At 44.7% G+C, this 57,671-nt stretch carries 51 protein-coding genes (1 of these 51 running past the window's edge); 24 read left to right on the forward strand and 27 right to left on the reverse strand.

The features are described from left to right. Positions 1-657: 657 nt before the first annotated feature. The 7 genes from fba to J3998_RS02405 all read right to left on the reverse strand — a co-directional run bounded on the left by fba (position 658) and on the right by J3998_RS02405 (position 13,043). Positions 658-1,722: a class II fructose-bisphosphate aldolase gene (gene fba / locus J3998_RS02375; protein WP_208147329.1), complete on the reverse strand. Its 1,065-nt coding sequence runs from the start codon at positions 1,720-1,722 to the stop codon at positions 658-660. A 128-nt stretch (positions 1,723-1,850) separates the two neighbouring features. Next, positions 1,851-3,296, reverse strand: coding sequence for a pyruvate kinase (pyk, locus tag J3998_RS02380; RefSeq protein ID WP_208147331.1), 1,446 nt, complete (start codon positions 3,294-3,296; stop codon positions 1,851-1,853). 220 nt (positions 3,297-3,516) lie between these two features. Further along, complete coding sequence (locus J3998_RS02385; RefSeq protein WP_208147333.1) at positions 3,517-4,698, reverse strand: phosphoglycerate kinase; 1,182 nt, start codon at positions 4,696-4,698, stop codon at positions 3,517-3,519. 267 nt (positions 4,699-4,965) lie between these two features. Beyond that, positions 4,966-5,967 carry a type I glyceraldehyde-3-phosphate dehydrogenase gene (gap, locus tag J3998_RS02390; RefSeq protein ID WP_208147341.1) on the reverse strand — a complete coding sequence of 334 codons (1,002 nt, stop codon included), beginning with the start codon at positions 5,965-5,967 and terminating at the stop codon, positions 4,966-4,968. A gap of 245 nt (positions 5,968-6,212) precedes the next feature. After that, positions 6,213-8,201 (reverse strand): transketolase, encoded by a 1,989-nt coding sequence (gene tkt / locus J3998_RS02395; RefSeq protein ID WP_208147342.1) that lies wholly within the window; start codon positions 8,199-8,201, stop codon positions 6,213-6,215. A 436-nt stretch (positions 8,202-8,637) separates the two neighbouring features. Continuing rightward, a complete protein-coding gene (locus J3998_RS02400) occupies positions 8,638-11,811 on the reverse strand; it encodes an efflux RND transporter permease subunit (RefSeq protein ID WP_208147343.1) in 3,174 nt (1,057 codons plus the stop codon). Next, positions 11,811-13,043, reverse strand: coding sequence for an efflux RND transporter periplasmic adaptor subunit (locus J3998_RS02405; RefSeq protein WP_208147344.1), 1,233 nt, complete (start codon positions 13,041-13,043; stop codon positions 11,811-11,813). The genes J3998_RS02400 and J3998_RS02405 overlap by 1 nt, the downstream gene beginning before the upstream one ends. Before the next feature lie 326 nt (positions 13,044-13,369). Here J3998_RS02405 and J3998_RS02410 point away from each other — a divergent pair, with 326 nt between their 5' ends. From J3998_RS02410 to J3998_RS02435, 6 genes are all read left to right on the forward strand, one after another. Continuing rightward, positions 13,370-13,933: a Tll0287-like domain-containing protein gene (locus J3998_RS02410; protein ID WP_208147350.1), complete on the forward strand. Its 564-nt coding sequence runs from the start codon at positions 13,370-13,372 to the stop codon at positions 13,931-13,933. Between the two features lie 195 nt (positions 13,934-14,128). Beyond that, on the forward strand, positions 14,129-14,824 hold the full coding sequence (locus tag J3998_RS02415) for an ABC transporter ATP-binding protein (protein ID WP_208147352.1): 696 nt from the start codon (positions 14,129-14,131) through the stop codon (positions 14,822-14,824). Next, positions 14,821-16,062 carry an ABC transporter permease gene (locus tag J3998_RS02420; protein ID WP_208147355.1) on the forward strand — a complete coding sequence of 414 codons (1,242 nt, stop codon included), beginning with the start codon at positions 14,821-14,823 and terminating at the stop codon, positions 16,060-16,062. The genes J3998_RS02415 and J3998_RS02420 overlap by 4 nt, the downstream gene beginning before the upstream one ends. A gap of 12 nt (positions 16,063-16,074) precedes the next feature. Further along, positions 16,075-16,815 carry an outer membrane lipoprotein-sorting protein gene (locus tag J3998_RS02425; RefSeq protein WP_208147356.1) on the forward strand — a complete coding sequence of 247 codons (741 nt, stop codon included), beginning with the start codon at positions 16,075-16,077 and terminating at the stop codon, positions 16,813-16,815. Next, positions 16,812-18,101 (forward strand): hypothetical protein, encoded by a 1,290-nt coding sequence (locus J3998_RS02430; protein ID WP_208147358.1) that lies wholly within the window; start codon positions 16,812-16,814, stop codon positions 18,099-18,101. Before J3998_RS02425 ends, J3998_RS02430 begins: the two co-directional genes overlap by 4 nt. A 128-nt stretch (positions 18,102-18,229) precedes the next feature. Beyond that, complete coding sequence (locus J3998_RS02435) at positions 18,230-18,772, forward strand: outer membrane beta-barrel protein (protein WP_208147359.1); 543 nt, start codon at positions 18,230-18,232, stop codon at positions 18,770-18,772. 91 nt (positions 18,773-18,863) lie between these two features. Here J3998_RS02435 and J3998_RS02440 read toward each other — a convergent pair whose 3' ends face one another. The 4 genes from J3998_RS02440 to J3998_RS02455 all read right to left on the reverse strand — a co-directional run bounded on the left by J3998_RS02440 (position 18,864) and on the right by J3998_RS02455 (position 23,181). After that, positions 18,864-19,196, reverse strand: coding sequence for an SMR family transporter (locus J3998_RS02440; protein ID WP_208147361.1), 333 nt, complete (start codon positions 19,194-19,196; stop codon positions 18,864-18,866). Positions 19,197-19,206: 10 nt separating this feature from the next. Further along, positions 19,207-20,880 (reverse strand): cation:proton antiporter domain-containing protein, encoded by a 1,674-nt coding sequence (locus J3998_RS02445; RefSeq protein WP_208147381.1) that lies wholly within the window; start codon positions 20,878-20,880, stop codon positions 19,207-19,209. Between the two features lie 39 nt (positions 20,881-20,919). Continuing rightward, a complete protein-coding gene (locus J3998_RS02450) occupies positions 20,920-22,155 on the reverse strand; it encodes a multifunctional CCA addition/repair protein (protein WP_208147392.1) in 1,236 nt (411 codons plus the stop codon). 69 nt (positions 22,156-22,224) lie between these two features. After that, positions 22,225-23,181: an NAD(P)H-binding protein gene (locus J3998_RS02455; RefSeq protein ID WP_208147394.1), complete on the reverse strand. Its 957-nt coding sequence runs from the start codon at positions 23,179-23,181 to the stop codon at positions 22,225-22,227. A gap of 163 nt (positions 23,182-23,344) precedes the next feature. On the opposite strand from J3998_RS02455, the gene J3998_RS02460 reads away from it, so the two are divergent. Together J3998_RS02460 and J3998_RS02465 are read left to right on the forward strand one after the other, a co-directional pair. Beyond that, complete coding sequence (locus J3998_RS02460) at positions 23,345-23,641, forward strand: YcgL domain-containing protein (protein WP_208147396.1); 297 nt, start codon at positions 23,345-23,347, stop codon at positions 23,639-23,641. A gap of 101 nt (positions 23,642-23,742) precedes the next feature. After that, positions 23,743-24,351: a superoxide dismutase gene (locus tag J3998_RS02465; RefSeq protein ID WP_208147405.1), complete on the forward strand. Its 609-nt coding sequence runs from the start codon at positions 23,743-23,745 to the stop codon at positions 24,349-24,351. 96 nt (positions 24,352-24,447) lie between these two features. On the opposite strand, the gene J3998_RS02470 is transcribed toward J3998_RS02465, so the two are convergent. Continuing rightward, positions 24,448-25,344 (reverse strand): LysR family transcriptional regulator, encoded by an 897-nt coding sequence (locus J3998_RS02470; RefSeq protein ID WP_208147407.1) that lies wholly within the window; start codon positions 25,342-25,344, stop codon positions 24,448-24,450. A 112-nt stretch (positions 25,345-25,456) separates the two neighbouring features. Between J3998_RS02470 and J3998_RS02475 the strand changes: the two genes are divergently transcribed. The 5 genes from J3998_RS02475 to J3998_RS02495 all read left to right on the forward strand — a co-directional run bounded on the left by J3998_RS02475 (position 25,457) and on the right by J3998_RS02495 (position 27,861). Beyond that, positions 25,457-25,798 (forward strand): DMT family transporter, encoded by a 342-nt coding sequence (locus J3998_RS02475; protein WP_208147410.1) that lies wholly within the window; start codon positions 25,457-25,459, stop codon positions 25,796-25,798. Beyond that, complete coding sequence (locus J3998_RS02480; protein WP_208147412.1) at positions 25,795-26,130, forward strand: SMR family transporter; 336 nt, start codon at positions 25,795-25,797, stop codon at positions 26,128-26,130. The genes J3998_RS02475 and J3998_RS02480 overlap by 4 nt, the downstream gene beginning before the upstream one ends. Before the next feature lie 27 nt (positions 26,131-26,157). Further along, positions 26,158-26,667: a DsrE family protein gene (locus J3998_RS02485; RefSeq protein ID WP_208147413.1), complete on the forward strand. Its 510-nt coding sequence runs from the start codon at positions 26,158-26,160 to the stop codon at positions 26,665-26,667. 232 nt (positions 26,668-26,899) lie between these two features. After that, the gene (locus tag J3998_RS02490) at positions 26,900-27,457 is read left to right on the forward strand and encodes a thioredoxin family protein (RefSeq protein ID WP_208147416.1); all 558 of its coding nucleotides are present in this window, start codon (positions 26,900-26,902) and stop codon (positions 27,455-27,457) included. Next, entirely contained in the window at positions 27,454-27,861 is a 408-nt protein-coding gene (locus J3998_RS02495) for a hypothetical protein (RefSeq protein WP_208147418.1), read from the forward strand. Before J3998_RS02490 ends, J3998_RS02495 begins: the two co-directional genes overlap by 4 nt. Before the next feature lie 552 nt (positions 27,862-28,413). Here the strand turns inward: J3998_RS02495 and J3998_RS02500 are convergent. The 6 genes from J3998_RS02500 to J3998_RS02525 all read right to left on the reverse strand — a co-directional run bounded on the left by J3998_RS02500 (position 28,414) and on the right by J3998_RS02525 (position 34,221). Further along, positions 28,414-28,734 carry a YgaP family membrane protein gene (locus J3998_RS02500; protein WP_208147420.1) on the reverse strand — a complete coding sequence of 107 codons (321 nt, stop codon included), beginning with the start codon at positions 28,732-28,734 and terminating at the stop codon, positions 28,414-28,416. 70 nt (positions 28,735-28,804) lie between these two features. Further along, the gene (locus J3998_RS02505; protein ID WP_208147421.1) at positions 28,805-29,059 is read right to left on the reverse strand and encodes a hypothetical protein; all 255 of its coding nucleotides are present in this window, start codon (positions 29,057-29,059) and stop codon (positions 28,805-28,807) included. 43 nt (positions 29,060-29,102) lie between these two features. Continuing rightward, the gene (locus tag J3998_RS02510) at positions 29,103-30,239 is read right to left on the reverse strand and encodes a glycerate kinase (RefSeq protein WP_208147423.1); all 1,137 of its coding nucleotides are present in this window, start codon (positions 30,237-30,239) and stop codon (positions 29,103-29,105) included. 12 nt (positions 30,240-30,251) lie between these two features. Then, complete coding sequence (locus tag J3998_RS02515) at positions 30,252-32,024, reverse strand: sugar phosphorylase (protein ID WP_208147424.1); 1,773 nt, start codon at positions 32,022-32,024, stop codon at positions 30,252-30,254. Positions 32,025-32,039: 15 nt separating this feature from the next. Further along, on the reverse strand, positions 32,040-33,254 hold the full coding sequence (locus J3998_RS02520; RefSeq protein ID WP_208147426.1) for a glycosyltransferase family protein: 1,215 nt from the start codon (positions 33,252-33,254) through the stop codon (positions 32,040-32,042). 112 nt (positions 33,255-33,366) lie between these two features. Next, positions 33,367-34,221 (reverse strand): HAD-IIB family hydrolase, encoded by an 855-nt coding sequence (locus tag J3998_RS02525; protein ID WP_208147428.1) that lies wholly within the window; start codon positions 34,219-34,221, stop codon positions 33,367-33,369. Between the two features lie 233 nt (positions 34,222-34,454). On the opposite strand from J3998_RS02525, the gene J3998_RS02530 reads away from it, so the two are divergent. The 4 genes from J3998_RS02530 to hisI all read left to right on the forward strand — a co-directional run bounded on the left by J3998_RS02530 (position 34,455) and on the right by hisI (position 38,570). After that, positions 34,455-35,735, forward strand: a complete 1,281-nt coding sequence (locus J3998_RS02530; protein ID WP_208147431.1) for a BtaA family protein — start codon at positions 34,455-34,457, stop codon at positions 35,733-35,735. Further along, on the forward strand, positions 35,732-36,829 hold the full coding sequence (locus J3998_RS02535; protein ID WP_208147433.1) for a GNAT family N-acetyltransferase: 1,098 nt from the start codon (positions 35,732-35,734) through the stop codon (positions 36,827-36,829). The genes J3998_RS02530 and J3998_RS02535 overlap by 4 nt, the downstream gene beginning before the upstream one ends. 211 nt (positions 36,830-37,040) lie before the next feature. Then, positions 37,041-38,120, forward strand: a complete 1,080-nt coding sequence (locus J3998_RS02540; protein WP_208147435.1) for a 3'-5' exonuclease — start codon at positions 37,041-37,043, stop codon at positions 38,118-38,120. A gap of 9 nt (positions 38,121-38,129) precedes the next feature. Next, positions 38,130-38,570 carry a phosphoribosyl-AMP cyclohydrolase gene (gene hisI, locus J3998_RS02545; RefSeq protein WP_208147447.1) on the forward strand — a complete coding sequence of 147 codons (441 nt, stop codon included), beginning with the start codon at positions 38,130-38,132 and terminating at the stop codon, positions 38,568-38,570. A gap of 141 nt (positions 38,571-38,711) precedes the next feature. Here the strand turns inward: hisI and truD are convergent, their stop codons facing one another. From truD to J3998_RS02580, 7 genes are all read right to left on the reverse strand, one after another. Next, positions 38,712-39,836: a tRNA pseudouridine(13) synthase TruD gene (gene truD / locus J3998_RS02550; protein ID WP_208147449.1), complete on the reverse strand. Its 1,125-nt coding sequence runs from the start codon at positions 39,834-39,836 to the stop codon at positions 38,712-38,714. Between the two features lie 88 nt (positions 39,837-39,924). Beyond that, entirely contained in the window at positions 39,925-40,386 is a 462-nt protein-coding gene (locus J3998_RS02555) for a hypothetical protein (protein WP_208147451.1), read from the reverse strand. Positions 40,387-40,461: 75 nt separating this feature from the next. Then, positions 40,462-41,433, reverse strand: coding sequence for a Tim44 domain-containing protein (locus J3998_RS02560; RefSeq protein WP_208147460.1), 972 nt, complete (start codon positions 41,431-41,433; stop codon positions 40,462-40,464). 171 nt (positions 41,434-41,604) lie between these two features. Next, positions 41,605-43,470, reverse strand: a complete 1,866-nt coding sequence (locus tag J3998_RS02565) for a response regulator (RefSeq protein ID WP_208147462.1) — start codon at positions 43,468-43,470, stop codon at positions 41,605-41,607. A gap of 33 nt (positions 43,471-43,503) precedes the next feature. Then, positions 43,504-44,151, reverse strand: a complete 648-nt coding sequence (locus tag J3998_RS02570) for a PhnD/SsuA/transferrin family substrate-binding protein (RefSeq protein ID WP_208147463.1) — start codon at positions 44,149-44,151, stop codon at positions 43,504-43,506. Positions 44,152-44,160: 9 nt separating this feature from the next. Next, positions 44,161-44,325 (reverse strand): hypothetical protein, encoded by a 165-nt coding sequence (locus J3998_RS02575; protein WP_208147465.1) that lies wholly within the window; start codon positions 44,323-44,325, stop codon positions 44,161-44,163. A 239-nt stretch (positions 44,326-44,564) separates the two neighbouring features. Then, positions 44,565-45,146: a methyltransferase gene (locus J3998_RS02580; protein WP_208147467.1), complete on the reverse strand. Its 582-nt coding sequence runs from the start codon at positions 45,144-45,146 to the stop codon at positions 44,565-44,567. A 110-nt stretch (positions 45,147-45,256) separates the two neighbouring features. Between J3998_RS02580 and rep the strand changes: the two genes are divergently transcribed. The 7 genes from rep to J3998_RS02615 all read left to right on the forward strand — a co-directional run bounded on the left by rep (position 45,257) and on the right by J3998_RS02615 (position 55,471). Beyond that, on the forward strand, positions 45,257-47,290 hold the full coding sequence (gene rep / locus J3998_RS02585) for a DNA helicase Rep (protein ID WP_208147477.1): 2,034 nt from the start codon (positions 45,257-45,259) through the stop codon (positions 47,288-47,290). A 23-nt stretch (positions 47,291-47,313) separates the two neighbouring features. After that, positions 47,314-48,501, forward strand: a complete 1,188-nt coding sequence (locus J3998_RS02590; RefSeq protein ID WP_208147479.1) for an iron-containing alcohol dehydrogenase — start codon at positions 47,314-47,316, stop codon at positions 48,499-48,501. A 221-nt stretch (positions 48,502-48,722) separates the two neighbouring features. Further along, entirely contained in the window at positions 48,723-49,448 is a 726-nt protein-coding gene (locus J3998_RS02595) for an OmpA family protein (RefSeq protein ID WP_208147481.1), read from the forward strand. Between the two features lie 317 nt (positions 49,449-49,765). Then, complete coding sequence (locus J3998_RS02600; RefSeq protein WP_208147483.1) at positions 49,766-51,958, forward strand: type I secretion system permease/ATPase; 2,193 nt, start codon at positions 49,766-49,768, stop codon at positions 51,956-51,958. Positions 51,959-51,960: 2 nt separating this feature from the next. Further along, the gene (locus tag J3998_RS02605; RefSeq protein ID WP_243750564.1) at positions 51,961-53,346 is read left to right on the forward strand and encodes an HlyD family type I secretion periplasmic adaptor subunit; all 1,386 of its coding nucleotides are present in this window, start codon (positions 51,961-51,963) and stop codon (positions 53,344-53,346) included. 152 nt (positions 53,347-53,498) lie between these two features. Beyond that, entirely contained in the window at positions 53,499-54,104 is a 606-nt protein-coding gene (locus J3998_RS02610) for a response regulator transcription factor (protein WP_208147484.1), read from the forward strand. A 47-nt stretch (positions 54,105-54,151) separates the two neighbouring features. After that, positions 54,152-55,471 (forward strand): TolC family outer membrane protein, encoded by a 1,320-nt coding sequence (locus J3998_RS02615; protein ID WP_208147486.1) that lies wholly within the window; start codon positions 54,152-54,154, stop codon positions 55,469-55,471. A 472-nt stretch (positions 55,472-55,943) separates the two neighbouring features. Here J3998_RS02615 and J3998_RS02620 read toward each other — a convergent pair whose 3' ends face one another. Then, positions 55,944-56,639, reverse strand: a complete 696-nt coding sequence (locus J3998_RS02620) for a sulfite exporter TauE/SafE family protein (protein ID WP_208147488.1) — start codon at positions 56,637-56,639, stop codon at positions 55,944-55,946. A 5-nt stretch (positions 56,640-56,644) separates the two neighbouring features. Further along, positions 56,645-57,671 carry the 3' portion of a YifB family Mg chelatase-like AAA ATPase gene (locus J3998_RS02625; protein WP_208147498.1) on the reverse strand. The gene runs 506 nt beyond the window's last position, so only the last 1,027 of its 1,533 coding nucleotides appear in the window; its start codon lies off the right edge, out of view — the gene reads right to left on this strand; the stop codon is at positions 56,645-56,647.

Raw genomic sequence — 57,671 nt, forward strand, 5'->3', positions numbered from 1 at the left:
GAGTCCAGTAAGTCAACTGGTAATCTTGTACACCAGCATCAAATGTTTGTGCCATAGTTAAATGCTCCCTTTATGGTTGGAGTTGAATTAAATTCGATGTACATAATAGAGACCGTGTAATGCAATGACCAATTGAAAGGTCTCACAGTACTTATTGAATATTCTCTATATGTGTCTATATACTCATTTATAAGAATCGCCTTATAACAACATCATCTTGTGTTTAAACTTTGATTTTATTCATTTTTTTAGCACCACTAGACATATCTAAAACCGTGTTTTAGAGCCATTTCTAATTAACCTTCATACAAAATAATTACTTACAATCAAAATTTTCTTAAAAAGTTCAGGGAGTTTTTTATACAAACCAACCCTACTTATCCACATATTTAATTTTGACTTGCTAAAGCAACACCATGAAAAAATCGAATATCGCTTTTAAATCTTATAGATAGCGCACACGAAGACGTTTCAAAAACAATGACAACCGATAAGTTATCCACAGAGATAAACCATCAGTTTGTGGATAACTTGTGGAATGGCAGTGTACAAAATTTAATTGAATCGCTAGCCACTTTTCAGTGACCTGAAAACGAAAAAACCCCGATGTAGCTGAACTACATCGGGGTTTCTTAACTTTCGCTAATCAGTAATTGATTAGTTTACAGTTTGGTCTAGCTCACCAGCAGCGTAACGCGCTTGCATTGTTTCAAGACCAAGAGACTTGATCTTAGAAGCGTGACCAGCACAACCGAATGCTTCGAAACGCGCTTTACAGATTTCCATCATCGCGTTCTCAGCAGCGTTGTAGAACTTACGAGGGTCGAAGTTAGATGGATTTTCTTGTAGGTGTTTACGGATCGCACCAGTAGAAGCCATACGTAGGTCAGTATCGATGTTAACTTTACGAACACCGTGCTTGATACCTTCAACGATTGCTTCAACAGGAACACCGTAAGTCGCGCCCATGTCACCACCGTAGTTGTTGATGATGTCTAGCCATTCTTCTGGAACAGAAGAAGAACCGTGCATTACGATGTGAGTATCAGGGATACGCGCGTGGATCTTAGCGATTTGGTCGATTTTAAGAACGTCGTCAGAAGGCTTAGAAGTAAATTTGTAAGCACCGTGAGAAGTACCAACCGCAACTGCTAGACAGTCAACGTTAGTATCTTTAACGAACTGAGCCGCTTCTTCAGGATCAGTTAGAAGTTGTGAGTGATCTAGCTCTTCATCAGAACCGTGACCATCTTCTTCACCCATTTTTCCAGTTTCTAGTGAACCTAGGCAACCTAGCTCACCTTCAACAGATACACCACCAGCGTGAGCAATTTTAACTACTTCAGCTGTGATACCTGCGTTGTACTCGTAAGAAGCAGGAGTCTTCATGTCAGCTTCTAGAGAACCGTCCATCATTACAGACGTGAAACCAGATTGGATAGCGCGTAGACAAACACCTACATCAGAACCGTGGTCTTGGTGCATAACTACTGGAATGTGTGGGTACATTTCAGTTGCTGCTTCAACCATGTGACGTAGCATTGGCTCACCAGCGTACTTACGAGCACCAGCAGAACCCTGAAGGATTACTGGAGAATCACAAGCGTCCGCAGCGCGCATGATTGCACGTACTTGTTCCATGTTGTTTACGTTAAACGCAGGCATACCAAAACCGTGTTCTGCTGCGTAGTCCATTAATTCACGAAGTGTAATCATCGCCATGTGCGAGACTCCTCTTGTTGGTTTCAAAAATTAGTTTTCAAAAAAGTTTAGCTATTCTAGCAGGCTTTAAATTGCCCGCCAAATATAAAAATCGCTGAGATTTTAATCCCAGCGATAGAAAAAGATAATTAGTCGACCTTAACGATTTCCATCATATTAGTGCCGCCCATTTGTCCGCGCTGCTCACCACGAGTGAACAGAATCATGTCGCCAGTCGCAACTAACTTATGGTATTTAAGATGTTCGATTACAGCATCTTTAACTTCATCGTTATCCATCTCTGCATAAGAGATTGATGACGGGTACACACCACGATACAAAGTTACTTTACGACGCGTTTCAACGTGTGGAGTCAATGCAATGATTGGCTTACCAGATGAAATACGCGACATCAACAATGCCGTATTACCAGATTCAGTCAATGCGGCGATACAAGCGATGTTCATATGATTCGCTGCATACATAGCCGACATAGCGATGGTTTCATCAACCGCGGTGAACGACTCATCGATACGGTGTGTCGACTCACGTGCAGAACGTTGTTTTTCTGCTTCGCGACAGATACGACCCATGGTTTCGATTACCAAGCTAGGTGAACGACCCGTCGCGGTCTCACCAGAAAGCATTACCGCATCAGTTCCATCCATAACCGCGTTTGCTACGTCAAAGACTTCAGCACGAGTCGGAATTGCATTTTCGATCATGGTTTCCATCATCTGCGTTGCCGTGATAGTGACACGGTTCAACTGACGTGAACGCTTGATCATTTTCTTCTGTAGTGCAGGAAGTTGCGCATCACCCACTTCAACACCCAAGTCACCACGCGCAATCATGATAACGTCAGACGCTAAGATAATACCGTCAAGGGTTGCATCATCCGCAACCGCTTCCGCACGTTCAACCTTAGATACGATTGCACAGTTCAAACCGGCTTTTTGCGCCAGTGAACGACAATATTCGACATCTTCTGCAGAACGAGGGAATGAAAGCGCTAGGTAGTCAGCATTGATTTCCGCTGCCGTGATAATGTCTTCTTTATCTTTATCAGTCAGTGCTGCCGCAGACAGACCGCCACCAGAAAGGTTGATCCCTTTATTGTTTGACAATGCGCCACCAACGATAACCGTTGTATTTACACGCTCACCTTCAACGTTATCCACTTGGAAAACCAAACGACCATCATCCAACAGTAGTTTGTCACCCGGCTTAACATCGTAAGGAAGGTTTTTATAAGTCAGACCAACTTCATGCTGGTTACCATCGTTGGTACCGACATTGTTATCTAGTGCAAACTTATCACCATCGTTTAGGAATACTTTGTCTTCCGCAAAACGCGTGATACGGATTTTAGGACCTTGCAAGTCAACTAGAACACCGACTTCACGGTCATATTTAGCCGCAAGCTCACGAACGCGCTGCGCACGTCCTTTATGCTCTTCCGGATTACCGTGCGACATATTGATACGCACTACATCCAGACCGGCTTCGATCATTTTTTCTAATTCACCCTCGCGATCAGTCGCAGGGCCAAGTGTTGCTACGATTTTTGTACGACGCAAACCATTCGCTGCCATTGAATAGATTTCCTTATCAATTGTGCTTGCAGTAGGTCAAAGATGTCTCGCGAAATAGTCTTACCGCCGAAACTCCACAGCCAGTATTGGCTGGGGCTGCGATAAAATTACTTAACGAGTCACCCTTCATTCTCTGACAAGCAGTATTAAAAAAATTAAGTGTTAAAAAACTAGGATGATTACCGAGCCGCAGAAAGCGACCCGGTAAGTTCAACTAAAATTATTTAGCTGCTGCTTCTTCAAGCATTGCTACTGCAGGTAGCTTTTTGCCTTCTAGGAATTCTAGGAAAGCACCACCACCAGTAGAGATGTAAGAAACTTTATCTGCGATGTCATACTTGTCGATTGCCGCTAGCGTGTCACCACCACCAGCGATAGAGAACGCTGAAGACTCTGCGATTGCCATAGAAACCGCTTTCGTCCCTTCACCGAACTGATCGAACTCGAATACACCAACTGGACCGTTCCATACAACCGTACCAGCGTTTTTGATGATTTCAGCCAGCTCAGCTGCTGAATCAGGACCGATATCGAAAATCATATCGTCATCAGCTGTTGCAGAAGCCGCTTTAGTTTCTGCTGCCGCAGTTTCAGAGAACTCTTTACCAGTAACAACGTCAGACGCTAGAGGAATCGCCGCACCACGACCTTCCATGATTTCGTTCAGCTTGTTACAAGTAGGGATTAGGTCCGCTTCATATAGAGACTTACCTACTGGGTGACCAGCCGCTGCGATGAACGTGTTAGCAATACCACCACCAACAACTAGCTGATCAACTTTCTCAGATAGAGATTCAAGAACAGTCAATTTAGTAGAAACTTTAGAACCACCTACGATCGCTACTAGAGGACGTGCTGGGTTGTTTAGTGCTTTACCTAGCGCATCAAGCTCAGCCGCTAGAAGAGGACCTGCACACGCAGTTGGAGCAAATGCACCAGCACCGTGAGTAGAAGCTTGCGCACGGTGAGCTGTACCGAAAGCATCCATTACATAGATATCACAAAGTGCTGCGTATTTTTTAGATAGGTCTTCAGCATTTTTCTTCTCACCAACGTTGAAACGAACGTTTTCTAGAAGAACGATTTCGCCGTCAGCCACTTCAACACCACCATCTAGGTAATCTTTAACTAGACGAACTTCTTTACCTAATTTTTCAGAAAGATCTGCAGCAACAGGAGCTAGAGAGAACTCTTCCGCATATTCACCTTCAGTCGGACGACCTAAGTGAGACATAAGCATTACTTTCGCACCCGCTTCAGCTGCCATCTTCATAGTTGGCAATGAAGCACGGATACGCGCATCAGAAGTTACTTTACCGTCTTTAACTGGAACGTTTAGGTCTTCACGAATTAGAACGCGCTTACCAGCTAAATCAAGATCAGACATCTTTAATACAGACATGATGAGTCCTCATAGTTTTAAAGTTAACTGCCACCGCAGTGGCACAGGATTTTAATTAAATTTGCTTCTCAACTCTCAAATTAGAAACTCGAAAACTGACAAGAAAATTTAATTTAGAGAGCCGATAAAACAACTCTCTAAACCAGCAAGCTCTTTCAAGAGTGAGGTGAGTTCGAGGCAGACCGAAGGAAGTTTACTAGAGTAAACGACTGGCAGGTCTAACAAAGAAATCACCCACTATTGGGAGAACCCCAAGGGTAACAACTATTAGTTGTTACCTACATGGCGTACAACACGCATCATGTTGCAAGTATAACCATACTCGTTGTCATACCAAGCAACACACTTAACGAAAGTAGAATCTAGAGCGATACCCGCGTTAGCGTCGAAGATAGATGGGTGAGAATCACCACGGTAGTCAGTAGAAACAGTCGCTTCTTCGTTGTAACCTAGAACACCCGCTAGTTCACCTTCAGATGCTGCTTTCATTGCTGCACAGATTTCTTCCATAGAAGTTTCTTTGTTTAGCTCAACCGTTAGGTCAACAACAGAAACGTCAGAAGTCGGTACACGGAAAGCCATACCAGTTAGTTTACCGTTTAGCTCAGGTAGTACTTTACCTACCGCTTTCGCTGCACCAGTTGAAGATGGGATGATATTCTCAAGAATACCACGACCACCGCGCCAGTCTTTCATTGAAGGACCGTCAACCGTTTTTTGAGTTGCAGTTGCCGCGTGAACAGTCGTCATAAGACCACGCTTGATACCGAAGTTATCGTTAAGTACTTTAGCCATCGGCGCAAGACCGTTAGTTGTACAAGACGCTGCAGAAACGATTGCTTGACCAGCGTAGTCGTTGTGGTTAACACCGTAAACGAACATTGGAGTCGCATCTTTAGAAGGCGCTGATTGAACAACTTTCTTCGCACCAGCATCGATGTGAGCTTGGCAAGTTTCTTCAGTTAGGAAGAAACCAGTACATTCGATAACTAGATCCGCACCAACATCAGACCATGCTAGGTCAGCTGGGTTACGCTCTGCAGTGATACGAATAGTTTTACCGTTAACAACTAGGTTACCGTCTACAACTTCAACCGTACCGTCGAAACGACCGTGTACTGAGTCATACTTAAGCATGTACGCTAGATACTCAGGATCTAGTAGATCGTTGATTGCTACAACTTCGATGTCTTGGAAGTCTTTAGCTGCTGCACGGAAAGCCATACGACCGATACGGCCAAAACCATTGATACCAACTTTAATTGTCATTATCGTTTTCTCCAAATTACACCACACTGAATTTAGTGCGGTTTCTTTCTTTAAAATAAAAATGTTATTTCGTTAGCTGATCTCTCAACCAACTTAAAATTCTTAATAATCGTTTAGCTCTCGACTGAGCAAGGCGATCATTTTAATTTGCTGCTAGGGCTGGCGAATTCTAGGCGGGCTGCAGGAGTGTATTGAAATACACGACTGCCAAGCCCAACACCGAAGTCGCCGCTCTAGCAGATGAATTATTTACCTAGAACTTTGTTACAAGTTGCTACAACGTTCTCAACAGTGAATCCGAACATTTCAAATAGTTCGTTAGCTGGAGCAGACTCACCGAAAGTCGTCATACCAACAACATCACCGTCTAGACCAACATACTTGTACCAGCAATCTTTAACGCCCGCTTCAACCGCTACGCGCTTAACACCAGGGATAAGAACAGAATCTTTATAGGCTTGATCTTGCTCGTCGAAAGCGTCAGTACATGGCATAGAAACAACACGTACGTTTGCATCCATTGCTTCAGCAGACTCAACCGCTAGACCCACTTCAGAACCGGTCGCGATGATGATTAGGTCAGGCGTACCTTCGCAATCCTTAAGAACGTAACCACCTTTCTCGATGTTCGCAACTTGCTCAGCAGTACGAGACATTGGCTCAAGCGCTTGACGAGAGAATACTAGAGCAGTCGGTGCATCACCACGCATCATAGCAATTTTCCAAGACACAGCTGATTCAACCGCGTCACAACCACGCCAAGTTTGGAAGTTAGGGATAACACGCATCGTTGCTAGCTGTTCAACTGGCTGGTGTGTAGGACCATCTTCACCTAGACCGATAGAGTCGTGAGTGTAAACATAGATCGTACCGATTTTCATCAGTGCAGACATACGTAGAGCGTTACGCATGAATTCCATGAACATGAAGAAAGTACCACCGAATACTTTGAAACCACCGTGAAGAACCATACCGTTCATCATGTGAGCCATACCGAATTCACGAACACCCCAAGATAGGTAGTTACCGTTTGCGTTTTCGCGGTTAACCTTAACCATCTTCGACCAGTTAGTCAGGTTAGAACCAGTCAAGTCAGCAGAACCACCGAACATTTCCGGAAGGATTTCACCCAGTTTTTCAATTGCTTTTTGAGACGCTTGACGAGAAGCGATTTTTGGAGACTCTTCTTGAGTCTGAGCAATGAACGCATCCATTTCAACTTCGAAGTTAGCAGGAAGATCACCCGCCATACGACGCTCGAACTCAGCTGCTTCAGCTGGGAATGCTGCTTTATAAGCTGCAAACTTGTCGTTCCAAGCCGCTTCGTCAGTCGCACCTTGTTCTTTGTGATCCCAACCAGCGTAAACATCTTCTGGAATTTCAAATGGACCAGCAGTCCAACCAAGCTCTTTACGAACTAGATCGATTTCTTCGTCACCTAGTGGCGCGCCGTGGCAAGAGTAAGTACCACACTTGTTCGGAGAACCGTAACCGATAACTGTCTTAGTACAGATCAAAGATGGCTTGTCTGTTACTGACTTAGCTTCTTCGATTGCCGCGTTGATCGCGTCCGCATCGTGACCATCAACGTTAGGAATAACGTGCCAGTCATAAGCGTTGAAACGACCAGGAACACCTTTTTCCATCCAGTCACCGATGTTACCGTCGATAGAGATGTCGTTGTCATCCCAGAAAGCGATCAGTTTACCTAGACCTAACGTACCCGCCATTGCACACGCTTCGTGTGAAAGACCTTCCATCAAACAACCGTCACCCATGAACACATAAGTGTGGTGGTCTACGATTTCGTGACCAGGCTTGTTGAATTGTGCAGCAAGCGTGCGCTCAGCAATCGCCATACCTACAGCGTTAGTGATACCTTGACCTAGAGGACCAGTCGTCGTCTCGATACCTTCTGCATAACCGTATTCCGGGTGACCAGCAGTCTTAGCGTGTAGCTGACGGAACTGCTTGATGTCTTCCATGCTTAGGTCGAAACCTGTCAGGTGTAGTAGAGAGTAAATAAGCATTGAGCCGTGACCGTTAGAAAGAACGAAACGGTCGCGATCCGCCCAATTTGCATTGGTCGGGTTGTATTTCATGTGGCTGTTCCACAATACTTCAGCGATGTCCGCCATCCCCATTGGTGCACCTGGGTGACCAGAATTGGCTTTTTGAACCGCGTCCATACTTAAAGCGCGGATAGCGTTAGCTAAATCTCTACGAGTTGCCATAGATTTTCCTCAATTTTTATAAAAAATTCGGTTACTGTGAAGCTGTCTTACTAGCGGTTTTTCGAGTATTTTCAGAACCTTAAGGCTCTCCACAGGGTAAATTTGGACGCATATTCTCTCTCAAATTAACGTTTGCATCAAGTTTTCTTATCTGAGCAGCCATAAAATTTATTTTTTACTACTCAGTAAATTTCATTAAAAATCAGCTATCTAGCGTATCCACGAATACAAAAACACAAGCTATTGGATTCGATTAGCAATAATTATTTAATGAAATATCGTCCAAGAAATCGGTTTTATTCTGCCTGCTGGAAAAATCAGAGAGATGACCGCTGGATGACAAAAAGATGACAGTCGAATTAGAATCCGGCACAAAAAAACCGAGTTTACCTGACCATTGCAAGGCCATCGGAAAACTCGGATTATCCACCAGACCTTAAGACTTACTTCCTTGATGCATCTGATGATGCTGTCCCTGCATTTTCAGTAATAACTGTTCGTACAGTGAGAGCATTGATGGAATCACTAAAAGGATCAGTAAAGTCGAGAACATCAACCCAAACGCAATCGCCGTCGCCATTGGGATCAGGAACTGCGCCTGCAACGATGTCTCAAACAGTAACGGCGTCAAGCCGGCAATCGTCGTCAACGATGTTAGCAACACTGCTCGGACACGTTGTACTGCGGCTTCTTCCAAAGCTTCCTGAACTGACAAACCGGCTTCGCGTAACTGTTTATAGAAGCTGACCAAAATAATCGAGTCATTAACCACAATCCCCGAGAGACCGAAGAAACCAAACAGTGAGAGGATTGTCATATCAATCCCCATCCACCAATGACCCATAATCGCGCCGACCAAACCGAATGGAATCGCCATCATTACCACTAAAGGCCAGCCGTAAGAACCAAACACCCACGCCAAAACAATATAAATCATCGATAGACCAATCAGTAGACCGATTTTCATATCGCCCATGGTTTCCGCTTGACGTGCATTTTGTCCTTCCAATGAATAATTGATTCCGTATTTCAACTGAAGCTCAGGCAAAGTGGTTTGCTGCAATGTTTGCAAAATCAGGTTGGCGTTATTAACCGTTTTGTCGACTTCGCCAACCACTGTCACCGCTAGCTGGCCGTCAACATGGCGCATAATGTCAAAACCGCGCTGAGTCTGCCACGAAGCAACAATACTCAAAGGCACTCTTTCACCGGATGGCGCTACCACTTGCATCGAATTCAAACTCGCCAATGTCGCTTGCTGCTGACGAGGATATTGCAGGCGTACTTCAACCTCATCTTCCGAATCGGTGAAAATCTGTACCAAACGACCGGAAAAGGCATCTGACAACTGTCGGCCCAACGACAGATAAGTAAAGCCAAGCGCCTCGCCTTGCGGGGTCAATTGATACACCAACTGATCGCGGCCGAATGGCAAATCGTCTCGAATCGCTGACACACCGTTAATTTGATTGAGTACCTCCTGCAACTCGATCGACGCCTGCTTAAGCTTTTGCGGTTCCGCACCACTCAAGCGAATATCGACATCACTACCCGGCGGCCCCATTCTAGGCGCTTCGATGGTTAACACGTCCAATCCCGGAACTGTGCCGGCTTTCTCGTGCCAGACGCGAATAAACTCAGCATTACGGGTTTCGCGCTGATCCGGCTCTTCTAATTGAATATTAATACCGGAAAAGTTCGGACCGCTCTGGCGACTGGTTTTGTTGTAATGCACCACCGCCGTTTTCAAAATGCCCGGTTCCAATTCTTGCTCGGTTTCCAATAATGCCTGATAAAGGTGCTCAACATAACGGCTAGACACTTCCGATGGAGTACCGGCTACAAAACGCGCATCCGCTGAAAGCTTGGTCGATTCCGGCGACGGAAAAAACACAAAACCAAGACGCCCGCCAGCTAAAAGAGCGATGACGAAGATCATCATCGCCACTGCAGAACTAATGGTGATAGAACGGTGCGCCAGACACCAACGCACTACCGAACGGAATTGATGATGCCGAAAATGGTCAATTGCACCGTCTAGTTTATAACGCACTGATCCTTTTTCCGGCGGCTGCACCTTGTGTAATGCATGACGTAAGTGCCCCGGTAAAACCGTAAAACTTTCCAACAAAGAAGCGAAAATCACCGCAATAATCACCAATGGAATCGCAAATAGGATATTGCCCATTTCACCGCCAATCATCATTAACGGCAAAAACGCCGCCACCGTGGTCAGTGACGATGCGGTCACCGGCCCAAGCATGCGATGCGCACCGCCTTCTGCCGCCTGCAAAGCAGGTTCACCACGCTCGTGATGAGCAAGCGCGTCCTCCCCCACAACAATGGCATCATCGACGATAATCCCCAGCGCCATAATCAAGCCGAATAGGCTGACCATATTGATCGAACCGCCGGCCAAATAAAGAATCATCAAGGTTGCCATAAACGACACCGGAATGCCGACCGCGACCCAAAAAGCCACCCGACCGTGCATAAAGATATACAGAATGAGCACCACCAGAATCAGACCTCCGACCCCGTTATTGACCAGCAGCATAATTCGTTGATTGACCAGCGACCAAGTTTCGTCGTAGACCTCGAATTTTACGCCTTGCGGCAATTGCGGTTCAGTTTCCAATAACCAGTTCTGCATAATCTTTGACGATTTCAAGGTATCGCCGCTTTCGGCACGTTGCAGCTGCATCTCAATAGCCGGATAGCCGCCAACCATAATGTATGGCGCGTTTTTCTGCGGTCGGCGTTCAATATTAGCAATTTCACCAAGAGTGATATTTTCACTAGCACTATTCAGAATCGGCGTCTGCGCAAACTGCATCTCGTCGCGTTTCTGTTGCAAAGCACGCAACTCTCGCACGGAATCGTCATCGCCAACCGTACCGGCCGGATAATCGCGACTCATTGCCGACAGTTGATTACCAATGGTTTCCAGCGAAAGATTGTATTGCTCTAACTTCTGCTGAGAAACTTCTACCGCCATCTCCTCAGTCGGCAAGCCGGTGTAGTTGATTTTGTCGATACCACGGTCTAACAATTCACGCTCGAACTGCCGCACCAATGGCCGCAACTCATCCAGAGAACCATTTTCGCTAATCACCAACAAGCGCGCTACAGGTTCATAGCGCACCACCCTTTCTATAACAGGCACCTGAATATCTTGCGGTAAATTCCGCAACTCATTGACCCGTTGGTTTATCTGGTCAATCGCTTCAATCATATTGGTGCCTTGCTTAAATTTAAGCGTCACCACCGATGAGCTTTGCGATGAAGTGGAGGTCATTTCATCCAAGTTATCGAGATTACGTAAAACTCGCTCAATCGGGTCGGTTACCGACTTTTCTACATCCTCGGCATTCGCCCCCGGCCAGACCACGCGCACCGATGCATAATCCAGTTCAAAATTAGGGAAAAACTGCACATTGAGCTTCATCAGAGCAACAATCCCAGCCAGAATCATCACAATCATCAACAGGTTTGGCGCCACCTTATGACGCGCAAAAACACCAATCATCCCATGCGATTTGAAACGTTTCTGCGGAATCTCATAATCGTGATCAGGGTCAGCTATAGTAGGACTTTTATTGTCAGCCATTACTCCACCTCAGCCACTTTCAAACCATTGATAGCATTTGGCAGATGAGTCACGAGCACTTTCATCCCGTTTTGTAATTGCGGCGCACTCACTAGCGCCTGCAATTTACCGTTATGCATGACTTCGCCTTGTAGAGAAACCTGCATCGACTGCAAGCGCTGATCCTCAATCACATAAATCCGGTTATTGCCGTAAACCGCACTATAAGGCACAGCAGCCACTTGTGATTGCACTCGGCCTTGCAGATAAATCTCCATCAATTCACCTGGACGCTTCTGATGCAACTCATTCGGTACGGCAAAATAAGCATCCACCCCACTGGTTGTCGCCTGACCGGCCAAGCGCTTCATTGGCATACTGACTCTTTGCGCATTATCACTGTCAATATAGGCTTGTAGCGGCTGACCATTATCCAGAGCTTGTTGTGCCTGAGGCAGCGAATTAGCAGGCAACTTCGCTTTCAGCTCCAAGCTATCCAAGCTATAAAAACTGACCATTACCGCACCGGTATTCACTCTATCGCCAACACTAACACCCACCGAAGAAATTCGTCCGGCAAACGGCGCTTTAACCACCGCTCGCTGTTGATTTAATTTAGCCTGCTCAAGAGCCGTCAACGCTTTTTGCAAACGAGCCTGTAGCTGCGAAAGCTGGGCATCACTCTGCTTAACCGCTAAATCAGCACCAACCACGACATACTCTTGACGCACCAAAGCCTCTTTAGCAGTATCCACCGCCGATTGCGAGGCAAGGTTTTTCTTTAATAGCGATTTCGCTCTTTGCAAAGCTTCTTGCTTCAAACCCAAAACTTTTTGTTCATGCTCAAGTCGCTGATGATTCGCTTCAATCGTCAACTTTTGTAGTTGCAACTGTGCTCGCGCATCGGCAACATCAGCTTGCGCCTGTTGCAATAGAATCGAAACATCTTGATTCGATAACGCCACTAACAACTGGCCTTTTTTGATCTCATCCCCCGGTAAAACGGCTACTTTTTCGACCACTGCAGAAATCGGCGCCGCCGCCTGCACCAAAGCATTTGATTCAACTTCTCCATACAGGGTTTGTACCGCGGAAATACTCTGTAATTGCACCGTTAGAGCATCCACCGACCAGACCTTTTCACTCACTTGAACCGGTGGCTGTTGCGGCTTGGAATTTTTCATATACACAAAAGTGCCGATCGCGAGACCGATAATCAATACCGGCACAAGTCGTTTCAGTAGCTTACTCATAGTTGCAAAATCTGCCTTTTCTCAACCCAACAATAGGGGCATATTCTTTGTTAGTTAAATTTAATCCCGCCATTCTACCGCACTCTTTTTTCCTTACCGTGACAAACAAAGTGCAAACAATATTGAGCTTGCTTGATATACCGATTTTTTACTTGCATCATCCATAACGCTAGTACTGCAAAAAATCTACTATTTTGAAGCTTTCTGCCAAATAAACATTGTCATTGCATCGATATTAATATAATTTATTAGGACATAAAAACCTAAATAATAACCATTACAATCATTGGCAAAACCAAATCGTTTTAAGTCTTTAGGAGAAACACATGAAAAAGTTCATTATTGCAGGGCTACTGAGTTCATTGGCATTCAGCACACAAGCTTCCGAAATCAGTGCCGATCAGCAAGAAGCACGTAGCATTGTTAAAGAATTCGGCGGCCAACTGGTTCCTGCACTGAAAGGCGCAATGAAATCCGGTGGTCCGGTTGCGGCTATCGATGTTTGCAACACCAAAGCACCGGCAATCGCTAAAGGACTGACCGAGAAGCACGCTCCTTGGAACGTAAATCGCGTTAGCCTTAAGCCTCGCGGAGCAACGGCAACACCAGATGCTTGGGAAACCGAAACCCTAAAATGGTTCGATGAGCAGATTGCCGCAGGCGCAGACCCGAAAAAATTAGAGAAATTCGAAATTGTCAAAGTTGATGGTAAGGAAACCACTCGTTATATGAAACCGGTAATGACCGGCGGACTATGTCTAACTTGTCACGGCACAGCAAAACAAATTCCGGAAGGCGTTAAAGCCAAACTAGCAGACCTTTATCCAAACGATAAAGCCATTGACTATAGCGAAGGCCAAGTTCGCGGCGCTTTCAGCTTTCAGAAGTAAATCAATAAGCTTTTGATAACTTTTCGGCAAGGCGGCAAGCCTTGCCATAAACCTCTCGCAATTGACTCATTTTATTTCTTAATCTAACGCATCAAAGCACAACTTTTCCTTACAAAATTTAAAGTTTTTCTGTAGTCGACTTCACCAAATTGCTAAATTAATCCAATTGAACTTTTATCTTTGGGAGAGGTTCGGATGCAGATAGTGCAAGCAGAAAACCTAGTTAAATCCTACCAAGTCGGCGAGCAACAAGTCACCGCCATTGAGCAAGCCAATTTCACCATTAATCAAGGCGCTTTCGTCTCCTTTGTCGGTCCTTCGGGTAGCGGCAAAAGCACACTGCTGAATATGCTTGGCTGTCTAGATCAACCGAGCTCCGGTAGACTGCTCATTAACCAAACTGACACCAGTACCCTGAACCGAAGCCAAGCAGCGCAATTTCGCGGCGAACACATCGGCTTTATCTTTCAAGATTTCAATCTAATCCCTGTCCTGACAGTCGAAGAGAATATCGAATACCCATTACTAATGGTGCAAAACCGACCGCTAGCGGAACGCCGCGCCCGAGTTAATTCATTAATGGAAGCGGTCGGCATCAGTGAACAGGCCAAGAAATTTCCCAACCAACTTTCCGGCGGCCAGAAACAACGCGTCGCCATTGCTCGCGCACTCGCCTCGCAAGCAAAACTCGTACTTGCCGATGAACCAACCGCCAATCTCGACCACGCCACCGCCTTTCGGATTATCGACTTGATGAAACAGATGCGCGATGACTACGCCACCACCTTTATCTTCTCGACCCACGACAGCAAAATCATGAATGCCGCCGAAAGCCTATTTATTCTTGAAGACGGCAAAGTCAGCGAACAGAAAAACGGAGACGCAAAATGAAAACCTTGAAAATTGCTCTTCGCAATCTACTGCGCTATCAACGTCGTACGCTCCTGACCACGCTACTCATTACACTTGGCGTGGTGGCCATGTTGTTATTCGTCAGTGCTGCCGGCTCCTTTAAAAGCATGATGGTCGGGCAAATTACCGATTCCATGCTCGGCCACCTGCAAATCCACAAAAAAGGTTATGTTTCCTCCATTGATAGCTTGCCGCTAACAATGAATATGAAAGCGAAAATGGTGGAGAAAGTCGAACAAGAACTCGAACAGATTGAATCCGTCAGTGCTTGGTCGCCACGCCTGAAATTCGGCGCCATGTTCAGTAATTTCAAAGAGACTACCAGTATTCGCCTGAACGGTATCCTACCGGATAAAGAAATCGCCGCTTGCCCCGATTTACCAAAACGTATTCTCGGCGATCAACCGGAAACTTTTTTACCGGAAGGCAGCATTATCCTGCCGGAATTGATTGCCAAAGGCTTAAAGGTCAAAGCTGGCGACAGTATTGTTTTGGTCGCCACTAATCGAGACGGTTCGGTCAATGGCATGAATTTCACGGTAAATGCCATTTTAGAAGGGCTTTCCGGCCCGGGTGGCCGCGATGGTTATATCCACCTGAAAGACGCTCAACAACTGTTGCGAACCGACTCCGGTGAAATCAGCGAAATCGCCTTACGCCTCGACAATCCGGATAAAGAGAAAGCGGTCTTACAACAGCTACAAAAAACATTAGGGAAGATGCAAAACCAACAAGGTAAACCGGCGTTTGAAATCCATAGCTGGGAGAAACTGTCGCCGTTTGCCAATATCGCCAATATGATTGATTTAATGACGCTGTTTATCAAAATCATGCTAGCAGCAATTGTCTTGATTAGCGTCATGAACGTTATGGTGATGGCGGTCTACGAAAGGGTTCGTGAAATCGGCACCCTTGCCGCTATGGGTACGCAACCACGCACGATTCTCGGCCTGTTTATTACTGAAGGCTTTCTGCTCGGCGTGCTCGGTTCGATTATCGGCGTAGCAATTAGTCTATTACTGACTGTGATTCTGCAATATGCCGAAATTACATTTAATTTCGGACGCCAGAGCGGTTTAGTACTTGAACCGCATTTGCAATTGGCTGATGTCTTATTTGCCAGCGCAATTGTTATTATGGCTGCCGTATTGGCTAGTCTGCAACCGGCTTGGAAAGCGGCACAACTTAATCCGGTCGATGCCCTGCGAGCGAACTAGAAAGGAAACCGTATGCTATTCACCCGACGTTTTATTGTCCTAATCTTGTTTGCATTGAGCTATAACGCTATTGCTAATGAACAAGCGAATCAATTGCTGCAAGAAGTTGATCGCAATCTGCAACCGCAGAGCTATGAGATGTATCGCAAGCTGATTAATATCGAACCGGACGGCACCGAAAAATCGTTTGTGCTCTACACCCTGAAGAAAGGCAAAGACAAAATGCTGGCGCTGTTTCTCGACCCGGCCAGCGAACGCGGTCGTTCCAGTTTGCGTCTTGGCGAGAATATGTGGCTGTATATCCCGAATGTCGGCAAACCGCTGCGCATTACCAGCCTGCAATCCGTGGTTGGCGGCGTCTTCAATAACTCCGATATTATGCAGCTCGACTACAGCGTTGAATACGATGCACAAAGTCTGCAAGAAGACAACGAACAGCTTCTGCTTGATTTAAAAGCGAAAAGCCGCAGCGTCGCTTATGACCGATTAAAAATGTGGGTCGATAAAACTTATAAAGTACCAATGAAAATCGAGGCCTACTCTGCCAGTGGCATGCTAATAAAAACCCTGCACTACAGTAAAATCAAAGACTTCGGTAATGGCTACCAGCGTCCGGCAATCCTGCAAACCGATAGCCCGCTATATCAAGGCTATAAATCAGTGATGTTATTCGACGGGATCAAACCTCGTGAACTACAGGAGCAAGTCTTCAGCCTTGACTATATGGACAAGGTCGGCGAGTTACGCGAATGAAACCCAGCACTTTGGTCAAACAATTCATCTTAATGAGCTTTTTCGGATCAAGCATATCTGCACATGCCGATAGCAATGATTTTAGTTTTGACTTAAGTGCTTATCAGAAAAAACCTTATGAAATTTCCGGCCACTTTGATCTGCAAGCGAGTGTTAGCCGCATTGACCAAAACAGTGCCGCCAGCGTTTTAACCTACGGCTCAAATCCTCCTAAATCACTGAGCCAATACTACAGCGAGCTAGAATTTAGTGGTTTATATCGCGCAGGCGACAGTACCTTAAATTGGCAAACATTGGCACAACTTGAAAACAGCAACCTCCCCAACTTAGAAACTAAATCAAAAATCACTTTCCAGCAGCTTTATGCACACTTCTCGGTCAGCCAAAAATGGCAAATCGACCTTGGTAAAAAAACAGTCAAATGGGGCAAAAGCTATGCTTGGAATCCAGTCGGTTTTATCGAATATACTAAGAACCCGGAAGATCCAGAATTAAGCCGCGAAGGGTTTGTGATGACTGCGTTGAATTATCAGCAAGGCTCCATCGGCGCATGGAAAAACCTTAGCCACAGTCTATACCTATTACCGCGCAACCGGGACATTAACAGTGAATTAAATGCCGACAGCGGTATGACCATTGCTTTCAAAAGCAGTTTACTAATTGAACAGACTGATTTGGACTTCTACCTACGTTACGATTCCGCATCGAATGCATCAAGCCAACAAGCGTTCGGTTTTAGCTTTGCCAGCAACCTCTCCTCGAACCTTGAGATACACGGTGATTTTGCTTATCTAAAGAACGCCGACAGCTGGCAATGGAACAGCAATCAGCTGTCGCCACAAACGCAAAATCTTTGGCAACAAGTAATTGGCCTACGCTATCTCGATCAACACGATATTACTTGGATTCTCGAATGGCTACATCAACCGCAAGCTCTGGCAAGTAGCGACCTACACGAATTCAATCAACAAATATTAGAATCAACCATTCCGCAAACGCAATTTGCCAAAACCATTTTCAATCAACCGACTGCATTGCAAAATCAGTTCTATCTAAAAGCGAGTCAAAAAGATTGGCTCGGTATTGTCTATCTAAACGCGTCTCTGTCGTTGCTCTTTAACCCTTCAGACAAGAGTTTCGCACTCACTCCAGAATGGATTTACCAGCCTGCCAAAAATCACGAACTGCGTTTAAGAACCAGTTGGCTGCAAGGGCAGCAATTTACTCAATATGGTGAAAAACTCGCCGATTACAAACTCGACATTCGCTGGCGTTATTACTACTAGGAAACGCAGAACAAGCTCTCACCAGTCGTTCTACAGCTAAAAGCTAATTTTCTACGCTTTTTATTTGCATTCTTTTAACTTCAGGATAAAATGTTAATTATTCACATTTTTAAACAGAGAGAAAATCAATGCCTCTACAAAAGATCATCATCGCCACTTTGGCATTCGCCGCGCTAACCGTACCGGTCAAAGTATTTGCGCAATCTCTGCCGGCACTGTACTGGAATCTAGGTTACGGCAATATCGAAACCAAAAATCCAAAACTGAATCTAGATATTGTGACCGCCACTTTTGGCGCCGATCTTTCTAAGTATCTAGCAATTGAAGGCTATCTCGGCACCGGCATCGGTACTGCAAAATACAATACCGGAAGCACCACACTCGAAGCGAATATCAACTCGATCTACGGTATTAACTTAAAACCGAAATACGCTGTCACAAAGAATCTAACCTTATTCGCGAATGCAGGTTATCGCCGAGCGGAAGAAGATTTGAAAGATACCGCTAGCGCGGCTAAAGCAACGATTACTAGCGATGGTTGGCTGGTAGGTTTAGGCGGCGAGTACAAGGTAACCGAAAGTTTCTATGTAAACACGTCTTATAACCTGATGGAAACGAATGATAACGATAACGCCAACCTTTTCACCGTCGGCTTCGGCCAACAATTTTAGAGGCGGTGGCAGAACCTAATTATTAATTTGCAACAGACCCTAACCCTTCTCTTCATTTAGTTGTCTCTTTTAGCCGGCCATTCTACATCTCTCAATGTCCGGCACTTTTTGAAAAAAGGTTAATCACCAACACCCCAAGCAAGATCAATACAATTCCCAAAACGGCTGGCCAATCCAGTTTTTGGTCATACATAAACCACGCAATCACCGAAATAAAGACAATCCCCAAGCCTGCCCACACCGCATAGGCAATGCCGATAGGAATCTGTTTTAAACTCAACGCCAGAAAATAAAATGCCACAGCATAACCAGTGACCACAATAAGCGTCGGAATTAAACGCGTAAAACCTTCACTTGCTTTTAAGGCTGAGGTGGCAATCACTTCGGCAATGGTGGCGATGAGAAGAAAAACCCAAAATTTCACTTATTATTTCCTATACTTCAATATCAATCGGCTTAGCACTTTTAAAAGCAGTTTCCAATTTGTCATACAACATTTCCAGCGTATCGCCGGTGCTATATTCAACTACCGCAATATGCTGACCACGTAATTTTTTCTGCAATTTCTGCGCTACAATCAAGGCTGCATCGATTCCTGAATGGGTCGCTAAAACAGCATACCGATTATCATCCAATTTGCCGAAATAATCAGAGCTTCGTAACGTTGGCAAAATTCGCTTTTTCACCAATTTCGGATTGTCCACTTCAAATGCCAGTAACGCAAAGTTCTGTTGATAGCGTTGTGAACGCGCCATCTCTTTTTCAATCAAATCTTCAAAGACGAGCGTATTATAAGCCTGCGTCAGCCTGTCTTTTTGCAACATCTTTTTCAATTCCTGACGGGCATCCATAGTCGATAATACATTGCCGTCATTTGCCTTATCCAGCGCAAAACCAGCCGAATGATAACGAAGATAGGGAATCAACAGCGCGGTATTGATGAACAACGACAAAATCACCACACCAAGCACGATCGACATAAAGGCCTCTTTATAGAGAAAATCATCCGGCAGAGAAAAAGCCATAATAATTGCCAGGCCGCCTTTCATTCCAGCCAAAGTCAAAGCCCCGGTCCAGCGTTGCGGATGGGCTCGCCACCATGCCAAAGGTGCAATCACCAGCAGGCGAATCACCGTCGTCAAAGCGAACACCAATAGAATTTCCAGGTGATACTGCCACAACTGCGCCAAATCGACCACACTGGCAATGGCTACGAAAATCACCCCATTGGCAAATAGCCCTAAATAATGCGCCTCCTTCCGGTAAGCACGGAAGCTGACCGAGGAGGCACTTTCGCTATTCAGAAAACTATACAGAGCGTAGCGATCAAGCTTTTTATACTGGCCTTCTTTATCAAACAGATATTTAAACAGCAGGATAGTAACCACCACGCCGAGAATGCCGGAAACTTCCAGATGTTCGCCGATAATAAACGCCAAACTAGCCATGATATATAAGGTCAGAAACTGTTCGACGCTGTCCTTAAAAAACTTAAACGCATAGTAACCGGCAACGCCGATAACCAAGCCGACCAATAGCGACTCGAAAAACATCTTGCCAAGCACCAGATGCAAATTGGATAAGGTAAACTCTTGACCGGAAATCAGCGGTAGAGCGATAAAGAAGAAGATAATCATCGCGGTGATGTCATTGAACAGACTCTCGCCTTCCGCATACAGCTTGAGTTTTTCCGGTAGCTTGAAATGCCCGAAAATCGACGATACCGAGACCACATCAGTCGCCATTAAAGGCACGAACAACGCCAACAGAATACCAATCGTAAAATGATATTCAGGCAATACCCACAAGGTAACCCCAATTGCCATTGCAATAGCCATCACAACAGCAAAAAGCGATAGATAAACAATCGCCACAAGATTATTACGCAACTCGCTTCGCGACACCCCCAAAACATCGGGAATCAGAATAATCGGTAGCATTAGATAGACAATTTCCGGAAAAAAATCGCCAAAGGCGGCGAGATCAAACCAGAAGTTCGCCAGATAAGCCAAGACAATCGAGCCCAAGGCAAACGGTAGTTTGATACGCTCCTCAAGAAAGCGCGCCAGCAAAACCACCGAGAGGATAATAGTAAATAGCAGAAGCATTAGCGTGTCCTTAGCCGAATGCTTCTATTTAACGCTTTTTTACGACTGAATAAATTGAGAGATATTATTTATCCGTGTCTTTTCAATCTGCTCAGCGATTTCTTTGCCCTGAAAACCTTGCGCGATAATCGCTTTATTATCGACGGCGGCAGCCACCTTCTGCACTGCTTGCCAAAATTCAAGCTGCGGATAGTCAACCTCTTCGAACCCTAAACGTCCGCGCGCATCGGCTTTACAAGCAATCAATACCTGAGTAAAGGCCTCGGCATCTTTATAGGCGCCGCAGTTCTGTAAAACCTTATGATAAGTTTTTGGTTTTAGATAAGGTGCCCCGTCTTTTAATCCACTATGAATAACACCATGGTATTCGGTCACCTTGCAGGCAAACTGCTCAATTTTCTTCGGCACCCGATAACGCTGGCACAGAGCTTTCACCAAGGGCACACCGGCAGCTTCGTGGCCGTGATGTTTCGGCCATAATTCCGGTGGCGTGATACCTTTGCCCAAATCATGCACCAAGGCCGCAAAACGCACCGCCAAATCGTCACTCAACTTAGTCGCTTGCTGCAATACCATCATAGTGTGAATCCATACATCGCCCTCTGGATGGTGCTTTTCCGGTTGTTCGACACCGTGCAATGCATGCAGTTCCGGGAACAAAACTTCAGTGGCACCAACTTCATCCAACACCTCAAAAAACCGGCTCGGCTCGACACTATTCAACACCTTAACCACTTCCTGCCAAACCCGTTCCGGTGTCAATTCAGCCAGCTCGCCACTGGCGACCATCTGCGTCATTAAGATTTTGGTCTCTTGCGCCAGAGTGAAACCAAAAGGTGCTAACTTGGCGGCAAAACGCGCCACCCGCAAAACCCGCAAAGGGTCTTCGCTAAAAGCATCCGAGACATGGCGCAAAACGCGATTCTGCAAATCTTGTTGACCGCCGTAAGGGTCAATGATTGTGCCGTCTTCGGCTTGTGCCATGGCATTGATGGTCAAATCGCGACGAATCAAATCGTCTTCCAACGTCACGCTCGGTTCGGCAAACACCTCGAAGCCGTGATAACCGCTACCCTGTTTGCGTTCGGTACGCGCCAAAGCATACTCGTCTTTAGAATCGGGGTGCAAAAATACCGGAAAATCTTTGCCGACCTGTTGGTAACCGCCATCTAACATCTGCTGCGGTGTGGCGCCGACCACAACCCAGTCACGGTCATAAACGGCAATATCCAGCAACGCATCACGAACTGCACCGCCTACTAAATAAATTTGCATGCTTCTTCCTTCAAAAACAAAAAAACCGCCTTAACGACGGTTCTCTTATACCACTTAAACGTGCGTAGATTAGTCGCGGTTAGCGTATTTACGATAGTCGTTGTAGCGTTCACGAAGATGTTTCGGCTTCGCGTAAGTGCTGATTAACCATTCAATGCTCGCTGGCTCAAAACCGAACTGCTCGGCAAACGCATTCTCGGTGACAGCATCTTGCCCTAAAGTGATTAACTGCGATTTGGTCACCGACTGAAACGGGGCTAAACCACCCAATGTAGCCATAATTTTCGCATTCAGTTTACACATTGGGAAAACCACGGCATCTTGCACCTGCATGATTTTCGCAACCATCTTACCAAGCGCTTTCAAAGTCATTATTTCGCTACCGGCCACTTCCAGCTTTTTACCAAACGTCGCATTGTTATTGATCGAGTTAACCATCGCCTGAGCGAAATCTTTCACCCACAACGGCTGTACTTGTGTACCGGAGTTAGCCACCATCAAGACCGGCATACGATTCAGCTGTTTAGCAAAAGGCGTGGTCGTATCATCACCGTCACCAATTAACAGGCCTGCTTTAAAAATAGTCACATCCGCCTTAGCCGTCGTATTCATATGATTATCCAAGGCAGCTAAAGAACCTTGCCAAGAATGACTATCCACATCATTGCTAGCGCCGATTTGCGACAAGCTCAAGACGCGCTTAACGCCGGCGGTTTCCAATGCAGACTTCATTTTTTGCGAAACGACATCAAAGTCTTTCACTTCAACCATTTCAGTGCCGGTAGTACGGTCTGCGATCAAATCGATAACAATGTCCGAACCTTTCAATGCAGCAGCTAATTGCTCAGCATTATCATAAGAATCCAGTTGCGCCAATTTAGTTTGCGGATACAACGCAAACTCACGGAAACGTTCTGGACGACGCACCACAACCTTGGTGTTATAGCCTGCTTTTGATAGTTGATTGACTACTGCACGACCAACAAACCCGGTGCCGCCGAAGACGGTAACTGTATTCTGTAGCATCTTGTAAAAATCCACTTTTATTTTTCAAATCCGCAAAGGATAATCAATCACTTAAGGGTTGGTCAAGAAATTCCTTAACTTAGTTCACGATCATTGCAAGTAATATCAGTGCTTTTTGATACAATAGCGCGCCATAAGATTGACTAAATTAACAGGCAAAAACATGCAACCTATCGAAGTTTCAGCATTCCGTAGCCCCAAAAAAGATGAACTCTATCTATTTGTCCCTAAAGAAGACGGTTTGGACAAATTGCCGAAAGAATTGCTAACCATGTTTGGCGAACCGACTCATGTTCTGGATTTTGAACTGACCCCCGACCGTAAGATGGCTCGCGAAGACGCCAAAGTCGTGTATGACGCGATTCAGGCTAAAGGCTTCTTTATGCAAATGCCGCCAACTGACGTCGAAAAAATCAGCGACTACGCCCCCGCTCCAGAGCGACTAGACAATATTTACTAATCTTCTGGACACGTTTATTTACAAACGCACAGCACTGGCTACAATAAAGAATTCTTAGATATTTAATTACGTTTTAATTAACCTGCAAAAAGGAAATCAACATGGCATTTACGCTACCGGATCTACCTTACGATTACGACGCACTAGAAGTTTCAATTGATGCGCGTACTATGGAAATTCACCACACTAAACACCACAACGCATACATCACCAACCTAAACGCGGCAATTGATGGTACCGAACATGCTGACAAATCTCTAGAAGAGCTTGTTAAAAATGCCGGCGCAATTTCTCCTGCGGTTCGTAACAACGGTGGCGGTCACTGGAACCATGCTTTCTTCTGGGAAGTCATGAGCGGCGACAGCATGGGCGCTCCAACTGGTGCACTTGCAGAAGACATCAACGCAACATTCGGTAGCCTAGATGCAATGAAAGAAAAGTTCCAAACTGCCGGCGCGACACGTTTCGGTTCAGGCTGGGCTTGGCTAACGGTTTCTGCTGAAGGCAAATTGGAAATTTCTTCTACGCCAAACCAAGACAACCCGTTAATGGACGTTGCAGAAGTGAAAGGTTCTCCAATCCTAGGTCTAGACGTTTGGGAACACGCTTACTACCTACGTTACCAAAACCTACGTCCAGCTTACATGCAAGCTTGGTGGGATGTGGTTAACTGGAATAAGGTTAGCGAACTTTACGAAGCTGCAAAATAATTCCTTTGCAAAATCATTCGTCATAAAAACCCGCTCATTGCGGGTTTTTTATTTTTTTAACTTTACAAAACTTTCTTTAGGTGCGTTTCTACCTTCTCATCGCTTTCTTTCAAACAATTCAAGAATTTCACGCCGAATCAACCCACTGATACTCCCTATAAACGTCGACTCATGATTCAACGACTCTCGACCAAAAATCAAGTAAGTATGCCAAGAAATATTTAAACCATGCGCCACAGGTAACAAGTGATTCTGATCCATTTGTACAAGCAAAGGGTCTGGAACAAATCCCCAGCCCAAACCATCGCTAATGGCATCCCTGACCAATTCAAAACTACTTAAAGCAATTTGTTCTTGTGAAACTTGCTCTAGACTGAAGACTTCATTTTGATCATTCCCCAAATAAGTAATTTGCGGCACACTTTTCAAATCTTCGTCACTAACAGAGCGCATGTTGCTTAATGGATGTTCAGCACTAACCATCAAACGCATAGCAATTTTATCGACCACTTGCGCATACAAACCAAATTTATTCTGCTCGAAATGTTCAGGCATGCAACACGCCAAATCGATTTCCCCTTGTCGCAATTGTTCCAACAAAGTCCCCGCATTGGCGTAATTCATTGCCAACGTTAAACCTGGATACTGCAAACGAATCGCTCGCAAAATACGGCGCCAAAAAGATTCTGGTAAGACATCGTCTCGTCCTAAACGTAACACTGCAGGCTGATCGGAATCACAGGTTTCAACAGTACGCTTAATGTTTTCAGTCAATGTCACTAAGCGAATGCTGTCGTCCAAAATTTTTTCCCCAATAGGAGAAAGATGCATGCTGTTACCGCTACGGATAAACAATTCAGCATTCAAGTTATCTTCCAAACTGGCAATTGCCATGCTGATAGTAGTACGGTTACGATTCAATTTCGCTGCGGCTTTCGCAATAGAACCAGCTTGAGCAATCTCAATAAAATAGTGAAAGTATTCCAGCTTCATCCTACATTCCCATCCACAAATCAAGCGCCATTTTTTTTGACGCTTAGTGATTATAACAAACCTAATTACCTAATTTAGAATGCTTACGAAGCTATAAAAAAGGACAGATAAAATGCATTGGGTTTTCTTATTATTAGCAGTCATTGGCGAAGTTGCAGGTACTACCGCTATGAAAGTACTCGTTTCCTACGGCCACCAAGTTGCAGGTACTTTGGTCGCCATCGGCATGATTGGCGTTTCTTATCTATTACTCAGTCAAGCCACCACCAAAATTCCTGTCGCTTTAGCGAATGCATTCTGGGAAGGCTTCGGCATGATTTTGGTCGCAATTGTCTCCATTCTGATTCTGAACGAACACATCTCGATTTTACAGACAGTGGCACTATTACTGGCAATTACAGGAATCGTCATCACCCACTATGGACATCATCTACAAGAGGCAAAGTCCAAATGAATGTGTACTTAGGCTATGTTTTCGGCTCGGTAGTGTTAGACATCATCGCTAATATTTTTCTTGAGATGTCCAAAGGGTTTAAGCACAAAGTGTGGGGGACCCTAGCGGTCTTGTTCATTATGGGCGCATTTGTTCTGCTGGCCTTAGCAGTAAAAGGTATCGACCTGTTTGTTGCTTACACCATTTGGGGCACACTTTCGATTATTGGGACAGCATTGGCGACCCGAGTTTTGTTTCAACACCGAATCCATCTCGTCAGCTGGTTCGGTTTAGCTATTTTAATTTTTTCTATTTTACTCATGAATGCAGCCAGTACTCTACCAGCTGCATAAACTAAAACCGATAAGGAACCACTAACTATGACTCTGAAACAACCTTTTACTTTCTGGCAAAAGCTCGTATTACTCGCTCTCTGTGTTTTTGCGATAAAACCCACCTTCGCCAATCAATCAATTAATGATTCGGTAGCACTCAATGGCATTAAAGAAGTCAAAATCGTTTTACTGGTTGACCTCCCGCATCCACAGAGCGCTGCAGGTTATCTTCGAGAAATTGATGCCATGCGTCAAAGCTACATCCAACAAGGAGTCACTCCAAAAATGGTATTGGTATTTCAAGGCGAAACAGTACGCTACCTTTCAAAAAATCCTGGGGAAGATCTAACATTCGAATTCGAAAAAGACTTGAAAAGCATTGCGGACTCCGTTGCCAAATTTAAAGAACTCGGTATTCGCATGGAAATTTGTTCGGTAGCAACCAACTACTTTAAAGTGGACAACGATTCAATCTTGCCCGGCATGACGGTGGTCGGAGATTCAGCAATTTCTATGGTGGGCTGGCAATATCAAGGCTATAAAGCGATTTACTAAAATTTTGTTCGAACGCTTTACAAACTTTCTTTCACTTAGAAAACATTAAAAACCGTAAACAACCGCCAAATCTGGTGGTTGTTTACAGCTTCTCCCCTCTATTCTAACTGCACTAAGCTTTGCCAAAGATTCGTACAACTACAGTCCTTTCTAGCCCTGCTAGATTTATTTTTTTATAATAATTTCTTCTCTTTAAATATAAATCTGCAACCGACAAAAACAAGGAAATTTTATGGTAAGTTTAACCACGCCAGTCTGTGACTTTAATGCCGATGCAATCGACTTCAACCTGCCAGGTGTTGACGGTCAAAATTGGACGCTGGAAAAAGCGAAAGGCAAAAACGGCTTGTTGGTCATGTTTATCTGCAACCACTGTCCTTATGTCAAAGCAATTCATGAACGCCTAGTTGAAGACACACGAATTTTGCGTGATGAATATGGCATCAACTCAATTGCGATTATGTCGAATGACCCGGCCTTAAAAGAAGAAGACAGCTTTGAGAATATGAAGAAAGTCTCTGAACAATGGAACTTCCCTTTCCCGTACGTTATTGACGAAAGCCAAGCCGTTGCTAAAGCATTTGGCGCGATTTGCACACCTGACTTCTTCGGCTACAACGGCGAGCTAAAACTGCAATACCGCGGCCGATTAGATGAATCACGCAAAGAAACCGCACCGGAAGGCGTACGCCGTGATTTACTGGAAGCGATGAAACAGGTGGCCGAAACCGGACAAGGCCCTCTGGAACAGATTCCATCAATGGGGTGTTCGATTAAGTGGAAGGAGTGAGCTTTGATGGTTTAAAGTTTTTCAAACTCTTGCAAAAAGATGACGAATTCTGTGCTGAATTAGGAAGGGTGACTTTAGCAGCAGGAAAATTAGAAAATCTTCTAGTTAAAGTAGCATCAAGCAATGATAAAAACCTCCATAGATTAACTATGGGAAAGTTAATAGGCCGTTTAAAAAACGACAATAAACTTTCTACACTTATACCGCATTTAGAAGCCCTAGCAGAACAACGTAATTATCTAACACACAATATATACAATCTTCTTTCATATACAATTGATGAAGATAAGCTCGAAAGAGACTGCCTTCTCTGGGATGAAACATCTGTATACACTGAAAGAGCATACGTACTTCAGCAAAATTTAAATGCGTTGGCAGAGCTAATAGAAACCAAGTATCTTTAAACCCCTTCTTCATTCCTTTCTTGCTTATCCAAGAAACGAAGAACTCGGCTGTAGCGAAACGGAGAGACGAGAAAGAATCGAAAGAAAGACATCCCCAACACTGCTCTTGCAAAATTTTCGCTAACTCAGTCTAAGCGCACTCCAAAGCGGCTCAATTTTAGTCTACGAATTCCAGAATCCGTTTGGCTCAAAGCTAAACCATTAACAGAGCCAGCATTCGCAAAAGCATCGTCTAATGACTTGGGTTCCCTCTTGAAGTGAGCGGTGGACTTTCTTAGCGTGGAATTTGATTAGCGCGGAGACTGTCTGACCGAGCGTGTCCGCGAGGGAGTTGCGACGCGCCAAATTCGAGCGTTAGAAAGACCCCACGAATGAAACGGAGGGTGCCCTTCTTTGGTTCGTTTCTTGGGCAAGCAAGAAATGAACAATCAATTGAAGCAGAGGAAATTTAACACCCCTTAATTTTGGAAAGAGGCAAGTATTTAAAAGCATTGCCAAATAGCAAAAAACCGCCTTACGGCGGTTTGTACAAATTGAATATCAAGAACGAAATTAAGCTTTTTTATCATTCCCAGAACAGCAATCCGTACCCGAACAGCATGATTCTTGTTCGGATTTTTTATCGACCGGTTTGCATTCCGGTGTGTCGCACGCCACGCCGCATGCCACACATTCGCCACGCGAATTTTTGAACATCGGACAAAAGCCGGTAAACGAGGCCTGTAAGGCGTTAATCGCCATAGCGACAATGACCCAAAGAAAAGAAATTTGGGTTAGGTCAATCTGACCCATAAAGTGTGACACCAATAACAAAATCAACACCATTGATGCAAAAATTCGTAAAGGACGATTGCCTTTAATTACACTGCTCATAAACTGCCCTGACCATTGATTACCAACATTGAAGTCTATGCTACCTCAATCTTCCATATCAGCCAAGAATTTAATGTGATTCATCGGTTTCTTGTTTTTCGAGCTTAATATCAAGCCACATATTTAGAAAATAGATGACTAGACCTAACCCTAGAATCCACCAACCAAAAAACAATGACACATCTAGAAATTTATCCAATGCTGCTTTTTCAACAACCTCGTCAATCCAATACGGTGAATAGGCGATAAAAATCCCTAACAAAATAAGAACACGAGCTATCCATTTACGCGTGTCTTGGTGAATTTGACTCCAAAACTTGATCATATATCTTCCAAACAAACACAACTTATCAGGCGCTGATGCTTAATCATTTCAAGCCCCTTAGTGCCAAGATATTCTGTAAACAACTTGCTAGCAAAGGTGGTGCGTTATTCATTGCATCCATTTCATCCATCGGCGTGTTGACAATACTAAACAGTGCAGTGAAAGCAGGCAGTTCATCCAAAGTAGCACCTAAGCTACCGCAAATCCCGATACACGGCACTCGATGTTCCTTAGCCAATTCAGCAATCCGTACCGGCAATTTGCCGAAAGCCGTTTGCTGGTCGATACGCCCTTCGCCGGTAATCACCAAATCCAACGGCTTGCCGTCTTTTGGTTCCATCGCAGCATCAATCTCTAATTGCTCGCGTAACACTTCAAAGCCTGGTTCAATATGCGCATTCAGGACACCGATAAAACCGGCGGCCATGCCACCGGCGGCACCCGCGCCGGGAATACCACGAACATCCTTACCAAGCTTGTCTTGCATAACTTGCGCCCAGTTATCCAAACCGTTTTCAAGAAAATCGAATTGATGTTCTTGCAGCCCTTTCTGCGGACCAAAAATCGCGGTTGCGCCTTCTTCGCCAAGCAGCGGATTGGTCACATCGCAAGCGAGAACCCATTCAACTTGGGTCAATATTTGAGGAATCTCGCCGATTTTAGCAATGGTTTTCAGTGCTTGCCCGCCGAGCCCAACCGAGATGCCTTTAGCATCCAGGATTTCGACACCCAACGCCTGCAAAGCGCCGATACCGCCATCATTGGTTGCAGAGCCACCTAAACCAAGAACCACCTTTTGCGCGCCTTTATCCAACGCTGCTTGAATAACCTGACCGGTACCATAAGTATGCGTTTGCATAGGATTGCCTTCATCCGGCCGGACTTTCGGCAAACCGCTTGCTTGCGCCATTTCAATCATGGCGGTTTTACTGCTTTCCTGCCAAGCAAAAGCAGCCTTGACCTTCTTGCCGAGCGGCCCGCTAACCCAAAGAGATTCTTGCGTAGCCAAGCCGGCACTGACAAAAGCATCAACAAAACCTTCGCCACCATCCGAGAGCGGCAACTGAATCACTTCGGCATCTGGCATTATTTGCTGAATCACATGTTCAGAAATCTGACAAAATTGACTGGCCGTCAAAGACCCTTTAAAGCTATCCGGTGCAATCAGAATTCGCGCCATTTGGCCTCCTGTTTAGTCGGTTGATAAAGCCCATAGTGCACTTTCGCCGTCAATCTCTTGCGGCATGAGCCACATTGATTGATACGGTTGCAATACGGTTTTTTGGCTTTCAGAAGTCATGATTTGATTACCAAGCAGGTTAATCCAACTAGTATGCGCGGTAAAGCCGTCAATTTCACTGACATCCAGCATTTGAATTTCCGGTGTTAGGTTATGAATCGCCAACACAGGGAATTTTACGCCATCGCCGGCACGCCAGAGCGCGAAGAAGTTGCTGCCCAAATCCAAAATACGTTGTGGCGTATTCGGATCAAACGCCTTATGTTTTTTACGCTGTTTAATCAAATTGGTTAGACGTTTAATCACTTCGGCATTCGAGCTACGTTCACTGCCGATCAAAGCTTGCAGATAGTCATAATCCCATTTACGACGGTTAATCGAGCGGGTGCGCCCGGTTTTCTCGACCCCTTCGCGATCATTCGGCGTTGCAGTCAAGGAGTGCACGTAAAACGCGGGAATGCCTTGTAGACACATCATAATATTCTGCGAGCAGATAAATCGCTCTACTTGCCATTGATCCGGGCCGTTACTGTTATGCGTTTCTCGCAAAGCACTAAAGTAAGTGATATTGATTTCATATGGCGATTGCGATCCGTCCGGATTGGATTTCATCGACACAAAACCACCCAAACGATGCATATTAGTGACCAAATCTTCAACCTCACGTTGCGGCAGAATGCCTTCTACCGGACGTAAACCGACCCCGTCATGCGATGCGGTGAAGTTGAGGAAAGTGCAATTTTCAGGAGGCGGTTCAAGATTCATAGCCCAGTCGGTCAAATAGGTACTGTCACCGCGATGCAATGCGTGCAGAATCAATGGCGCCAAACTGAACTGATAAACCATATGTGCTTCATCGCTCTCGCCGAAATAGCTAAGGTTTTCTTGGTGTGGGACATTGGTTTCAGTCAATAGAATAGCATCCGGTGCAACCATTTCTATCAAAGTACGCATCAATTTAACCGCTTCATGCGTTTCCGGCAGGTGAATACAATTGGTGCCGATTTGTTTCCACAAGAAGGCAATTGCATCCAGACGAATAATCCGTGACCCTTTTTCGATATAGAACATCAGAACGGCCAACATTTTCAGCAACACGATTGGATTACCGAAATTCAAATCAATCTGGTCAGCACTGAATGTCGCCCAGACTTTTTTACGACCATGATGCGTATAGGCAGGAACCAATAACGGCGTATTTCGTGGACGGGTTACTTGCGACAAGTCGGGATCACCATCCACTTCGATAAAGAAATCGGTAAAAGGTTCGCGACCGGCTTTGTAATCGGTAAACCACAAGCTTTCACGCGAAGCATGGTTAATCACCAAATCGAACATCAAGTCGTATTTCTCTTCGATTTTGGCAACATCCGGCCAGTCACCTAAATCTGGATCGACCATCATATAATCAATCACCGAGAAACCGTCGTCCGAACTGTACGGAAAGAACGGCAAAATATGAACACAATTAATCGAATCCTGAACATATTCATCCAAGAATTTTTGCAACGTGACCAACGGCATCTCACCTTCTTGTAGGAAAGTATCGCCGTAAGTAATCAACAATGCATCGCTCTGATCCCATTTGTGATTGCGGTGTATCGACTTTTTTTTCTGCTTTGCCAGCAACTCGATAATACCTTGATAGGCGATTTCCACCTTGACCGAATCGTCATAAATTTTTTGTAGATGCTGTTTTATTTTTGGTAATTTTGCTTCGGTCATAAACACCTCGGTTACTTAAGGTCTGTTATCAAGTTCTACCGCTTCATACAATTCTTCCAGAACCGTAGGACAAGCACTGGCAACTCGGTTCCAGTTCGGTAGAAATGGACGCTCCTCGGCATTGTCTAAGAAAACATCACCAGCAGCTAAAATACTGCGAGCAAACAATTCAACCGCTTGCTCTTCAGCATGAATATCTAGTTTCAAGCCGTTCATTTCGGCATCAAAAGCGTAACTTTCCAATTGATCCAGTGCGGTACGCAGATACACCGCGCGCACCGAACGCATGGTGCCGCGCGAGAAAACATGACCTCTTGTCGCCAACTTACGGAACAGTGACTTGGCGATGTCTTGACTCATGCGAGCCAAGCCCTTGGTCTGGTCTTCAATCGACAAATCTTGGTGTTTATGGTCATACACATCGGCGATATCGACCTGACAGATGCGACGCTTGGAATAATTACGACGCATTTCCGCCAGAATGCCGACCTCAAGCCCCCAGTCTGCCGGAATTCGCATATCCTTCAATGCATGCACATTCATCGCGAATTCACCCGCCAGAGGGTAACGAAAACTATCCAAATAACTAATCAACTCATCCGGCCCGACCACATCGTGCAAAGCACGTAATAGCGGCGTCACCATCAAACGCGCCACACGACCGTTCAGTTTTCCTTCAGCGTGTCGGGCATAGTACCCTTTGGAAAAAACAAAATTAAACGTGGGATGCGCGACGGGATAGATGAGGCGTGCGAGTAAGTCACGTTGATAAGTGATAATGTCACAATCGTGTAGCGCAACCACATCCACTTTGTCTGCTGCCAACACATAACCATAGCACCCCCAAACATTGGTTCCTTTTCCCGGTTCGGTCGGTGCTAATCCTTTATCTTTCAGTTTGTTCCAAAGCTTTTGCAAGCGCGGGCCGTCGTTCCATAAAATGCGATGCTCCTGCCCTAAATCGGCAAAAAAGCCTTTCGCATAATCGAATTGCTTAGCATCCGCTCGATCCAAACCAATGACGGTTTGCGATAGATAAGGGACCTTGGAGAGCTCAGCAACAATGTTCTTAAGAGCAGGCGCTTCCAGTTCACTGAACAAAGACGGGAGAATCAACCCCAACCGATTTTGTTCAGAGAACTTCAGCAAATCTGATTCCAAGTCTTCAACTTTACGATCGGTTAAGTTATGAAAAGTTGTTACGGTACCGTTTTGGAAAAAATCGCTCATAATTTGAACTCCTGTTTTTTTAAATTAGGTTGTATCGCGTAAAGCCGCGTTTATTGATTTGTTATTAGGATTTGCCCGCGCAATCGGCAATCAATTCACTAAAGTGATGCGCTTAAACTTGTTCTAATGGATTAATTAAATATTCTTGCAAAGCTTCTACCCAGCCGTAAGGTGATGATTTTTCAGCCGTAAACACATTTTTTCGGTCAATTTTTAAACTATCGCCGTTAGCCGCAGGAAGTACTAAACCGACATCTGCGGTCTGAATCATCTGCTTATCATTTCCCCCGTCACCTAAAGCAAACACCCAAGGCGACTTAGCAAAAACTTTCTCGGCCAAATTAGAATTCTGCTCGCCGAACCGGCCGGCTGAAACCGACTGATTAACGACCCACTCTAGTGCACTTGCCTTATCATGGTGCGCCATAACATGATAAAAACGCCCTCCTTTCTGCAATTGCAAACCATGTTCGGCTAATAGCGTTTTGAACTGCTCTAAACGCGTCATGGTATCCAGCCAAGTAATTGGCTCAGTCACAGCACGCTGCATCGCCTGCTGAGCGCTAGCTCGATCCAAAGAAGTGGAGCGCATCACATCTTCGACCGTACCGTCACCAAAACCTTTGAAGTTGAAACCCTGCTCGTGACGCAGCTGCTGCAAGATTTGACGAATCTGCGAATAGTCTTTCCCTAACAATCGTTTCTGGTTTTCATCGTTTGTCGAGAAGTAGATAACCCCGCCGTTTTCGGCAATAAAGGGCGGCTGTAAACCTAGGCGTTCAAGCCAATCGCGCATTTCGTAGAAGGTCTTGCTGGAGTTGAGAATGACCGGTATATGCAAGCTTTGCAGCTTTTTCAGCATCGGCAAAACCGGTTGATAGTGGTAATCGTGATGCCCGAGTAAGGTACCGTCTAAATCGGTAAAAACAAAAATACCGGACGGGTTTGCAGTCACTTGAAGGGTCATAATTTTGTATTTCTTTGCGTTTGCGAAAGTTAAGTAAGGTTTAGCAGTTGCTATGCCAACACAGGACAAACCGGCTTTATTTCTGTATCAACACGGTGCAAATCGCCCACTCTTAGTGCAAATACTTTTGTCACGCTTTTGTTACCTAAGCTTCACCGGATGTTCATTCAGCTTTTTCCGCTTGCTCTTAAGATGTTTCCTTAAAATTATTGGTTATTAAGAGTCCGAGTGTCATGAATAGCACCACCCTTCCAGAATCGGCCAAAAGCGCCCAAAACACGAAAAGATTATTAAATAAGGCCGTACATAACAGTAGCATCTTCAGCCGAAAAGGCATACAAGACCGTCTGTTTACCGCCTGGTTTGACCGTCTGGTCTATCCGCAAATCTGGGAGGACCCTGAAGTAGACATTCAAGCTCTGCAACTGAATCAAGATTCGAGAATTTTCACCATCTCTTCCGGTGGCTGTAACGTCCTGAATTATCTAACCGAGCAACCGCAATCGGTTACCGTAGTTGATCTCAACGAAGCACATATCGCACTATTGAACTTAAAACTAGCGGCACTGCACCACCTTCCAGATGCACAGAGTTTCTATCAGTTTTTCGGGCAAGCCGACCAGAAACAGAATTTGCAATTGTATAAGACCTACCTTGAACCGCATTTAGATGCCACAACCCGAGCTTACTGGAATAAGCGACAAGGTTGGTTACGTCGTTCGCGTATCAGCCTATTCACTCGCAACTTCTATCGTTTTGGATTACTTGGGCAATTTATCGGTTTGATTCACTGGGTCAGTAAACGCTTAGGCTATGACATCAGCCAAGTCATGCAAGCGCAAACGCTTGAAGAACAGCAAAAGTTATTCGACCGGCATGTCGCACCGGTTTTCGATACCCGTCTACTAAAGTGGCTATGCAATCGTCCGGTCGTCCTGTACAGCTTGGGAATTCCGCCATCGCAATTTAACGAGATGGCCGAAGACTCTAAAGAGCTGCAACAAGGCATGCATCAACTATTAAAAGAGCGTGCTCGTCGCTTAGCTTGTGACTATCCATTAGATGAAAACTATTTTGCTTGGCAAGCTTTTGCCCGCAAGTATGACCACCAAGGCCGCAAAGCGGTGCCGCGCTATCTACAGGAAAAACATTTCAACAACTTGCAGCACAGCTGGCAGAAAGTTGATGTGCACCACCAATCGATGACAGCGCGTTTGGCGCAAATGCCAAATCAAAGCCTGACTTCTTACCTATTCTTGGATGCACAGGATTGGATGGATGAAAAACAATTAAATGAACTATGGGAAGAAGTTGACCGTACAGCGCAAGAAGGCGCACGCGTGGTATTCCGCACCGCCGGTAGAATTTCGCCATTGGAAGGCAAGCTAAACGAAGACTTATTAGCCAATTGGAGGACCGATTCGGTTGCCAATGCGGAATGGACACGTCAAGACCGTTCAGCCATCTACGGCGCGGTATTCGTCTATCAAAAAAATATCGGAAGCCCTGCATGAGTTTAAATGCACCGCCCTATCTCGCTGTATACGGTTTTGTGCAGATGTACAATCGCTTTGCACCACGGCAAGCGATTGCTAACCTTTACACCGAAATGGAATGCTTTCATCACAATATGCATTACTACCCGCTAAGCCGAAATGAAGAAGAGTACGACAACAGTTATATCTGTTCGTTTTACGGCGCTTACATAGACTATGCACGCGAAGAGCTGGATTTAATCCCATCGGCTTGGCAACGCTGGTTGCTACATAAAGCGTCATACCTAGCTGGTTCATGGTTGAAAATGGCGCAGATTAACCAAAGTGTCTGTTTAAATAATTGGCTGTTTTCTACCAACCCAATGTGCGAACTGCCGAGTGAAGACTTACAAGAAATCACTCAAAAACTAGTGCACCAAAACCCGTTCTATAACTTGAGTATTCGCTCTCTAAATGAACAGCACAATGCCAAATTAATACAAACCTTAAAACAGCAAGGCTGGTTACTTCTGCCAGCCCGTCAAGTCTATCTATTCAGTAAAGATGGAGATTGGCCGAAACGTAACAATGTCAAAAATGATTTCCGTCTACTGCGAAAAACCGAACTGACCTTGCTAAATCCGAGCGAACATAACCGAGAGCATTTCGATGAGATTGAGGCCTGCTTTAAACAGTTATTTATCGAAAAACATTCAAGCCTCAACCCGCAGTTCAGTGCGCCTTATCTGTTTGAACTGCATCGTCAGCATCTTCTGGAATTCTTCAGTTTTTGCGATGCCGACGGAAAAATTCTAGCAACGCTGGGCGTTTTCACCCACAACGGCATTATGACGGCACCGATTGTCGGCTATGACACCACGGCACCGAAAAACCTCGGCCTATATCGCCTTGCCATTGCGCAACTGCTCAAACTAGCGCAAGAGCGAAATATGGATGTCAATTTAAGTTCCGGCGCAGCGCAGTTCAAACGCAATCGCGGCGGCACCCCGATTATTGAATACAGCGCTATCTATTGTCGTCATCTCACCTTTAAACAGCGTTGGATGCTAGAGCAATTCAGCAGAGTGCTAAACCGCTATGCGCCACAATTCCTGCAAGATAACGCCCTTTAGGGAAACACAGAACAACTCCAAATGACTTCAGGCATAGCGAAGGCTATGCTTCTCAAACGCTGCCTAGAATTTATCCCTTCAAATTCCTCGCTGAAGCCAATGGGAACTTATTCTGCGTTTCCTTAGACAACCTAGTATGCATTTGCGGCATTTTTGCGATATAGGCTGTTAAAATAGCGTCTTTGTTTTGACTAGACTGAACTCGATTCTCATGAGCAATGCACAACTGATTCTGATTGATAAACGCAACCAACCGCTAAAAGAATACATCGTAGCGGTAGCGGCTTCCGACGGCTTAACCATTAAAGGCGTAGAGATTATGGCTTCCCCAGCCAAAGGGGAAACCTCTCTATTAAATGCACAAGTGCTGATTCCGCCTCTGGAGGAGTACGACTTTGATCTGAAGAAGCTGATTAAAGCGACTTTGAATGCGGTTAGTGTCAAAGAAGAAATCATGGATATTGATAGCTTTATCGAACGTTGCTCGGAAGATGAAGCGGTACGCAATGCCCTGACCAAATCCATTCCGAAACTGCGTAAGAAAATTGAAGCCTTGCTAAAAGAGTTCTTGGATTCAGAAGTCATTCCTTTGATTTTAGAGCGCCGTAACGATGCACTTTATAAACTCAAAGAACACGCGCAAGAACTAAAAGGCAAAAACATTGTCTGCATCGATATCGAAGCAACCAATATTTCCACCGATCCCAATGCCGATATTATTCAGCTTTCGGCTTGTGACGGCGAAGGCAAGGAATTATTCAATCAGCTTATTAATCCAGGGTACGACATTCCAGAAAACGAGAAGCACAATATCACTACCGAAATGGTTCAGGGCGAGCCGTTGCTTGGTCACGTTTGGGATGAAATTCACGATCAACTTCGTGACGCCGACATCGTTCTTGCCTACAGTACCGAAAGCGATTTTATGTACTTGGAAAAAAGCGCCGAGAAGAAAATGTTGCGTTTTGAGCTGGACTACAACAAATGGTTAGACGTTGCCGAGCTAAGTCGCGACTTAAATGGCGCAATTCGTTGGCACTCCGAGCGCATGTACTGGTTCTATAAAACGCCTAAACTGACCATGGCTTATGAGAAAGTCCTTGGCAAACCTTTCCCGGGGGATGCACACGATGCTTTGGCAGATGCGCAAGCAACGGTCGATCTGTTCAATGCCATGTTGGACAAAGGTCGTAAATCGCAGATTGCCGAGAAAAAGAAGCCAAAACAAATTAAAGACACCATTACCAATAACCCATTTGCTGCGGCGTTTGCCAATGCCAAACGTAGCTAAGGATTCAGTATGTGTGAAGTAACTTTCAAACAATTGGAAAAGGCTAAGCTTGGCGACGAAGTCGCTTGGCAAGACTTACAATCCAAAGTCAAATTCGATAAAGACGGTCTGATTCCAGCCATTGCCCAACAGTACGACAGCAAAGAAGTCTTGATGATGGCGTGGATGAACGACAAATCTCTTCAGGAAACTCTAGAAACCGGTCGTGTCTGTTACTGGTCACGTTCACGCCAAAATTACTGGCGCAAAGGCGAAGAATCGGGACAAATTCAAGTCTTAAAAGAACTGCGTTTCGATTGCGACGGCGATACCATTTTGCTGTTGGTTGACCAAACCGGGCCAGCTTGTCACAGTGGCCGTCGTAGCTGTTTCTATACTTTAATAGACGGCGATAAAGCGACTGTTACTAGCGAGCCACTTATCTCTCCAGAAGAACTATACAAAAAATAGAGTTCTCATTGCCGTTGGGGCACAGTCTTAGCCCCAACCCACACAGCCACTTATACACAATCCACAGACTTATCCACATTCTTATCGACAAGGCGTATCAAGGCTAAATTCAGCAAACGCATTATGCATGCTCGGTTCTTGTTAAGCTTCTTGCGGGAACTGACGCACCGGCTCAACGGCATCCAATAATTCACGCAACATCATGGTCGCGAAAGCACCGGCCGGTAAAGTGAACTCGACTTGTAAATCCAACTGCTGGTTATCAGCATTCGGTTGCCACTGCCACTGCAAGTCTTGTGGAATAAGGCGTAGCGCGCGATGATCGGCCTTAACTCTGGCATCACTTAACGCCTGCTGCCAAGTTTCAAATTCTGCTAACCAATGCTGTTGAGCCTGTAGCGCCGCGCCGCTCGGTAACAATAATTTTGCACCGATTTCGCCAATCAACAGTCCGACGGGATGAATATCGCCCTCGGCCAAACGCTGTGCCAAATCTTCACTGTTATCATCGGCAAAACAACGACTAGAACCTTCCAGTTGGAAGATATCCCCAACCAAATACTGATTCCAATTATTCGTAATAATTCGCTGCGAAAGGTAACGATTAAAAGCCCATGAACGTAACGCCGATAGATATATGCTGCGTTTATTGCGCGGCACCCGCTGATTTTCCAGCAACATTCTCAAAGCATTCGGAACATTAGCGCCTTTCTTTCCAAAACGCTGCTCGCCGTAATAGTTCGGCACACCGCATTTCATCTTCTCAAGTCGATCGCTCAATTCCGCAATCGCCGCTGCGGGTTCAGCAAATGGTGATTCATCCAATTGACGTAGATTGCGCAAACGTAAAATAAAACGGTTGCCGCTTAACCCTCCCGTTTGCAATTTACGATTATGGCGTGTGCTCTGTAACAATTCGACTTGAGGATACTGCCAAGCACTCCAATCCGGGTCCGGTTTGCCCGGCAAATGCACACTCAACCATTGCTGTGTCACCGCATGTCGATCCTTCTGCCCTGCCATACCAATTGCCGAACGCGGCACACCGGCCCATTTAGCAACTTGCTTAGCCATCCATTCGCTGTTTTCACCGGTCTTTTGCAGATACAACCACAAATGTTCGCCTTCACCGCTTAGGCTGTAAGCGTGCTGCTCTTGCACCTGAAAATCTTCGGCTTCGACTTTAAAATCGGCCTTAATTTGCGGCGCACCGTTCATATAGGCAAGTTTGCTAAAATCGACAGGAGACGAGGGAGAAAGTAACATAAGAAAATATTCCGGAAAATAAAAAGCCCGAACTCACGCGCAGGCGAATTCGGGCTATATTGTAAGGGATTCGATTCAGCTCTGTTAATTAAAGGTTATTGAAAACCTTTTCCGCAATCGGCAGTTCTTTACCCTGCGGCTTTTCATTATAAATCTGTACCAATAGCTGACGAACATTGCCCGGCACCATGTAATCTTTAATCAACGCGCGTGCATCAACCGGAGAATCTTTATTGATATACAGATAGATATTGCGCAAGTAACAAGGGTTATCCGGATCAGATGCCATCGGACGTAAGAGACCATCACCTTCGATTTTGACATTTTCTTTAGAAATCAATACTACGCGATGGTAGTAGTTGGAGGTCAGAGGCCTATCCAAACAGAGTTGAAAAACGCGGTCGAAATTACCGGAGCCGCGATCTAGGTTATCAACCATCTGCGCGCTGACGATTTTCACCGGTTCTTTAGAACAACCCTGTAAAGCAAACAGACTGGTTAGCAATAACAACAGAGGCCAAGACAGTCGCGAAACAATTCTGAAATTCATAAGCATTTCCCTAATAAAAAAGCCTTAAGACTTTTATATCTTAAGGCTTTTGCAAAAGAAGGGAAAACAATACGCTTAACGCTGCTCTTGTTGAATCCCGGCAATCTGCCAGTTTCCTTCACCTTCTTGCAAACGGCGAATATGCCAAATTTCGCTAAAGGCGTGCGCGCCTTCATTGGCATTTTCTTCAATGAAGCCACTGTAACGCACGCTGACAATAAAGTAATTATCTTCAATCACCTTATCGACGATTTCGGCAGACACACTATCCACATTAGTTTGGTTATCACCCGGCTCAACTCCTGCTAACTCAGCAACTAGCGCTTGGTATAACGATGGTGCACAGTAACCTTCAAGAGCAGCTAAATCCACTTCATCCCAGGCTTTTTGCAGAGCGATAAAGTGCTGAGTGGCAGCATCTTTAAAGCCTTCTTCATTAAACCACTCTGGCGTTTCTGTGACTGGCTGCGCATTGTCTGATGGCGCTTCACCCGATAGGCCAGAACCGATAATTGAGCCACCGACATTCGGATCATACGGAGTATGCGTTTCGCGTTGTTGAACTTGCATCGGCTGTGGCGTTGGTTGCGGTTCTGCTTGCTGAGGTTGTTGATAACCTTGATAAGCTGGCTGCGGCTCGACTGTCTGTTGTTTTTTGCGCATAAACAATTTAAACAGGATAAAGGCGATTAACGCAAACAACAGAATATCCATAAACTGAATACCCTCAAAGGCATCGCCGAAAATCATTGCCGCCAATAAACCGCCAACAGCCAAGCCTGCTAGAGGACCTAACCATTTTGCCGCACCCGATTTCGCTGCGGTAGAACCCGCCGCAGCTGCTCCGGCCGGTGCAGTTCCCGCAGTTGATTGCTTGGAGTCCTGAGTAGTCGATTTTTGGTTAAAAGATTTTGGCGCTACCTGTTTACTGTATCCAAAAGACTTACCGCCGCCCAAGCGCTTAGCTTCAGCAACTTGGCTAAAAGCAAACAACAGAGTAAATAGTGCAATAAACAGCACCGGCAATCGGGATTGAATCAGACTCATAAAAATCTCCAGAACGGTTTCACATTAATACGAATGCTTCGCATTTTACCTAAAAATAAGCAGATTACAGCTAAAACAATAAATAAAATTTATGAAGATACAATGACTAAAGAAACACAGAGTGAGCACCCATTGACTTCAGCAGTACGTTTGGACTTGTTCTACGCTTTCCTAGGCTCGGCAGTAATGATTCAACATCTGGGTAATATCCTCCGGTTTAAACGGCTTACTAATAAAGTCATTCATTCCGGCTTGATAGCAAGCTTGGCGGTCGGCGGGCTGAATATTGGCTGTTAAAGCAATAACGGGCGTATTCCTATCGAATTTACGCATCTGCCGAGTTGCTTCAAAACCATCCATAACCGGCATCTGACAATCCATAAAGACCAAATCAAAGGTTGTATGACGCAAAACTTCCAAAGCCTGTTTGCCATTTTCTGCAACACTAACCTTCACCCCGATTTTTTCTAATAACTTTTTCGCGATTAACTGATTGACCTGATTATCTTCCACCACAAGCACAGAAATTTTAGCGTAATCAACTTCACTCTCTTTTCCAGACAGAGCCGTTTTCATCTGCGGCATCTGCTTAAGCCACTTGGGCTGCAAATAGACCGAGAAAGTCGACCCTTCGCCGAATTGACTGCTTACATTAACCGAACCGTTCATTAATTCCGCCAGCCGCTTGCAGATAAACAATCCCAAGCCTGTCCCGCCATATTGACGTTTGCTACCTCGGTGCAGCTGAGTAAAGTCCTTGAACAGATGCTCCATGCCCTCCGACTTGATGCCAATACCGCTATCTTTAACGTCGAATGTCAGTCCATCTTTATCGGTACGCGCCGCACTTAATACCACGCCGCCTTTTTCGGTAAATTTCAGAGCATTATTAATATAGTTATTCAATATTTGCTGCAATCGAACCTTGTCTGCATAAATAAAAGCCTCGTGCAGATTATCTTTCTCAAGACGGAAAGTCAGGTTTTTATTAGCAAATAGCGGTTGATAGAACAGCGCCAAACCATCTAATAACTGATTCACATCGACTGCTTGCGGCTCTAAGGTAAATTTTCCGGCCTGAATCTTCGAATAATCGAGAATGTCGTTAATCACCGAAAGCAGATGTTCCGAGGAAGACTTAATCACATTCAGATAAGCCGCATCGCGCTCAGCCATCTCGGCGTCTTCGATAAGATTCAGAGAGCCTATAATGCCATTTAGCGGCGTGCGAATTTCATGACTCATCACCGCCAGAAATTCCGATTTAGCTTCATTGGCTTGCTGCGCTTCTTGACGAGCATTCTGTAATGCCATCGTCCGCTGTTCGACACGCTCTTGCATCGTTTCCATCGCTTTCGCTAGATCGGCAATTTCGCCTTTCGCATCACCCATATTGCTAAACGAGGCCGCTTCACCATGTGCAATCCGCTCTGCACGCTCGGTCAATTGCTTAAGCTGCCGGGTTAAGCGAAAGCCGATGAAAATCGCGATAGCCGTTCCGATAATCAACTCAAGTGCCACAATCAATAAGGTCAATAATTTGGTTTCGCTGATCGAATTGAGCACAGCCGTCGCATTGTAAATAAAGCGCTGTGTCCCAATGACTTGCTCGGAAATAACAATCTCTCGCTGAAAAAAGAAGTACGTCTTTTGATCTATGACAACCTTCTGTTGCGCGCCTTTCCACAGTTCATGCAACTGCTTTTCCAGCATGGCAAACAGAGCGTAGTTATGGGTTCTAAAATCATTATCAGTCGCCTGAGAAAGGATTTGTCCGTCTTTGCCCAAAACCTCAACTTGCAGGATATTTTTCTGTTCGACAAAACGTAATGCCGCATCATCAATGGTCGCCAAATCATTAACCATTAAAGGCGTGGTGACTACTTCACCAAACAACTGTGCGGAAGCTTGCAACTGTTCTTGCATTAGGTTTTGTGAAATATTCTTAATCGCCGCAAAATTGACCAACACGATAGAAGCAACGAAAAAAGCTTCGACAGCAATAAAAACCAATAAGAATTTATAACGAAATGACATAGTCTTAAATCAACTCAATGGCACGAAAACGGCTCAATCTTTTATGGCTAACACCTTAGCCAATTCTTTGATTTCAGCATATTCAGCATTATTTGTTGCTTGAAATGCTTTAATATTCAAACGTTCCAGCAAAGCTTGTGGCATCTGTAAAAACGCTTTAACCAAAGCCTCTCTATCCTGTTTCGGCATGCTCGGTAAAAAAGTAATCGGATGGCTTGGGTAAGCTCGAGTGGTATAAACCACCTGTAAAGGGCAGTCATGTTCAGATTTTTTGTGTAAATTCAAGGTACGTTCAACCCCGCCACCAAAAACGCCAACACCTCGTTCCACACCTTTATAAACAGAATCATGCGAGTTGACATATTGAACTTGAGCGCGCTGTTCAAGCTGAACGCCGAACTTTTTAAGTAATTCATACTTCACAATCAAGGTCGCTGCAAAAGCATTCGGCGATGGGAATAGAAAAACGGTGTCGGCAAGATTTTCTTTCGTCAGAGCACTTCCAAGCGAAACAACAACTCCGCGAATATCATGATTAGCGCGTACTTCGGCAGTATAGCCCTGCGCTTGATTGGCGACCACAAAATGATAGGGGTTCATATAGGCAAAATCATAAGTACCGGCTTTGAATTTATCTTCAAATTCGGCAATCGACTTTTCGGTCTGAAAATGTATTTTCAATCCCGTCTGCTAATAAAGGTATTCGGTAACCGGCTGCCAAGCACTGAACAATTTGGACGGACTCTGTTGCGGCACAACCCCCATCACATAAGTCGGTTCTTTGGCCTGAGCAAATGGGAACGCAGTCAATGCCAACAAGGAAGCGATAAATATTAGAGGTAAAATGCGTGGCAAAACCATACCGCCTTTCGAAAACAATCAATCTTGCGGCGATTGTAACACTGCGTTACTAAGGCAATTTTTAAGAGCGGTAGATTATTGATATGCCTTAAAAAATCAAGGGAATTTAAAAGGACATCTAGCTTGATAAAAACGAAGACACCAGCAAATTATCTAACCGTTAAACAGTCCGATCACCCAGAGAATCAAGCTAGGAAAATAAAGTTTCTCCTGTTAAGTGCAATGCAGAACAGCTATTCTTTAATACAACGCGAGATGGTGTAATCTTTGCCCTGCTTAACTTTCTTGTAGTTACCAAACACTTCATTAAAGTTACGTTTCATGTAATCTCGTAGCCCATTAATGGTAACTACGACTAACTGACCACCTGGGGCCATTTGTGCATGAATATCATGCAACATAATGCTGAGCATTTCTTTACCGACTTTGGCAGGAATATTGGAAATCACCGTCGTGAATTGAATCTCTTTCGGAACATTGCTTAATCCGTTTGATAAATAGGCTTTGGCATTATTTAAGTGATTCAGTTCGGCATTTTTATTGGCGTATTCGACCGCCACGAAATCCTTATCAACCATATGCACTTCACCTTTTGGCGCATTGGCGGCGATGGTTAAACCAATCGGGCCATAGCCGCAACCGATATCCAGAGCAATTTCGTCTTCTTTAATATCCAAATAGCGTAATAACAGATCAGTTCCGGAATCAATGTCTCGCGGGCTGAATATCCCCCAAGTAGTGGCAAACTTTAGCGGTTTGCCCATTAGATTTGCGTCGATATGCAGGTCTTGTTTTAGCTGTTCAATTGTCGCCACTGTGATGATTCCCAAAGCTGTTAATTTTGCTAGAATATTGTACCCTTTTATTTTGACCTATGTTGCCGACCTCAGCGCGGCCATTGAAGATTGGAAACACTTCGTCAAGTATGCACGGATTAAACGACAGACAATTACAAGCGGTTCTTCATGTTGATACCCCAACTTTGGTATTGGCCGGCGCCGGCTCGGGCAAAACCCGTGTAATCACCGAAAAAATCGCCTATCTGATTCGCAAACATAATTATCAGCCTCACCATATCTATGCCGTGACTTTCACCAATAAGTCGGCCAAAGAGATGAAGGAGCGTGTTACCAAACTTTTGCAGGACGACAACAGCAAGGGGTTGAATGTATCGACCTTCCATAACCTGGGGCTAAATATCATTCGTCGTGAATATGCCGCGCTCGGTTATAAATCCAATTTCAGTATTATGGATGCCACCGATGCTGGGCAAATTCTCAAAGAGCTATTGCATAAACAGGATATTGACCCGGAAATGGTTGAAGGTGCGCAATGGGATATTTCCAACTGGAAAAACGCGCATATCTCGCCGGAACAAGCACTGGAAATGGCTGAAGATGAAAAACAACAAGCGCGCGCTATTCTTTATCAAGCTTATGAAAAACAGTTAAAGGCCTATAACGCGGTCGACTTCGATGACCTAATTGGCCTGCCGGTCAAGCTGTTTAAAGAGCAACCTCGCATTTTAGATAAATGGCAAAACCGCGTGCGTTATCTGCTGGTGGATGAATATCAGGATACCAATGCCGCACAGTATGAACTGGTTAAGCAATTGGTCGGTATCCAAGCGCGTTTTACTGTGGTTGGCGACGACGATCAATCCATTTATGCTTGGCGTGGCGCGCAACCGGAAAACTTGGCAATGCTGAAAGAGGATTTTCCGGCGCTGGAGCTGATTAAGCTGGAACAAAACTACCGCTCCAGTAACCGTATTTTGCAATCGGCCAACACCTTGATTGCCAATAACCCGCACGTTTTTGAAAAAAGCTTGTGGTCAGACATGGGGATGGGTGACCATCTGCGTGTAATTTCCTGCGCCAACGAGAACCAAGAAGCCGAACGCGTGGTATCGGAAATCGTGTTGCATAAATTCAAAAACCGCAGCAAAAACCGCGATTACGCGATTCTGTACCGCGGCAACCACCAAGCACGTTTGATTGAACGCGCCTTGCGTGAGAACAACCTACCATATGTCATTTCCGGCGGTAAATCGTTCTTCGACCATGCCGAAATCAAAGACGTGATGTCTTATCTGAAATTGATTGTAAATCCAGATGACGATGCCGCTTTCCTTCGTGTGGTCAATACGCCACGCCGCGAGATTGGTGCTTCAACATTAGAAAAACTGGCAACCTACGCCACCAAACGCGGCATTAGTCTATTTGATGCCACTCAAGAGTTCGGTATCACTCAAATATTGAATGACAACCCTTTACGCCGTGTTCAGCTATTCGGCGAACAACTTCTTAAGTGGGCCAAAGAAGCGGAAGATGCACAAGGCGAAGAAGTTATCAGCTTTGTGCGCTCACTGATTGAAGAGATTGAATACGACAACTGGCTGCATGAAACCGCAACCACGCCGAAAGGCGCCGAACGCCGCATTAATAATGTCCGTGACTTGGTGCTGTGGATTGAGCGAATTATTAACAAAGCCTTAGAAGAAGACGGTGAAGAAAAACGCCTGTCCAGCATTGTCGCGCATATGACTTTAATGGATATGATGGAACGCAATGAATCTGAACAAGAGCACGACATGGTCAGCCTAATGACCTTGCATGCCTCCAAAGGTCTGGAATTCCCGCATGTTTTTCTAATTGGAATGGAAGAAGAATTCTTACCTCATAAGCAAAACTTAGAGTCACCCGGACTTGAAGAGGAGCGCCGTCTGGCCTATGTAGGCATCACTCGCGCCAAACGCACCTTAACCATGACTTATGCCAGTAAACGCCGTAAATATGGTGAAGACATGGCTTGCGAACCGAGCCGCTTCTTGTATGAGTTACCTGAAGAACTGCTGCACTGGGAAGGTAAACCGGGCGTGGTAATCACCCAAGAAGAGAAGCTAAAACACGGTAATGACAATCTTGCCAGCATTAAATCGATGCTCGCCGGCGGCTAAAACCAAGTGAAGAGAACTAAACAATGATAAACCCTTTTGAATATGCTCCGATGCCACATCTCCATTTTGGTTGGGGCTGCCGCACTGAATTACTGGCACAATGTCAAAGACAGTATCGCAAAATCGTTGTCATCAGCAGTCGTTTTCTCGCTCAACCTGAGCAGTTCGCTGCACAGTTTATCGCTGCACTTGAATCGAGTTGTCAGGTTCAATCTTTCACTGTCAGCGGTGAACCATCTCCAGATTTAGTCGACGAAATCGTGCAGCAGTGCGACGCCGATAACCAAGCAGTGATCGCCATTGGTGGCGGCAGCGTTTTGGATGCCGCCAAAGCCGTCGCCGGTTTGATTCCGTCGCAAACTTCAGTCATGGATTACTTAGAAGGCGTTGGCGCAGGCAAGCCATTCAATGTCGAAACCTGTCCGTTTATCGCAGTGCCTACTACGGCCGGAACCGGTAGCGAAACTACCAAAAACGCCGTCTTATCGCGTATCGGGCATTTCAAAAAATCTTTCCGCGATAATAAATTGCTTGCCAAAGAAGCATGGCTTGATCCTGAACTGCTGCAAAGCTGCCCGCAAGAAGTGTTATACGCCACAGGCTTGGATGCCTTCACCCAACTTCTAGAAAGCTATACCACTTTAAAAGCCAATCCAATCAGCGACGCACTGGCATGGCAAGGCATGCAAAAGTTTATCGGCGCTTTCGACATGATTGCCAATGACAACGCTGAAGAACAACAAACCGGTTACGGTAACTTGATGCTGGCGGCGATGCTATCAGGAACGACTTTAGCCAATGCAGGACTCGGTGCCGTACACGGATTAGCCGGGCCAATCGGAGCATTTTTTGAAGCGCCGCACGGTATTGTCTGCGCCAAGCTTCTAACACCAATCACTCAAGCCAATATTGCAGCGTTACAAGCACATAAAGATAGCAATTTCAGTTCATCTTTCCTGAGTAAGTACGCGCAGGTCGGGTGCTTGGTTAGCCGTCAAAATGACTTAGATGAAAACAAAGCGCTAGATGAATTAATTAGTTATCTGCAAGATTTAAGTTGCCAATATGCGCCACAAGGCTTAGCAAAATATGGATTGCAAGAAAATAATATCGATCCGGTTTTAGCTAATTGCCGAAGCGGCAGCATGCTCGGCAACCCTTTGACCCTAACCGATAAGGCACTTCGTTACGCCATTATCAGTAGTTTATAAATAACACTTATAGATCAAAGAATTAAATTTAAGTAAAAAAGTAACACATCCACTTTGCAAGCTTTGCCTTTTGCTTAGTTTTGAGTGTATGATGGGTAAAATTTTCTGTGAAACTGCATCAGAAAGAAGAGTTTTTTCGGTTAGCGATCACGATCAGTTAACTTAATGCAGACGCAATGAAATATAAATTATAAAGCTAAACAATTGAGAGAAGACGACTCATGAAAGTTCAGAACAATGCATTTAAACTTGGATTGCTTGCCGTAGGAATTGCTGTTGCATCGGGTGTTCACGCTGAAAGTAACGCGATGAAAAGCCTTAATTCAAACGACGTTGAAGCTCAAATTAAATTGTACGATGACTTAGATCAAGACGGTGTTGCCGATAGCCGAGACCAATGCCCTAACACTGCCCGAGGCGCATCAGTTAATCAAAATGGCTGTACTCCAGTTATCCAGCCTGAGGCGAACACAGTCGTTGAAGAAGTTACAATCTATGAGCCAGCAGTCGTTGAAGAAAAAATCAATGCACCACTTCCTGAGCCGATCTTCACGATGAATAGTGCTTTCTTCGATTTAGATAAAGCAACGCTTCGCCCTACTGCTATCAATACGCTACGTGCGAACCTAGCAGCGCTAAATAATATGAAGCCAAATGACAACTTACTAATCATGGGTCACACCTGTGATTTAGGTCCTGATGCATACAACATGCGTTTGTCATGGCGTCGAGCGAACTCAGTGAAAAACTTTATCGCAACTGAAATGCCAAATTTAGCTAGTCGCATCTATATTGTTGGTCGCGGCGAGAATGAACCTATGGTTGCTAACACTAGTGAAAGCAACCGCCAGCAAAACCGTCGAGTAGAGCTCCGCGTTCTTCCAGGCAATCAAATTCTGCCTAGCGATTCAGTTCAAACGATTCCGCCTTCGATGATGAAAAAATAAAACAATTTTGTTTCGACAGGTTAAAAAAAACGCCAGCTGAGTGAAACCACTCTCTGGCGTTTTTTATATCTGAAGAGAATTACTTTTCACTAATAGACATAAACATTAAGGGTTAATACTTATAACAGTCAACATACGGTAAATAATATTTACTGGTTCGGTGAAAAAAATATCACAAAATTCCCGTTATCAAAGCCGTTAAGCATTTTACAAAAAACTTTATTTGCTATACTTTGGAACAAAATAATAAATTCAATCTTGATGGTTTATTACATAGATAAACACATTACGACGACATTGAAACAAAGAACTTACCCATGACAGAAAAATCAGAGGTGCAGGCTATTACTTCAGCTGCAAAAACGCCAAACAGCAAAACCAGTCATATTGAGCTTGAAAGCCCATTACTCGACTGTCTGGTCATCTATACCAAGCTGAACCGCAAGCCTTATACCAAAGACGCTCTTATTTCCGGCTTACCAATAAAAGACGAGAAAATTACTCCAGAAATCTTCCAACGTGCCGCCGAAAGAGCCAATCTAAACGCCTCTTTTAAACAGCGTAAACTGGATGATATTTCTAATTTGGTTCTGCCGTGCATCCTGATTTTGAAAGACCGTCAAGCTTGCATTCTCGACTCAATTGACAAGAGTTCAGGTACGGTCAAAATTATTTCTCCGGAAACCGACGGCAATGGCCAGACTGAAGTCAGTTTGGAAAAATTGGCGAATGATTTCACCGGTTATGTCGTCTACTTAACGCAAAAGCACAACCTTGAGAAAAAACAGGAAAACCTGCTTGGGTTTGAAGAAGGCCACTGGTTCTGGAGCACCCTTTGGCAATCGAAATCCATCTACCGCGATGTTTTAATCGCCTCTTTCCTAGTCAACCTGTTTATTATCGCCACACCACTATTCGTGATGAACGTCTATGACCGTATTGTGCCGAACAATGCTGTGGAGTCGCTTTGGGTTTTAGCAATCGGCATCACTGTCATCTACGTCTTCGACTTAGTGCTCAAATACCTACGTTCCTATTTCTTAGAAGTTGCCGGGAAAAAAAGCGACGTTTTAATGTCTTCCAAATTATTTGAGCAGACCCTTGGCTTAACCATGCCGAACCGTGTCGGCTCTATCGGAGCCTTCGCTAACATTCTGCGCGAATTCGACAGTATTCGTAACTTCTTCACCTCAGCCAGTGTCACTGCCATTATCGACTTACCATTTGTGCTGATTTTCTTATCGGTAATTTATTTTATTTCTGGTTGGATTGTGGTTGTTCCTCTCGCTATTATCCTGATCATTTTGCTGTACAGCCTGTTGATGATGAAACCGATTCAACGCAGTATCGAAGCAACCTATGAAGCTAATAACGAAAAAAATGCGATTCTGATTGAAACCCTGACCGCGATGGACACCATCAAGTCAATGGGCGTAGAAGCACGCTCGCAATGGCAATGGGAACAAGCCGTCGGTGAAATTGCTAAAGTCAGCTTAAGATCAAAAATGCTACAAGCATCAATCGGGCGTACCACTGAATTTCTATCGCAAATCAGTACCGTTGTTGTTATTATCGCCGGCGTTTATATGATTACTGACGGAGATCTAACAATGGGCGGGCTGATTGCAGCGGTCATGTTAGGGCAACGTGCCGTTAGCCCAATGGGACAATTCGCCAACTTAGCCACTTCTTATCTACAAACTCGTACCGCTTTAAATTCATTGGATAATCTAATGGAGAAAGAGGTTGAGCGCCCAGTCAACAAGCGCTTTATTCAACACCCTCGTTTTGAAGGGAAAATCGAATTCGTTAATGTTTCTTTCTGCTATCCAAACGAAAGTAAACCGGCATTGAACAATGTTAGCTTTACCATTAACCCTGGTGAAAGAATCGGGATTATTGGCCGAATCGGTTCCGGTAAATCAACCATTCAAAAACTGATTCTTGGTTTCTACAAGCCAGACGAAGGTAGCATTCTGATTGACGGTATCGACATCACTCAGCTAGACCCAGCCGAACTACGTCGCAATATCAACTATGTACAGCAAGACGTCACCCTTTTCAGTGGTGATGTGCGCGAAAACATCGCTTATCGTGCACCGTTCATCGATGACGCTAAGATTCTGCAAGCAGCACGCATTGCCGGCGTGGACGATTTTGTCAAACTGCATCCCGCAGGTTACAGCATGCGCATTACCGAAGGCGGTAAATCACTTTCCGGTGGTCAACGCCAAAGTATCGGTGTAGCTCGCGCACTACTGATTGATGCACCTGTTTATATGTTTGACGAACCGACCAATGCAATGGATGCTAAATCCGAACAGATTTTGATTGAACGTTTAAGTGAAAGCCTTTCTGAGAACACCCTATTAGTGGTCACCCACAAAATGAGTATTCTGCAATTAACTGACCGTTTAATGGTTATGGAAAACGGTAAGCTTCTCGCCGACGGACCGAAGAAAAACGTCTTGGAAGCACTGAAAGCAGGCAAAATTCAGAAGGGTCAGTAACAATGAAATTAGCAAATATTAAAAAAGCCGCTGAAGAACAGCTAAATACTGAACTAACAGAAAAAGAAAAGATTCAGGCTCAAGACATTGAGTTCATGTCTAGCCTAAGTCAGGCCAGCTTGGAAAAACCGACTTTCCGTTCTCAGTTAGTCGTTTGGATTATGCTATTAGTGGTCATCTGGTTAATTGCCTGGGCAAACTACGCCGAGCTCGACAAAATTGTTCGCGGCGATGGCAAAGTCGTTCCATCCACGCAAATTCAAGTCATTCAAAACCTCGAAGGCGGTATTGTTGAAGAACTTTTCGTCAAAGCTGGTGACAGCGTACAAAAAGGACAAACGCTGTTAAAACTCGATAATACCCAATTTGCCAGCTCTTTCGGAGAGAGTCAGATGCGCGAGTCGCAGTTAATTGCTCGTGCTCAACGCCTTGCTGCAGAAGCGACTGGCAAGGACTTAAATCCGCCACAAAAATTCGACAATCCAAAAGTTCAAGCGCTATTTGACCGTGAATATGAGCTTTATACTGCGCGCAAAAAGCAACATAAGAGTAACGATACAATTATCGTAGAGCAAATCGAACAGAAAAAATTCGAATTACGTGGCACACTGGCACAAAAAACTCAGTTGGAACGTTCTTTAAAACTAATCACTCAGGAAGTTGACTTAATGCGTCCTTTAGTTCGCCAAGGCGTCGCTTCAGAAGTTGATTTACTTCGTTTACAGCGTGATCAAAACGAAGTATTGTCGAAGCTAAAGGATGTGCAAAGCACGATTCCGCAGATACGCTCAGTGATTACCGAATATCGAGCGAAGCGTGTCGAAGCAAAAGAAGACTTCATGAATCAATCTCAACAAGAATTGAACGAAGTACTTTCTGAAAAAGCGCAATTAGAAGAATCTAAGGTGGCCTTGGAAGATCGTGTCCAGCGTACGGATGTTAAGTCACCAGTACACGGCACAATCAAACAAGTATTCGTCAATACAATTGGCGGAGTTGTGCAACCAGGAAGTGATATTGTCGAAATCGTCCCAGACGATGATACTCTAGTCCTAGAAACCAAAATCAAACCAGCGGATATCGGCTTCCTATATCCAGGGCTTAAAGCGAAAGTAAAGTTCACTGCCTATGACTTTGCCATCTATGGCGGTTTGGATGCTGAAGTTGTCAGCCTTTCTGCCGATACAATCACCGACGAAGAAGGAAATAGCTTCTACCTAGCCAAGATTGAAACCGTGCAAAACCATCTTGGCACGGAAAAAGATCCACTGTATCTATTACCAGGTATGACTGCTGACGTAGATATTATTGTCGGCAAACATACAGTGTTAGATTACATTTTAAAACCAATTATCAAGGCAAAAGACTTAGCCCTGAGAGAGTCATAAACCTTTACGCAAATAAATATACGTAAAATAGACATATTAATAATATTAATTAGTGATTTTAATCAATTAAAGCTAATATCCTGTGACTCTGTAGGTTTTTCTACGCATTGATATGGCAACATTTTACATTTAAAATATTGGTACGGTTGTAGATGAAACCTCTTTTACTGTTTATACAAGACGAGAATGCCTGCAAAAACTGGCTGTCAGTCTGTACAAATGATTGTTCCCTCATCGAAAATTTGCAGCAGTTAGCCGATATAAAAGATGAGCAATGCAAACACTATTTATTGTTTATTCAAATAAATGATAGTGTTACAGTAAACAGTATTATTAGCCTTGCACAAAAAGGCTTTGGCGTTGTTGCATTAAGCAATACTCCAAATGATGCAGAAGGGATAAAACTGTTTCAGAATGGCATTCGCGGCTATGCAAATACTTTTGCTGCTAAACCAAGGATTGAGCAGATTATCTCAACCGTAAAAGCAGATAGCGTCTGGTTGGGACCTTCTATTATGCAGGCGATGTTTACATCACTTATGCGAAATCAGCTACCTAACGATGGCTGGAAAGAGTTACTGACTGATCGAGAGATCGAAACTACAGATTTGGTTCTTGAGACAAAAAGCAATCGTCAAATTGCGGAAGCTTTAGGAATTACCGAAAGAACAGTCAAGGCGCACTTGCGTAATGTTTTTGAAAAACTAGAGGTTACCGACCGACTCTCTCTGGTTTTAAAAATTAAAAATTGGTCATAACCTAACAACTTACATCTATAGAATTTGGACTGACAGAGACGATGACTATGAATAAACGCTTACCAAAACTTATTATTGCATTGAGCAGTGCAATAGCAATCAATGGTTTCTCGACATCTGCACAAGCAATTGAGTTAATCCCAACTGTTGAAGACGCTATTATGCATAGCCCGGAATTCCGTCAACAAGTTAAAGAAAAGCAAGGCGTACAAGCTGACCTTCGCGGAGCAGAAGGCGGTTGGTTACCTTCTGTTGATCTTGCAGCAGGCATTGGCAAAGAAACCGTCAATACTGATGCAGGTGAGGTTTGGGATGAAACTCGTCGCGAAGCCTCTATTCGTGTGACTCAAAACCTTTTTGAAGGTTTTGGAACGCAAAACGAAATCAAGCGTCAAGAAGCTCGCCTACAGTCATCAAAACATACAACTGAAGCAGCCGCTAACAAAGTTGCATTAGACATGGTTTCTGCGTACATGAACCTGCTGAAAGAACAGCAGCTTCTAAACCTAGCAGAAGAAAACCGTCTAACTCACGAGCGTATTCTTGACCAAATCATCCAACGTAGCCAAGCAGGTGTTGGTAACCAGGTAGAAGTTGACCAGGCGAAAGCTCGTTTAGCACTTGCTAACGCTAATGTTACTGCTTCGAAAAACAACTACCAAGATGTGTTGACTCGTTTCCATCGTGTTCTAGGTCGTTTCCCAGACAGTGATTTGGTTAAACCAAACATGGACATCAGCATTCCAGGGACTTTGGAAGAAGCAGTTAACACTGCGCTAATGCAACACCCTACCCTTCGATCTGCTAATGCAGACATTGCAGAAGCGCGAGCGCAGTATAAAGCAGCAAACAAACTGATGTACCCACGAGTAGACATCGAAGTATCGCAAACATACGACGACAACGTAAATCTAACTCCTGGTAAATATGAAGATTTCCAGGCAATGCTTCGTCTTCGCTACAACCTATTCAACGGCGGTAAAGACCAAGCAATCGTTGATCGTGCGGCAGCGGACATCTACCAATCAGCAGAAGTTCGTAACAATACACGCCGTGAAGCAATTGAAAACCTACGTTACGCCTGGGAAGCAACTAACTTCCTTGGCGAACAGTTGATTTTCCAACAGCAGCAAATTGATTCAACTCTGGAAACTTTGAAAGGTTATCGTCAACAGTTCAGTCTAGGTCGTCGTTCATTACTTGACCTACTAAACACTGAAGACGAGTATGTACGTGCGAAAATTGCATTCATCACTAGTGAAAGTGATTACATGATTGCTAAATATCGCGTTTTAAACGGTATGGGCACACTGGTTAACTCACTAGGCATTACCGTTGATTACGACAACACTGTTGCTCAAAACTAATATTTTTTAGTTATCAATGTTAAAAAAGCCCGAGGCTAAAAATTAGTCTTGGGCTTTTTACTTTCTAAAAACGATAAACAAGAGCAGAACCCCAGCAGCTTTTATATATCTATATCTGTCGGGCCAGATAAAACAAATACCGCACACCTTAAAATAAATCGCCCGTAGCTTAAGGAAACGCAGAACAAGTCCAAATGACTTCAGTCAAAGTAAAATTTAGGCTAAGCAAGGCGTCTGTTTGCCGTCAATCTAGACCTGGCAAAAACAGACAACACCGCTTAGACAAATTTTACAAAGCCCTGTCTCGACTTCCCCCTTCGGGCGTCGAGTTCTTCGTTTAGTCGAGGTTTTGAAGAGTCACTTCTTTGTTAGCGTTCTCAACCATAGCTAAGGCTATGCTTCTCAAACGCTGCCTAGAATTTATCTCTTCAAATTCCTCACTGAAGTCAATGGGGACTTATTCTGCGTCTCCCTAAGCAATCGATACGACTAGCGCCAAATAAATTTGATGCAGCCCCATCAACATTACCGTAATTCCAGCTAAACTTTTTACCCATACGTTACGACTTAAGCGAGTAAAGAAGAAAGCAAAAGCACCAATAAGTAATAAATTGGGCAGAGTCCCCAAACCAAAAGCCAGCATGACCAAAGCACCTTGCAAAGCACCACCCGCACTAAGTGCCAAAATCAGCATGCTATACACTAAACCACATGGCAGCCAGCCCCAAACTAGGCCGTACAAACCCGCTTGACGGTAATTTTTAACAGTACGCATCTGTTGAGCATAGGGAGATAATTTAAGCCATAAACTACGCCCGGCTTTTTCAATCACAACAATGCCTTGCCACCAACCGGCCAAATACAAACCTAAAGCCAACATAAATAAACCTGCCACAATTTGCAGACTCTGTTGAAAAGGTAAAACACTCGCAAGAGATTGATTAAGATACATGCCCAAAGCGCCAAATAAAGCACCTATCAACATATAACTGATAATTCGTCCAGCGTTATAAGCGAATTGAAAAGGCAGCATTCGCCACCAACTGGCTTGGTTTTTAACCTCCAAGCTAAAAGTCAACGCACCGACAACACCACCACACATTCCGAGACAATGAACGCCGCCCAGAAACCCTGTCAGCAAAGCAGCTAAATAAATACTTTCAAACATCAACTTTAGAAAAGGTCCGCAAGTCTTTGAGAAAGACGATAGCTTAACGCTTCAGCCAGATGCTCAATTTGAATAGAGTCTGACGCTTGCATATCAGCAATAGTTAATGCTAGTCGCAATATCCTGTAATAACCCCGCGCAGACAAACCAAAGCGTTTAATCGATTGCGCTAATAAATCTTGGGTCTGTTGATCAAGCTGAACTGCCTGATTCAGGCGCTGATTACTCAATTCGCCGTTCAAACAGCCTTGGCGGGAAATTTGACGCTGCTGATTTTCTGCAACCCTATATCTGATCTGTACACTGGTTTCACCATCTGGCTTAGCACTTTGCAGAGCTGCAATTTCCACCGCGGGAACTTCGATATGACAATCAATTCGATCCAACAAGGGACCAGAGAGCTTTTTTAAATAACGGGAAATTTGGTTTGGCGTATCTTTACAGCGCCCTAACGGATCATCGGGGAAATAACCGCTCGGTGTTGGATTAAACGCTGCCACCAGCTGCACATGCGCGGGATAAGTCACATGCTGTTGAACGCGAGCTATATCAACTTGCCCGGTCTCTAAAGGCTCTCGTAAAGCCTCTAGAACATCTCGATTAAATTCAGGCAACTCATCTAAGAACAACACTCCGTGATTAGCTAAGGAAATCGCGCCAGGCTTAGGAATTTTTCCTCCGCCAATGACCGCAGCAGCCGAAGCAGAGTGATGAGGAGACAAATAGGGACGATGATAGAAGTGCTCAATCTCTAAACGATCGCCAGACAGAGAGCGAATCGAGGCATTCTGTAATGCTTGCTGTTCGCTTAAAGGCGGCAGCAAAGTCACCAAACGCGAAGCCAACATACTTTTACCTGCTCCAGGCTCCCCAACCATCATTAGTGAATGATTGCCTGTAGCACAAATTTCTAACAAACGTTTAGCTTGCTTCTGTCCTTGAATATCCGATAAACAGATTGAATATTCTTGCTGAAAATTCACAACAGCCTGGGGAATAACCGCGTCTATCGGCTCCTGACCCTGTAAGTAA

Source organism: Thiomicrorhabdus marina, from assembly GCF_017571465.1.
Taxonomy (GTDB): Bacteria; Pseudomonadota; Gammaproteobacteria; order Thiomicrospirales; family Thiomicrospiraceae; genus Thiomicrorhabdus; species Thiomicrorhabdus marina.

Bases quoted from the DNA above. Each gene is read 5' to 3' on its own strand.
- fba (WP_208147329.1), bottom strand. From the start codon at position 1,722: ATGGCGATGATTACACTTCGTGAATTAATGGACTACGCAGCAGAACAC.
- pyk (WP_208147331.1), bottom strand. From the start codon at position 3,296: ATGGCAGCGAATGGTTTGCGTCGTACAAAAATCGTAGCAACACTTGGC.
- J3998_RS02385 (WP_208147333.1), bottom strand. From the start codon at position 4,698: ATGTCTGTATTAAAGATGTCTGATCTTGATTTAGCTGGTAAGCGCGTT.
- gap (WP_208147341.1), bottom strand. From the start codon at position 5,967: ATGACAATTAAAGTTGGTATCAATGGTTTTGGCCGTATCGGTCGTATG.
- tkt (WP_208147342.1), bottom strand. From the start codon at position 8,201: ATGGCAACTCGTAGAGATTTAGCTAACGCTATCCGCGCTTTAAGTATG.
- J3998_RS02400 (WP_208147343.1), bottom strand. From the start codon at position 11,811: ATGGCTGACAATAAAAGTCCTACTATAGCTGACCCTGATCACGATTAT.
- J3998_RS02405 (WP_208147344.1), bottom strand. From the start codon at position 13,043: ATGAGTAAGCTACTGAAACGACTTGTGCCGGTATTGATTATCGGTCTC.
- J3998_RS02410 (WP_208147350.1), top strand. From the start codon at position 13,370: ATGAAAAAGTTCATTATTGCAGGGCTACTGAGTTCATTGGCATTCAGC.
- J3998_RS02415 (WP_208147352.1), top strand. From the start codon at position 14,129: ATGCAGATAGTGCAAGCAGAAAACCTAGTTAAATCCTACCAAGTCGGC.
- J3998_RS02420 (WP_208147355.1), top strand. From the start codon at position 14,821: ATGAAAACCTTGAAAATTGCTCTTCGCAATCTACTGCGCTATCAACGT.
- J3998_RS02425 (WP_208147356.1), top strand. From the start codon at position 16,075: ATGCTATTCACCCGACGTTTTATTGTCCTAATCTTGTTTGCATTGAGC.
- J3998_RS02430 (WP_208147358.1), top strand. From the start codon at position 16,812: ATGAAACCCAGCACTTTGGTCAAACAATTCATCTTAATGAGCTTTTTC.
- J3998_RS02435 (WP_208147359.1), top strand. From the start codon at position 18,230: ATGCCTCTACAAAAGATCATCATCGCCACTTTGGCATTCGCCGCGCTA.
- J3998_RS02445 (WP_208147381.1), bottom strand. From the start codon at position 20,880: ATGCTTCTGCTATTTACTATTATCCTCTCGGTGGTTTTGCTGGCGCGC.
- J3998_RS02450 (WP_208147392.1), bottom strand. From the start codon at position 22,155: ATGCAAATTTATTTAGTAGGCGGTGCAGTTCGTGATGCGTTGCTGGAT.
- J3998_RS02455 (WP_208147394.1), bottom strand. From the start codon at position 23,181: ATGCTACAGAATACAGTTACCGTCTTCGGCGGCACCGGGTTTGTTGGT.
- J3998_RS02460 (WP_208147396.1), top strand. From the start codon at position 23,345: ATGCAACCTATCGAAGTTTCAGCATTCCGTAGCCCCAAAAAAGATGAA.
- J3998_RS02465 (WP_208147405.1), top strand. From the start codon at position 23,743: ATGGCATTTACGCTACCGGATCTACCTTACGATTACGACGCACTAGAA.
- J3998_RS02470 (WP_208147407.1), bottom strand. From the start codon at position 25,344: ATGAAGCTGGAATACTTTCACTATTTTATTGAGATTGCTCAAGCTGGT.
- J3998_RS02475 (WP_208147410.1), top strand. From the start codon at position 25,457: ATGCATTGGGTTTTCTTATTATTAGCAGTCATTGGCGAAGTTGCAGGT.
- J3998_RS02480 (WP_208147412.1), top strand. From the start codon at position 25,795: ATGAATGTGTACTTAGGCTATGTTTTCGGCTCGGTAGTGTTAGACATC.
- J3998_RS02485 (WP_208147413.1), top strand. From the start codon at position 26,158: ATGACTCTGAAACAACCTTTTACTTTCTGGCAAAAGCTCGTATTACTC.
- J3998_RS02490 (WP_208147416.1), top strand. From the start codon at position 26,900: ATGGTAAGTTTAACCACGCCAGTCTGTGACTTTAATGCCGATGCAATC.
- J3998_RS02500 (WP_208147420.1), bottom strand. From the start codon at position 28,734: ATGAGCAGTGTAATTAAAGGCAATCGTCCTTTACGAATTTTTGCATCA.
- J3998_RS02505 (WP_208147421.1), bottom strand. From the start codon at position 29,059: ATGATCAAGTTTTGGAGTCAAATTCACCAAGACACGCGTAAATGGATA.
- J3998_RS02510 (WP_208147423.1), bottom strand. From the start codon at position 30,239: ATGGCGCGAATTCTGATTGCACCGGATAGCTTTAAAGGGTCTTTGACG.
- J3998_RS02515 (WP_208147424.1), bottom strand. From the start codon at position 32,024: ATGACCGAAGCAAAATTACCAAAAATAAAACAGCATCTACAAAAAATT.
- J3998_RS02520 (WP_208147426.1), bottom strand. From the start codon at position 33,254: ATGAGCGATTTTTTCCAAAACGGTACCGTAACAACTTTTCATAACTTA.
- J3998_RS02525 (WP_208147428.1), bottom strand. From the start codon at position 34,221: ATGACCCTTCAAGTGACTGCAAACCCGTCCGGTATTTTTGTTTTTACC.
- J3998_RS02530 (WP_208147431.1), top strand. From the start codon at position 34,455: ATGAATAGCACCACCCTTCCAGAATCGGCCAAAAGCGCCCAAAACACG.
- J3998_RS02535 (WP_208147433.1), top strand. From the start codon at position 35,732: ATGAGTTTAAATGCACCGCCCTATCTCGCTGTATACGGTTTTGTGCAG.
- J3998_RS02540 (WP_208147435.1), top strand. From the start codon at position 37,041: ATGAGCAATGCACAACTGATTCTGATTGATAAACGCAACCAACCGCTA.
- hisI (WP_208147447.1), top strand. From the start codon at position 38,130: ATGTGTGAAGTAACTTTCAAACAATTGGAAAAGGCTAAGCTTGGCGAC.
- truD (WP_208147449.1), bottom strand. From the start codon at position 39,836: ATGTTACTTTCTCCCTCGTCTCCTGTCGATTTTAGCAAACTTGCCTAT.
- J3998_RS02555 (WP_208147451.1), bottom strand. From the start codon at position 40,386: ATGAATTTCAGAATTGTTTCGCGACTGTCTTGGCCTCTGTTGTTATTG.
- J3998_RS02560 (WP_208147460.1), bottom strand. From the start codon at position 41,433: ATGAGTCTGATTCAATCCCGATTGCCGGTGCTGTTTATTGCACTATTT.
- J3998_RS02565 (WP_208147462.1), bottom strand. From the start codon at position 43,470: ATGTCATTTCGTTATAAATTCTTATTGGTTTTTATTGCTGTCGAAGCT.
- rep (WP_208147477.1), top strand. From the start codon at position 45,257: ATGCACGGATTAAACGACAGACAATTACAAGCGGTTCTTCATGTTGAT.
- J3998_RS02590 (WP_208147479.1), top strand. From the start codon at position 47,314: ATGATAAACCCTTTTGAATATGCTCCGATGCCACATCTCCATTTTGGT.
- J3998_RS02595 (WP_208147481.1), top strand. From the start codon at position 48,723: ATGAAAGTTCAGAACAATGCATTTAAACTTGGATTGCTTGCCGTAGGA.
- J3998_RS02600 (WP_208147483.1), top strand. From the start codon at position 49,766: ATGACAGAAAAATCAGAGGTGCAGGCTATTACTTCAGCTGCAAAAACG.
- J3998_RS02605 (WP_243750564.1), top strand. From the start codon at position 51,961: ATGAAATTAGCAAATATTAAAAAAGCCGCTGAAGAACAGCTAAATACT.
- J3998_RS02610 (WP_208147484.1), top strand. From the start codon at position 53,499: ATGAAACCTCTTTTACTGTTTATACAAGACGAGAATGCCTGCAAAAAC.
- J3998_RS02615 (WP_208147486.1), top strand. From the start codon at position 54,152: ATGAATAAACGCTTACCAAAACTTATTATTGCATTGAGCAGTGCAATA.
- J3998_RS02620 (WP_208147488.1), bottom strand. From the start codon at position 56,639: ATGTTTGAAAGTATTTATTTAGCTGCTTTGCTGACAGGGTTTCTGGGC.